Consider the following 57,671-nt stretch of genomic DNA (forward strand, 5'->3'; position numbering starts at 1 on the left):
GAATTGCATATAAAATTTATTTTCATATGCAATTAATTCTCTTTGAAAAGTATAAAGGATATGATTTTGTTGTGGTGAATAGTCTGATAATTAGTTGTATATGCTTTCTCGTTTGTGCCAATTAATATAATAAGGGCTGGAAATAGAGGCTAAAAAACGAAATGAAAACTGCCTAATGTCGAAATAGTACTATTCATTCATCGGAAAAATGAAAGCTTGTTGAGTATCTGAAATATATATTTGGAGTTATAAGTCGTTGTAATAGAGTGGATGCTGACCGAATGAAAAAAAAGCTCATTCTAATTAACTTTTTATCTGATATTTCTTTAATGTTAGATTCAATGTCTTTGAATTTAATTCCTTAAGATATAATTATAGTATCACCACCCCTATTTATAATAGTAAGGATATGGAAACCGGTGGTAAGCTTGTAACAATTAAAAATCTAATTCAATCAAAGAAAACACAATCTCCTGTTTATTTATTGAATATAAAACCAAAATATAGTAATAAACCATTAAAATCTAAAATATATGGCTGGGAAAAGATTTCAAGGTGAATGGCCTAAAATCGGTATTCGTCCTACTATCGATGGACGCATGGGAGGGGTTCGAGAATCTCTTGAGAACCAAACAATGAATATGGCAAAAAGTGTGGTAGACTTGCTAACCTCTACTTTACGTTATCCCGACGGGTCGCCTATTCAGTGTGTTATTGCAGATTCCACAATTGGTCGTGTGGCAGAGAGTGCAGCCTGTGCCGAGAAGTTTCGTAGAGAGGGAGTGGGGATAACGATTTCAGTTACTCCGTGCTGGTGTTACGGTAGCGAAACGATGGATATGGAGCCGCATACAATCAAAGCTGTTTGGGGATTTAATGGTACGGAACGTCCCGGGGCAGTCTATCTGGCTGCAGTCCTTGCCGGACATGCACAGAAAGGATTACCTGCCTTTGGTATCTATGGACATGATGTTCAGAATGGAGGTACTACCGAAATACCTGGCGATGTAAGAGAGAAGTTGTTGCGTTTTGCTAAAGCTGCATTGGCTGTAGCAACTATGCGAGGTAAATCTTATCTTTCCATCGGTTCGGTGTGTATGGGTATTGCCGGTTCGGTAGTTAATACCGATTTTTTTGAAGATTATTTAGGTATGCGTTGCGAGAGTGTAGACGAGGTAGAAATTATTCGCCGAATGACACAAGGGATATACGATAAAGAAGAATATGAAAAAGCCTTAGCTTGGGCGAAGACCCACTGTAAAGAAGGCAAAGACACGATAAACCGGGACGATTTGAAAAAAGATCGTGCGGCAAATGATAAGGATTGGGAATTCATTGTAAAAATGACATTGATTGTTCGAGATCTGATGATAGGCAATCCTAAGCTGAAAGAAATGGGATTCGGAGAAGAGGCTTTAGGGCATAATGCTCTTGCCGCAGGCTTTCAGGGGCAACGCCAATGGACAGATTTTTATCCTAACGGCGATTTTACAGAGGCTATCCTCAATTCCTCTTTCGATTGGACAGGTATTCGCGCACCATATATATTAGCTACAGAAAATGATTCGCTGAATGGTACGGCAATGTTGTTTGGTTATCTTTTGACAAATACCGCTCAGATTTTTGCCGATGTGCGTACTTATTGGAGTCCTGAGGCTGTAGAACGAGTGACAGGGAAAAAGTTAGAAGGTTTAGCTTCAGGCGGCATGATTCATCTAATCAATTCCGGTGCTGCGTCTCTGGATGGGAGTGGTCGCCAAAGCGATGAGACAGGAAAACCTGTAATGAAACCTTTTTGGGATATTTCACAAGCCGAAGCCGAGTCATGTTTAGATGCTACTACATGGATGCCTGCCAACCGTGAGTATTTCCGTGGAGGAGGCTTTTCTTCTAAATTTCTTACTCGTGGTGGAATGCCATGTACCATGGTTCGACTGAACCTCATAAAAGGATTGGGTCCGGTATTGCAAATAGCCGAAGGGTGGACTGTAGATCTAGATCCGGATGTACACAAAATTTTGGATGAGCGTACAGATAAAGGATGGCCTACCACTTGGTTTGTTCCTCGCCTGACCGATGATCCTAATTTTAAAGATGTATATTCCGTGATGAACAACTGGGGAGCCAATCATGGTTCTATCAGCAGTGGACATATCGGAGCCGATTTGATAACGTTGGCTTCTATGCTTCGTATCCCTGTTTGTATGCATAATGTATCTTCGGATGATATTTATCGCCCCGCCGCATGGTCTGCTTTCGGGATGGATAAAGAAGGAGCTGATTATCGAGCTTGCCAGGTTTATGGTCCTCTTTATAAATAGTTTTTTGTACCTTCGACAATAAAAAACAGTATGATAAATAGTGAATATATAGAACGGTTTATAGAAGCTGCTCATCGTGTAGGACAAGAACGTCTACAGCTTTGTAGCAGTGGTAATTTGTCGTGGAGAGTGAATAAAGATTTAGCTCTGGTTTCGGGTACAGGTTCGTGGTTGCCACGTATTACCAAAGAAAATGTCGCTATCTGCAATATCTCCACAGGTATGCGTGTCGATGGTCCTAAGCCATCGATGGAAAGTGTTTTTCATCTCGGAGTTTTACGTCAGCGTAAGGATATGAATGTGGTACTACACTTTCAGTCAGAATTTGCGACAATTGTATCTTGTATGAAAAACAAGCCGAAAAGCTTTAATGTAGTTGCCGAAGTTCCTTGCTACTGCGGCAAAGAGATTGCGGTTATACCATATTATCGTCCCGGATCGAAGGAGCTGGCAGATGCTGTTACACATGCTCTGACAGATCATGATTGCGTGTTGATGAGTAAACATGGGCAGGCTGTGTGTGGAAAAGACTTTGATGATGCTTTTCAGAAAGCGGTTTTCCTCGAACTGGCATGTCGCATTATTGTGCGTGCAGGTGAAGGAAATTATGATATCTTGAGCGATGATGAAATTCGCGATTTGGAAGTTTATATTTTAGGAAAAACACAAAAATAATAACATGGCGTATTTGGCTCTGGATTTAGGGTCAGGAAGTGGACGGGCTATTGTAGGAACAATAGTGGACGGACGTATTTGCCTAGATGAGATCTACCGCTTTGGAAATGTTCCTGTAAAATTGGGAAATACATTGTGCTGGGATTTCTTGTCGTTATTCCAAAATGTAAAACAGAGCATTTATTTGGCCGTAAAGAAGGGGTATGATTTACAGGGTCTTGCTGTTGATACATGGGGCGTTGATTTTGGGTTGATAGACAGAGCGGGAAGATTATTGTCCAATCCCGTATGTTATAGGGATAGCCGTACGCAAGGTGTTTCTCAAAAAGCGGAGGCTATCATTTCTAAAAGAGACATGTATGCTATCACAGGTATTCAGCAAATGGAGATCAATACCGTTTTCCAGTTGCTGAGTATGAAAGAGCAGAACGCTCAGGCTCTTGCTATTGGCGATGGTTTATTATTTATTCCTGATCTGATAAATTTTTATCTTACAGGTAATATGTATAATGAATATACAATAGCCTCCACTTCGCAGCTGGTAAATGCTAAAACAAGAACGTGGGAAAAGTCACTATTCGATAAGTTGAATCTTCCTTTATATCTTTTCAAAAATATTATTGAGCCTTGTTCTCTAGTCGGAAATCTTACCGATGATATTGCACAAGAAACGAATACCCAAAATACTAAAGTATTTGCCGTCGGGTCGCATGATACGGCGAGTGCGATTGCTGCTATTCCGTTCGATGGAGAAGAATGGGCTTTTCTTAGTTCGGGAACATGGTCTCTGCTAGGGATACAAACGGACAACCCGATTTTGACGCAGGAGGCTATGGATAACGAATTTACGAACGAAGGTGGGGTTGGAAAGATCCTGTTTATGCGTAATATTTCGGGATTGTGGATACTTCAACAATTAATAGCCGAATGGGAGAAGAATGATGAAGGATGTTCTTACCAATACCTATTGTCGGAATGTGAAAAGTGTAAACCTTTCGGAAGCCTTATCAATAGCGACGATCCTGATTTTGCCATTCCCTCATCTATGAAAGATGCCATACAATCGTATTGCAAGCGGACAGATCAATCTGTACCTCAGACTAAAGGAGAGTTGGTTCGCTGTGTTCTCGAATCACTGGCAGTGAAATATCATTTTGTGATGAAGAAATTGGAGCAGTGTTCCGGCAGAACGATTAAATATCTTTCGGTAGTAGGAGGGGGAAGCCGCAACGAACAGTTAAATCAATTTATTGCAGATGCTCTGAATGTAGAGGTTGTGACCGGGCTAACAGAGGCTACAGCAATCGGAAATATTATTCAGCAAGCAGTAACAGATAAAAAAATAAAAAATATAAGGGAGGGACATCAGATTGTAAAAAACAGCTTTAACTTTAAAACCTATTATCCTCAGAATTCGAGAGAATGGGAGTTGTTTGCTACTAGAATGGAGCATTTGATAACGTAAAACAACAAATTTAAGACCAATATGAAGACCAAATCAGAAAAGCTTTTATTTATCGGAAAAGATGGACAAAACTATTTGTTCCCTTTTATTCTGATAACCTCTTTGTTCTTTTTGTGGGGATTTGCCCATAGTCTGCTGGATGTGTTAAACAAGCATTTTCAAGACTCGCTGCATCTATCAAAGGCGCAGTCGGGAGCTGTTCAGGCTTCGGCTTATGGGGCATATTTTCTGATGGCTATTCCTGCGGGATTAATTGCTCGTAAATTTGGTTATAAAAGCGGAGTCGTTGTCGGATTAGCTCTTTTTGCATTGGGGGCTTTCTGGTTTGTTCCTGCCGTAGAGATAAATACTTTTTGGGCTTTTCTTTTAGGACTCTTAATCTTGTTTTGCGGACTTACTTGCCTTGAGACAGTAGCCAATCCATATACTATTGTTTTAGGTTCGCCCGAAACTTCAGCAAGCCGTATCAATCTGGCTCAAACTTTTAATGCTATCGGTTGGATTTTAGGACCGCTTGTAGGCTCTATTCTTATATTTAAAAATGAGTCGGATCGGTCGACGATCGAATTATTTGTTGATGCTATTAAAAAAGTTTTTCTTGGTGCTAATGACGCGGTTGCAACTGTTGTAGAAACGGTTGGAGATCATACGAGCAATTCCGTTTTGATGTTTCCATACGTAGGATTGGGTTGTGTGGTAGTTATGGTTTTGGTGTTTTTCTTGTTTGCAAAATTGCCTGAAATAAAATCGGATAATCATAAAGATACGTCAATCCTAAGTAATAATACCGTAACGCTGGATCTGCCATTGATAAAACAAAGACATTTTGTGTTGGCGGTCGTTGCTCAATTTTTGTATGTAGCAGCGCAGACAGGTATTGGTAGCTTTTTTATAAATTACGCAATAGAAGTAAAAGAGTTGCAACTAACCGAAATACAGGCTGGTTTGTTACTTGGCCTAGGTGGTATGTCTTTATTTGCAATTGGTAGGTTTTCGGGAAGTATGATTATGAAGAAAATGAAGCCGGGATCTTTGCTTGGCTTGTGTGCTGCTATAAATACATTGCTGATGTTTTTTGTTATCATGAATCACAACCGGTTTGGGATAATTGCCCTGATAAGCTGTTACTTATTTATGTCTATCATGTTTCCATCTATATTTGCACTGGGTTTAAGAGATCTTGGTGATAAGACAAAAACAGCATCATCCATTTTGGTACTAACAGTTGTGGGGGGAGCCATCGCTCCATCGTTGATGGGGATATTAGGTGCCGAAAGTATGAATGTCGGATTTATTATACCGCTGATATGCTTCTTATATATATCGTTTTTTGGATATGTAGGTAGCCGGATAAAAGCTTAAATAGAATAAAACACTCTTTTCGTTTTTATATATTACTTTAATTAAATAAGGGACTATCTTCTATGGAGTAGTCCCTTTCTCATTCGTTTAATATGTTTTTGGCGGAATTAATTTATTAATAGAAATCGACTGATAAATTTTATTTCATGTCTTTGTTGTTGAATGCTTTTATTTACCTTTGTCAAAATCACAACGGGTTGGAGATAAGTGTTGAAAAACGTAAATAAGGATCGACTGTTATTCATGTATTTGATGATAGTTCTTATAGCTTTATATAAGGTTCCTTTAGCATTACAACTGATATTTTATTTACCTTAAGTTTATAATAACCCGGAAAATTAGTTTTCAGGAAGGAATCAAATAATAGCGTTGAAAGATGAAAGTAAGAACTCCTTATGACAGAAACGACTTAAATATTAAGAAGTCTGATAAAGTGCTGGAGGTGGGACCGGGGCATAATCCCTCGTTTCGCTCCAATGTTATTGCCGAAAAGTTTGTAGATACAAATTATCATCGGTGCGGAGATGTGAAGATTTTTCCTCATCAATCTTTTGTAAATGCTGATGGCGAAAATCTGCCATTCAAAGATAAGGAGTTCGATTATGTTATTTGCAATCAGGTACTGGAACATGCCGAAAATCCCGAACTGTTTGTCAAAGAGCAATCCCGGGTAGCATCCCGTGGATATATTGAAACACCCAGTCTTTTAGGGGAGTTTTTGTTTCCTAAAAAATCTCATAAATGGATTATACTCGATATCGACGGTAAGCTGGTGATGTATGAGAAAAGTAAAATGGAAGGAAACTATCTTAATAATTATGGCGAGCTTTTTCTGAATTACTTGCCTTATCAATCGCTCCCGTATAAACTCCTATGGCTTACCGATGGTGATATTATGATAAATCGCTATGAATGGGAAGGTGAGATTGATATTATTGTTAATCCGCAAGATGATTATTATTTATCGTTTTTTACCCGTCCTTGGGATAGAGAGATGGCTGCTAAAATAATTCCTCCTCGCTCTACCTCGTCCGAAATATGGACAGTATTACGTGCTTTGAGTTATATGGGCTTGTCTAAGCTGAAAAGCAAGTTTCAGCCTCACCCTATATTACTGAGCGAATATGTAAAGCAAAAAGAATTATCGGAAAAGAGCCCGAAATGATTTAACAATAATAAGAATGCAGGCATATTGTCGGAGCATTTTAATACCTTTGCAGATACTTGTAAAACGAATGGAAACTGAATGGTTACAGTATTATTATCAGGTGGATTAGGGAATCAGATGTTTCAGTATGCGGCTGCCAAGTCGTTGGCTATTCGTTTAAATACGACACTGTCTGTTGATCTATATACATTTTCTAAAAAAACGCAAGCTACGGTACGTCCCTACGAACTGGGTCTATTCAAGATAGAAGATGTAGTAGAAACATCGTCACTGAAAGCAAAAGCTGTAATTAAAGCCAGACCCTTTATTCAAAAGCACAGATCTTTTTTTCAGAGATTTGGAGTGTTTACCGATACGTATGCAATCTTATACCAACCGACTTTTGAAGCTTTGACAGGTGACGTGATAATGTCCGGCTATTTTCAAAATGAATCATACTTCAATAATATACCTGAGCTTTTACGGAAGGATTTTTCCTTCAAATATCCATTAACCGGGAAAAATAAAGATATTGCAGGGCAGGTTTCAGGAAATCAGTCTATTGCCGTTCATATACGCAGAGGGGATTATCTGAATAAGAATTCACAATCGAATTTTGCTATCCTTGAAAAAGACTATTACGAAAAGGCCATCAATTATATATCTGCGCATGTAAAGAATCCTAAATTCTATGTTTTCTCAGAGGATTTTGATTGGATAAAGGATAATCTTAACTTTAAAGAATTTCCTGTTACTTTTATAGATTGGAATAAAGGAAAAGACAGTTATATAGACATGCAGTTGATGAGCTTGTGCAAACATAATATTATAGCCAATAGTAGCTTTAGTTGGTGGAGTGCGTGGCTTAACAACAATGAAGAGAAAAGGGTAATTGCTCCCGAGCGATGGTTTGTGGATGAGCAAAAAAATAAATTGTTAGATTGTTTTTATCCTCAAGGGTGGATCAAGATCTGATAATATATTTTAGTGCCAAGATTATCTTATTATATACAGTTGAGTCTTTCAGGAGGGAAAAAGGTAACAGTATAATAACATACAATAAAGTGTCACTTTTGTCACCTTTTAACATAATTGTAAGATTATGCTGTTTATAATGAGTGTTTTACAAAAAGTGACAGTTTTTATTAAAATAGCCGATTATGCCAAAAGTATCGATATTAATGCCAGTTTATAATGCCGAGCAATATTTGTCTCAGGCATTAGACAGTATTGTATCGCAGAGCTTCGAAGATTGGGAGCTGATACTTATAAATGACGGGTCTACCGATCGCAGTGAGTCTATTATTATGGACTATGATGACGAACGAATTTTTTATATAAAGAATCCTGTCAATCTGAAATTGATAAAAACGCTAAATAAGGGTCTTGATTATTGCGGAGGACAATATATAGCTCGCATGGATGCAGATGATATTTGTCACCCCGATAGGTTGAAGCGCCAAGTTGAGTATCTCGACTCACATCCCCAAGTACTGATGTGTGGCACTGCCGCTACGGTGATTGATAATAGTGGGAAGCAGACAGGAAATATTCATAATCTGACGAGTGATGATTATCTTCAAATCAACCTGATGTTTTCCCCTTCTTTTATTCATCCGAGTATGATGATTCGCACCGAAGTGCTGAAACAGAATAAGTACGATGAGGCGTATAAGCATTTGGAAGACTATGACTTGTGGTGCAGGATAGCCAAGCTCGGCAGGGTTGCAAATATTGATGATGAACTACTCCAGTACAGATGGCACGACAGCAATGTATCGGTGTTGAATAGTAAAGTGCAGAGCGAACTGAAAGATGAGCTTATAAAAAGAGAGTTGAGCCGACTCGACTTAATCCCTACAGAATTGGAGCTATACTGCCATAAAGTAACTTTCCAGTTGTATGCATTGGGGAATAAGTTGGATGTCCCTGTTGACCGATTTGACGATATAGCCAATTGGTTTACGAAGCTGATTCGACAAAATGAAATAAAGCATATTTATTTACAGTCGGCACTGATTGCTTTTCTTTGGTCTCGCTGGGCAGTGTTGTGCATTTCGCAAAAGAAGTATGGGAAAGTATTATTCCCTCCTTTTGCTAAATATAATCCCGCTATATTGAGCCGACTAATAAAATTGATCTTTTTCTTAAGAAAAAAATAATGACAGATACAGAAGAACTTAGAGAAATATATAATCCTGATGGTTCTGAATTAAGGACGCTACAGCTGAAGATGTTGGATATATTATCTATTGTAGCCAATATCTGTGACAAGCATAATATCCCATATTGGATAAGCGGCGGTACTTTGCTTGGCGCTATCCGGCATGGAGGATTTATTCCCTGGGATGATGATATTGATATCGAATTGCTTTTTCCCGACTATCAGAAGTTATTGAAAATACTACCTAATGAGTTGCCGGACAGTCTGTACCTGCAAACGCCTAAAGAAAAAAGTTATAGGTTGTTGTTCTCTAAGGTGAGAGACAGACATTCTATTGTTTATTCCGAAGAGGAGGATATGGCGAGCTATAAGGAGAAAGGTATATTCATCGATATCTTTCCTGAAGAAAGAAGCTATCGGTGGATGAAGAATATTGTTGACTTCTTTTACGGAAGAGCATTTAGGCGTCTGAAGAGAGGGAGGCCATTCTTCTCACTGACATACTTTTATGAATACGCAACATCTTTGTTGTTATACCCTATAGGAGTGCTGTTGAAATATACAGCCAGAGGGATTTGTTCCATTACAAAACCTGATAACATACTACATAGCTATGGAATAGGAAACTCTACGAATCACAATGCAGGGTATATGTTTCCGGTAGGAAAAGTTATCTTCGAAGGGAAAGAATTTTCAGCACCGAAAGAACCTGAAACATATCTGAAAAAGCAATATGGCGATTACATTATCATTCCTCCCAAAGAGAAGCGGGCAACTCACTTTCTTAAAGTTGAATATTTATAGTCCCATCGTCTTGAAGAGCTCTCTTTCTTTCGCTTTTGCCTTGTTTAGAGATGCTTGATCCTGAAGATTTATTCCATACTTTGATGGAGAAGGGATGGTTAGTTTAGTTCCTAATGGTATGCTGTTGATATTCTTTATTTTATCTTTGTTCTCCTCATAGATATATACACAGAACGATTTGTGTCCATAATACTTTAGTGAAATATTACGTAAGGTATTACCTGGTTCTATCGTTATGATTGCCAGAGGTGTATTTCCTTTTGTGGCTGTTGGTTGCTCAGTCTTTTGAGTTTGAGGCTTTATCGAGTTTTCGCTCGGCAAGGTTTTCTCAGTTACAATGGCAATTGAATCTTGTTCTTTCGCTTTAGCTATAGAGTCGGAGGATACGGCAAGAGTATCAGTTTTTTTGTCATCAATATTTTGGTTGTCAGCAACTATGGCTGTGCTATTATTCTGAATAGGACCTTCGGTCAGGAATCTGGCAATTTCTTGGAAATACAATCCCCCGATCAGGAATGCTGCAATAATAAGGAATATAAAGAATCCTAAGGAAACGAATTTCTTTCTTCTCTTAGCAGCCTGTCTTGTCTCTTGCACTAGCTTTTCGTATTCTAGGTCTTTTTCTTTAGCAGCTAATTTAGCCTCTTCAATCCTCTGCTTATACTCTAGTATTCTTTCTTCAGAGACCTCATCGGTTAGTGGTTCAGATATATTTTCAGTTTCACTCGGAGTTATAGTATCATTATCAGATTGGGTCTCTTCTTCTTTAGGGATCTTTGTATCCTCTACCTCTTCTTCCTCTAATGGTGCTTCCTCTGTATGAGGGGCAGTGTTTTCTGTCTCTATTATAGTGGTGTCTCCACTTCCTAATTCAGGCGTAAAGTCTTCATTCTCTACTTCTTGTGGATCTGCTGTTCGGGTAGGAGAGACTTCATTTGTATCTTCATCTACAGAAACATCTTCTTCCTCATCAGCCTCTTCTATATTTACTGTTTCGTCTTTTTCTATATTATCAAAAGAAACACCTTCTTCTAAAACGACACTCTCGAAGTGGGCGAAAGGACGGTTTATAGCTTCCTTTAGTAACTTGTCAGGAGTGAAGCTCAGTTTATAATGAGCCGCTATTTCGATAGCTTCACCGGTATTTACATCTACACTTTTACGTGCATTTACTTTTACCAGTTTAAAAGTCCCAAAGTCTTTTATCTTTACAGACTCGTTGCTTTCTATCGTTTCTGATATAACAGCTATTAACTCACGCAGAAATACTTCGGCTTCTTTTTTTGTAATCTCCTGTTTCTTAGCCAGAAGATCAATCAAATCCTGTAGACTAAGACGGTCATTCATTTATTTCAAGTTTTTTGAGGTTCTCTTTTATGGTTTGTCCGGGGCGGAAAGATAAAGTGATTTTAGGAGGAACTAGAAAACGCTGTTTCGAAACAGGATTGACAGAAATACGCTCAGCCTTCTTCTTTGTTTCAAACAATCCAAATCCCTGAATATTAACAGAGTTGTTTTCTTCTAGGTTTGAATTGATGATAGAAACTGTGGCTTCCAACACTTCTGATGTCTGACGCTGTGTCCAGCTCAAACGTTTTGCCAGTGCGGCTATTAATTCCTGGTTCGTCATAGATATTCCTATTAAGGTTAAATAACTTCTCCGTACAGATCAAACGATTGGGTGTCAGTTATCTTAACATTATAAAATTCCCCAATATTAAGCATTTTATTTTTCTTTATCAAGACCTCGGGATCAACTTCCGGCGAATCGTACTCGGTACGACCTATGTAATAGTCGCTCTCCTCTTTATCTACAACCACTTTCAGAGTTTTGCCTATTTTCTCCTCATTCGTCTCGAAAGCTATTTTTTCTTGAGCCGACATCAACAAATCCATTCGTTCTTGCTTTGTAGCGTCTGATATGCTGTCCTTGTAATTATCGTATGCGTATGTGCCATCTTCATGCGAATAAGGGAAAGCGCCCATTCGTTCGAAGCGCATATCGTTTACAAACTGCAATAGTTCTTCAAAGTCTTTCTTTGTTTCGCCCGGATGACCTACCATTAATGTTGTACGCAGATGTATATCCGGTACTTCTTCTCGGATGCGCTTCATCAGGTCGTATGTGGCTTGCTTGGATATGTTGCGTCGCATTTTAGTTAGCATATTATCGCTAATATGTTGTAGAGCTATATCCAGATATTTGCACACATTATCGTTTTCTCGCATCACCCTTAGCAGATCGTAAGGGAAGTTTGCCGGATATGCATAGTGGAGGCGTATCCATTCCACCCCTTCTATTTTTGAAATACGTTCGATCAGTTCGGGGAGTTTGGCTTGCTTGTAATTATCGTATCCATAGAATGACAGATCTTGCGCTATCACCTGAAACTCTTTTACACCCGTAGCTACCAGATTCCTAACTTCTTCTTCTATCTCTTCTATCGGACGTGATTGGTGCTTGCCCGTCATGATAGGAATTGAGCAGTAAGAACAAGTTCTGTTACATCCTTCCGATATTTTTAAATAAGCATAATGTTTTGGAGTAGTTATGCTTCGCTCCAAGGCTATATCTTGCTTGAATGATTTTCCCAAATCAGAGATTAGCATTTTCCAGTTGAACTTACCATAGAAATTATCTACCTCCGGAATCTCGGCTTTCAGCTCGTCCATGTATCTTTCGGTGAGGCATCCCATCACAAAAAGCTTACTAAGTTTTCTTGCTTTTTTTGCTTCTGCAAATTCAAGAATCATATTTATGGATTCTTCTTTTGCATCCCCTATAAATCCGCAAGTATTGATTACAGCAATCTCTCCTTCCGGTTTATCGGGGTCGTGCTTTACTGTATATCCATTTGCTAAAAGCTGTTTCATCAACAGCTCTGAATCCACCAGATTTTTAGAACAACCCAGTGTTATAACATCGATTCTGTTTTTTTTCATTCTTTATGCTCCAAAAAGACTGTCGACAAACTCCTTGCGTGTAAAAACTTGCAAGTCGTCGATTCCTTCTCCTAATCCAATATATTTTACCGGAATTTTAAATTGATCGGAAATACCGATGACTACACCTCCTTTTGCCGTACCATCTAGTTTTGTGATAGCTAAAGCCGTAACATCGGTAGCGGCTGTAAACTGAGTGGCTTGTTCAAAAGCATTTTGTCCTGTTGAGCCGTCAAGCACAAGCAGAACTTCATGGGGAGCCTCGGGAACAATCTTTTCCATTACCTTTTTTATTTTGGTAAGTTCGTTCATCAGGCCAACCTTGTTGTGTAAGCGTCCGGCAGTATCTATGATTACCACATCCGCATTGTTTGCTTTAGCAGAGCTCAGCGTGTCGAAAGCAACTGATGCAGGATCGGAGCCCATTGCCTGTTTTATTACAGGTACGCCAACTCTTTCTCCCCAAATAACCAATTGTTCTACAGCAGCAGCACGGAATGTATCCGCAGCTCCTAAATAAACTGATTTGCCTGCTTTCTTAAACTGATTTGCTAATTTCCCGATTGTCGTTGTTTTCCCAACACCATTTACTCCGACAACCATTATCACATAAGGCTTGTAATTTTCGGGTGTAGAGAAGCCTTCTGTATCTGTGGTATTGTTTTCTGTTAGCAGATGAGCAATTTCCTCCCGAAGAATTGAATTTAGTTCATCTGTGTTGATATATTTATCCTTTGCAACTCTTTTCTCTATTCTTTCTATGATTTTTAATGTAGTGTTTACTCCTACATCCGAAGTGATAAGCACTTCTTCCAAATCATCTAATACGTCATCGTCTACCTTCGATTTGCCGGCTACAACACGTGATAGTTTAGAAAACATAGATTCTTTGGTTTTCTCCAAACCTTTATCTAGAGTTTCTTTTTTTTGCTTCGAAAAGAAATCGAATAGTCCCATAGTTTACTCTTTATTATCAAGTAATTATCGCATACTTGTTTAATGTTAAAACAGGCTTATTTCCTGCTATACAAAGCTACGAAATGGATAATAAAAAACCTCCCCACATGAAAATGAAGGAGGTTTTTTAGATATTTTTAACAAGATTATTTCGTGAAATAGTCTTTTACTGATTCATTCGGAACCATTTCTTCTTTAAATGTGTAAGCTCCTGTTTTAGGAGATTTTACCATTTTGATTACTTTTGCATAGTTACGACCGTCTTTCGATGAAGCGTCGCGGTAACCTGCTACTGCTTTCTTTGCCATGGTTTATATTGTTTTTACTTTATTTCTTTATGTACAGTAACTTTCTTAAGAACAGGATTGTATTTCTTCAATTCTAATCTTTCGGTAGTATTTTTTCTATTCTTTGTAGTGATGTAACGTGATGTGCCTGGCATACCACTTGCTTTGTGCTCTGTGCACTCAAGTATCACTTGGATTCTATTTCCTTTTGCTTTTTTAGCCATTTCTTGATCCTCCTAATTTATGCGTTCAAAAAACCATCTTCAGCCGCTCTTTTAAGCGCAGCATCCAATCCAATTTTATTGATTGTACGAAGACCGGCAGCAGAAACATTCAGGCTGATCCAACAATCTTCTTCTACCCAGTAGAATTTTTTTCTGAAAAGATTGACATTAAATTTTCTCTTAGTCTTTCTGTTTGAGTGAGAAACATTATTGCCAACCATAGCTTTCTTTCCTGTAATTTGACAAATCTTGGACATTGCTATTGTATTTATTATATGTTTATTTTTTAGTTTTATCGTGCAAAATCGGGTTGCAAATTTAGTTATATTTTTCAAACCTACAAATATTTAAAAGGTTAAAGTTACACTAAACGCAATAAATAAATTAATTGATTTTGAAAATGTAAGGAATACGCAGATTGTTGTAAATTTGTTCTCGATATGAGTACCAAACGTATTTTGATTACAGGAGCCAGTGGCTTTATAGGGAGTTTTCTTGTCGAGAAGGCTTTGGAGGAAGGGTATGAAACTTGGGCAGGCGTGCGTAAAAGCAGCAGTCGTGAGTATCTGAAGGATGATCGTATTCAGTTTTTAGACCTGAACTTTGGGGATAAAAATAAATTGAAAGAGCAGTTATCTGACTTTAAAGAGAAATATGGCAAGTTTGATTATGTCGTACACAATGCCGGAGTCACTAAATGTTTAGATGCCGAAGATTTTGATAAAATAAATTTTCGATATACAGCCAACCTTATCGATGCATTGCGAAAAGTAGAAGCTGTTCCCGATAAATTTGTATTGATGAGCAGTCTCAGTGCTTTTGGTGTAGGAGATGAAGAGGATTATACTCCTATTAAGATAACCGATACGCCGAATCCTAATACGGCATACGGGAAGAGTAAGCTGAAAGCAGAATGTTATCTGCGCTCGATGGACGATTTTCCTTATATAATATTGCGTCCTACAGGTGTATATGGGCCTCGAGAAAAGGATTACTTTCTGATGATAAAGACTGTCAAATCCGGTCTTGATGTGGGTGCGGGTTTTAAGTCACAACACCTGACTTTTATATATGTGAAAGATTTGGTGGATGCCGTATTTCTTGCGCTGAAGACGGAACTCAAGAATAAAGCTTATTTTGTAGCCGACGGAGATGTATATACAGACAAGGAATATACGCAGTTGGTAAAGCAAGTTATAGAAAAGAAGCACGTGTTGAGTCTTAAAGTTCCTTTGTGTATATTGAAGGCTGTTTCTGTAGTGGCAGAAAGTATTTCTAGGATAACGAAGAAGCCTTCTACCTTAAATAGAGATAAATATATAATAATGAAACAACGCAATTGGGAGTGTGATATAACCCCTCTTGTAAACGATCTAGGTTTTACTGCTAAATACAACTTGAAGGATGGGCTTGAAGAATCTGTGAGTTGGTATAAAGAAAATGGATGGTTGTAGAATTAGCTTTTATCTCTAAAAATGTGTAACTTTACATAGAGGTTTATGTTGAAAAAGATAAGTAGACCTGAAAATATTTAATGTGTAAAGTGGGGTTGCCTACTTTTTATCTGGCACATCTTAGTTTATCTATATCTGTAAAATATGTGTCACTAATCTTTTTGATTCTTCTATCGTGGGTCTTATAACTTCGAAAAAATATCTCAAATTGTTTCTAACAAAAACATCTTAAATAAAGTAAATGCGTATAAATAAATATATCAGCGATAGCGGTTATTGTTCGCGACGAGAGGCTGATAAACTGATAGAACAGGGGAGTGTTACAATTAATGGAAAAAGAGCTTCTATCGGAAGTCAGGTGCTGGCCGGGCAAGAAGTGAAAGTTTATGGAGAGACAGTTACCTGTAATACTGAGCCTGTCTTTATTGCTTACAATAAGCCGATCGGAATTGTAAGTACGACAGATTTGGATGAGCCCAATAATATTATTGATGCCGTGGGACATGACGAACGGATATTTCCGATAGGGAGGCTTGATAAGGATTCGCAAGGTCTTATAATCCTGACCAATGAAGGAGATATGGTGAATAAGATGCTGCGTGTCGACAATAATCATGAAAAAGAATACCATGTAATTGTGGATAAGCTTATAAATGAGGATTTCGTTAAAAAGATGCAAGGCGGAGTGCCAATACTAGGAGTTGTTACTCGTAAATGTGAAGTGGTTAAAACCGGGACTCATTCGTTTAATATTATATTGCGACAGGGACTGAACCGCCAAATACGGCGTATGTGCGAATATCTCGGATATAATGTAGTGAGGCTCGAGCGCATACGAATAATGCATATAAAGTTGGGTAATATAAAAGTTGGTCAATGGCGTAATATTACAAAAGAAGAATTGGAAATACTGCGTAAGAAAACAGCATCTTCTGTAAAAACTGAGAGTCCGCCGAAAAAGAAAACAAAACCACAAGAAACAAAGACTCCTCAAACTAAAGGCAAGTCTGCTAATTCATACAAAGAGAAAAAGATGCCGGTAGGATACAGAGAAGGCGGTAGTGGTATGAGAAATGGGAAATCAAGTGTAAGGAAGAAAACCCGAAAATAAAAAGAGGGTGGCAGAGGGCCTTTTTTTTAGTCAAAAGAAATGTGTAAAAAAGATAACTCCACTTTACAAAAAGGCTAAAAAGGTGATTGTCACCATAACAAACAGCTTTATAGCCCTTAAAAATAATAAACAAAATTATTTGATAAGGAAAAAAATATTAACTTTGTACAGCTTTTCAGAAAGCATGTTTTATAACATAATTTCACATCTTCTCAAAAGCTTTTAAGTTGGATATACTCGATTTTTTAACTATAAAAATTAAAACAAAATGATTAAAGTAGGTATTAACGGTTTTGGACGTATTGGACGTCTTGTTTTCCGTGCTGCACAAAAAAGAAATGACATTCAGATTGTAGGTATCAACGACCTTATCGACGTAGAATATATGTCTTATATGTTGCGTTACGATACTATGCACGGTAGATTTGACGGAACAGTTGAAGTTAAAGACGGTAAATTGGTTGTTAACGGAAACGCTATCCGTGTAACTGCTGAAAAGAATCCTGCAGACTTGAAATGGAACGAAGTAGGTGCTGAATATGTTGTTGAATCTACTGGTCTTTTCCTTGAAAAGTCAAAAGCTCAAGGTCACATCGACGCTGGTGCAAAATATGTAGTAATGTCAGCTCCTTCAAAAGACGATACCCCTATGTTCGTTTGTGGAGTTAACACAGATAAATATGTAAAAGGAACTCAATTCGTTTCTAATGCTTCTTGTACTACAAACTGTCTTGCTCCTATCGCTAAAGTATTGCACGACAAATTTGGTATCGTTGAAGCTTTGATGACTACAGTACACGCTACTACTGCAACTCAAAAAACAGTAGACGGACCTTCAGCTAAAGACTGGAGAGGTGGACGTGCTGCTGCAGGTAACATCATTCCTTCTTCTACCGGTGCTGCTAAAGCTGTAGGTAAAGTTATTCCTGAACTAAACGGAAAACTTACAGGTATGGCATTCCGTGTTCCTACATTGGATGTTTCTGTAGTTGACCTTACTGCTCGTCTTTCTAAAGAAGTATCTTACGATGATATCTGCAAAGCTATGAAAGATGCATCAGAAGGCGAATTGAAAGGTGTTCTTGGATATACAGACGAAGAAGTAGTTTCTTCAGACTTCCTTGGCGATGCTCGTACTTCAATCTTCGATGCAAAAGCTGGTATCCAATTGAGCCCAACTTTCGTTAAAGTAGTTAGCTGGTATGACAATGAGTGGGGATATTCTAACAAATGTCTTGATCTTATCGCAGCTATGGCTAAAGTAAACGGATAATACAAGTTATCAAATATAGAGAAAGCCTCTTACTTTAATTAGTGAGAGGCTTTTTGTTTGCTTTCAATTCTTTAATGCAACTTTTTTGTTTGTTTTTGCATCTAATAGTATATAAACTAAATATATCATTAATATGAAAAACATAACCTTATTCCTGTTTTTTGCTACAATAATACTTTTTTTGCCTGTAGCTGGATGTAGTGATGATAACGATGGTGAAATGGTCTTGGTTGAATATACTAATCCAAGCGAGAATAATCCAGTTAATACTCTTGGTTGGCTAAAAGAAAAGAAAGAAACTGTTAAAAAAGAGGTTGATGTGCGCTATGCCAGCAATGGAGGGTCAGCTAAAAATCTTGGAGGCTTTATTGAACAGCTTGCTTACAAAGGAGAAGATTACTATGAAATCAGATATGGAGAGTTTATTACAGGAAGTTCTTCCAAGTTAAAAGATTCTATGTTTGATTTTAATAGCAATGTCTATGATTCCCTGGGAAATCTGTGTGTCTCTATTATTGGAGGGGATGCGATAGCTACCCAGCCGGGTTATGAAAGTTTTTCTGATTTTTGGCAAGTAGCTACATTTAAAACTTTATTGTGGGAATATACAATAAAAGAACAATGATGTGTAAATGATTTTGAAAGATTCTTTATAGATAAACAAAGCCCACTCCATTTGGAGTGGGCTTTGTTTTCATATTATTATATTAGATCCAACGAACAAAAGCAAAATCCTGACGATGTGCCATATCCGCATGCTTCGGATATACACGGTAAGCAAAGTTGCATAGTCCCGGAATCTTGGCTATTGAATCCAATTCAAAATATAATTTCGAACCCTCTGCCTTAATAAGCTTAAAGTCTTGAGAAGAGATAAACTTGTCTGTTTTCTTATCCGCATCATATTCGGTAAGCACACAGTCTATGCCCAAATCGCCTTTCATATCTCTCTTGTCAATAACAACTTCCACTTTAATCTTTTCACCTTCAGTAAAATTGTTTGATGCAAGCGGAGTTCCGTCTTTTATATTCTGACCATTGAAAGTAATCTTCTCTACTACAAGCTTGTCCCAATTAGTGGCAGTATCTTCTTTCCATGCTGCCAATTCTTTCGCCTTAGCATAGTTATTTGCTGTAACCAGTTTGATGCGTTCTCTTTCAGGCTTATAGAAGTTCTTGATGTAATCATCAATCATTCGCTTAGTTGTATATTCAGGCGCAATATTAGCGATCGAGTTCTTTATAAACTGTATCCACTCAGGCGAATATCCTTTAGAGTTACGTGCATAGTAAAGAGGTAATATCTCATTCTCGAAAGTAGAATAGATCTCAGCTGCATCTAATTCATCTTGATAAGCCTGATTAGAATAAGTACGTTTATCAGTAAGGCACCAGCCGGCTTCTTTTTTGTAACCTTCGTACCACCATCCGTCAAGTACAGAGAAGTTAAGAACTCCGTTCATTTCAGCCTTTTCGCCTGATGTACCTGAAGCCTCAAGCGGACGAGTCGGTGTATTCAACCAAATATCTACTCCCGAAATTAAACGTTTCGCTAAACGCATGTCATAGTTCTCAAGGAAGATTATCTTACCAAGGAATTCAGGACGGCGTGATATTTCTACAATCTGTTTGATCAAGCCTTGCCCTGCTCCATCTGCAGGATGAGCCTTACCTGTGTATAAGAACTGGATTGGATATTTTTCATTATTTACCAGCTTTGCCAAACGGTCAAGGTCTGTAAACAGCAAATGTGCACGTTTGTAAGTAGCAAAACGACGGCCAAATCCAACGAGTAATGCGTCGGGGTTGATTTTATCTACAATATTGAAAATCGCTGAAGGAGCCTTCTGGCTCTTTATCCAGCCTTCTTTCATCTGTTCCTGCACATAGCTGATAAGACGTTTTTTCAAGATAGAACGAACATTCCATAGCTCTTCATCTTTTACACTATATATATTATCCCAGATTTCGTGATTGGACTGATCATCATAGAAACTCTTGTCAAATGTTTTTTCATACAACAACTTCATTTCTTTTGCTGTCCAAGTAGGCATATGAACACCGTTTGTTACATGCCCTACGTGTAACTCTTCGGGGAAATAAGCCGGCCAAACTGGCTGGAACATCTGACGAGAAACAATACCATGCAGATAACTAACTCCATTAGCCTCAAGACAAGTGTTCAGCGCAAATACACTCATGCTGAATTTTTCACCACTTCCCGGATGCTCACGTCCCATGTCTACAAAGTCTTGCCAAGAGATATCTAACCGTGCAGGATAGTTTCCTAAATATTTACCAAGAAGACCTTCGTCAAAATAGTCGTGTCCTGCAGGAACAGGAGTATGCACAGTATACAAACCTGAAGCACGTACAACCTCTAACGCTTGATTAAATGTAAGACCTTCTCCTTCGATCAGGTCGAGCAAACGCTGTACATTAATAAGTGCTGCATGGCCTTCGTTGCAATGATAGATTTCCTTTTTGATGCCTAATTTGTTAAGCAACAAGATACCTCCGATGCCAAGTAAATATTCTTGTTTCAGACGATTTTCCCAATCTCCACCATATAATTGGTGAGTAATAGGTTTGTCATACTCGCTATTCAAGTCGATATCCGTATCGAGTAAGTATAGGCTTATACGCCCTACATTCACTTTCCATATATTTGCGTATATATCTCTATCCGGATACGGAACAGCCAAAATCATCTGATTGCCATCCTCATTCAGCACGGGCTCGAGAGGAAGGTCTCCGAAGTTTTGAGGCTCATAGTTTGCTACCTGCTGACCGTCAGGAGAAATAGACTGGGAGAAATATCCGTAACGATAGAGGAAGCCCACTCCTGTAAGATCTACATGACTGTCACTTGCTTCTTTTAGATAGTCTCCGGCCAAAACGCCTAAGCCTCCCGAATATATCTTTAATACATGAGTAAAACCATATTCCATACTAAAATATGCAACAGACGGTTTTGATGTATCAAATTTTTGAGACATATATTTATCGAACTTCTTAATAACGTTATCTACTTTATTCATTAAGGTAGCGTCTTTAAGAATCTCTTCTATTCTTTCATTAGATAATTTATGAAGCAATAGAACCGGATTATTGTCTGAATCTTTCCAAAGTTCCGGATCAAATTCGGCGAAAAGATCAGTAGCTTCATTGTTCCATACCCACCATAAATTACGTGAAATTTTTTCAAGCGGTAATAATTCTTTTGGTAAGTTCACTTGTGTATGCGCACTTCTCCATGTAGGATTATTCGAATAACTTGCTTTAATTCTCATAGATGTTATATATTTAAACTTGTGATTATCTGATGTTGTTATGTATAATTGTAAAAATACAAATATAACATATTTAGCAACCTTTATCGTTATATTACCTAATTATAACTTTTATAAAAGCTGCAAACGTTTGCAAAGTTTAATTTACTTTCTTTCAGAAGCTTTAGCTAATGCTATATCATAGGCTTCTTCATAATATTTGAAAAAATGCCCCCAATCTGCCAATGCTGCCCTATCGAGTGCAGCCTTACGCAAGATACGTTCTTGCTCTGCACTTTTGGTCGTCATTTCAAACACTCTGTTACAAATATCTTCTGATACTTCTATAAAATTATAATCGTCTCTGGTTACCACTTCTGCTCCGTCATCCATTCCTTTTTCATCTCCCTCTTTACGCATCCACAAGCCAAATCCGGCTAAAGATGTAGTAATAGTAGGAACTGAAAAAGCAATACTTTCGTGAGGCGTATATCCCCAAGGCTCATAATATGAAGGGAAAACAGATACATCCATTCCTATCAACAAGTCATAGTAAGGAATATTAAAAATCCCATCATTCCCATTCAGATATGAAGGAACAAAGATAATTTTCACTCTATCTTCCTTTCTGTTCTGTAGGCGCAAATACGAAATTTGATTCAGGATAGAGTCATTATTCATATTTTTCAGCCAGTGAGTAATATGAGGAAAGGTCAATGATGTATCAGGGGTTCCCTTTTTGCTCAATCTTTCTTGCAGGTCTGTACGGGGAGTATCTATCCACGCCGGAACCATAATGAATGCAATCACATCTTTTTCGAGTTGCTTAATGTGCTCCAACCTATTCATAGCATCGATAAATACATCAAGCCCCTTGTTTCTGTATTCATAACGTCCGCTTGTTACCACCAGAAGGGCATCTTCTTGTATATCATATCCTAATAACTTTTCGGTAACATTGATTAGTTTTTTTCTTGCTGCAAGACGCTTGGCTTCGTGTTCTTCGCCAACAGGTATAAAGTCTTTCTCAAAACCATTTGGTGTTACCAAAGGTTCACGGTGAAGTAATTGCTTGCATTCTTTAGCGGTTATATCGCTCACTGTAGTAAAACAATCTACTTCCTGAGCAGCCGTTTTCTCCACAGAATGCTTTGCTTGCATATTTAATTCACGAGCCATCTGATCGCTATCGTATGCAAACAAATAGTTGTATAATGGTTTGCCATTCCCTGCTATAGAGCGGCCGATGGATGTAGCATGGGTAGTAAACAGTGTGCCAACTTTTGGCAAACGATCTTTTACATAGAGTGCGCCTATCCCGAGCATCCACTCGTTGAAGTGTGCTATGACTTTCTTTTTGTCAAGATTATAATATCTATAGAAACTTTCGATAATAGCACCTGTAGCATAGGCAAACATACACGCTTCGTCGTAATCGCCGTACGCATGCAGAGAGTCTACCCCAAATTTGTGCCACATGTAGCTATATATCTCATCTTTATGAGCAAAGAGGCTTTCAAAGTCAACAAGTATCACAATAGGTTCACCCGGAACGAGCCATCTCCCGACTCTTACCTTCAACCTATCGTATATCGAAATTGTCTTTACCCATTCGGCAAACAACTTGTTGTCTTCTTGAAACCAAGGGCTTGTAGTCTCTTTCCAAATATCAGGACCGATGAAGATTGTTCTGTCTTTATACTTTTCCTGCATTGTTTTTGCTTTGGTCGACAGCACGGTGTAAATGCCTCCAACCTTGTTACATACCTCCCAGCTTGTTTCAAAAATATAATCAGGATTATTGAGTCGCTTTGCCATAAATGATGCTAATTCGTGTCTTACGTTTATGAATAAATAGAATTAAATAAAAGCAAATAAGGGCTATCGTTCTCTTTTTTTAGTAACTTTGCCCTCGCTTTTAGAAACCGCAAAGGTAACAAAGATAATAAACATATAAATATATTTTGACTGTGAGTAGTAGAAGAAAGCTTAAAAAAAGTATAAACGAATCAATAGATTTATTATATACTGACTGTGTATTTTACAAAGTATTTGTAATAGATGCTGACCAGGCAGCTGCAGATAAAGTAATAACCCGAATAGTAGAAACTCAGGAAGAATTTCTGAAGAGAGTGAATGTAAACGAGGGAAAAGAAGTTAAAGGCAGAGTAAAAACTTATTACAAAAAGGTTAAAGCTGATTTCAAAGAGCAGATCAACTCTATTGCCAAAGAAATAGAATCTTTAGGTTAATGAAAAGTATATGTAATTTTATCCTCCGCCTTATAGGTTGGAAGATTACAGGTCTGAATAATTTACCAGACAAATGTGTTATATGTGTTGCCCCACATACCAGTAACTGGGATCTACCATTGGGATTGATTGTTTATAAAGCGATGGGACGAAAAGCATCCTTCCTGATTAAAAAAGAATGGTTTTTCTTTCCCATGAATCTATTATTCAAATTGTTGGGAGGGATTCCTGTCGACCGTTCCAGAAAGTCATCACTAACAGAGCAGATGGCAGAAATATATTCTAAAAGAGAAAATTTTCAACTAGCCATAACACCTGAAGCCACTAGAAAAGCCAACTCTGAGTGGAAAAAAGGCTTTTATTTTATAGCTATGGAAGCCGATGTGCCTATTGTAATTGCAGCTCTTGACTATGGCAAGAAGGAGGCAAACTTCAAGCAGATAATAATGCCTACTGGTGATGTAGAAGGAGATATTGCCAAAATAAAAGCCCTTTACAAAGATGTAGTAGCTCGTCGTCCCGAACACTTCTCGATATAAGAAAAAGGATAACAAAACAAAAATATTTATTATTTTTAAAACTCTGGCTTAAACATTTAAGTCAGAGTTTTTTGTTTGTTCTTGTTTCTTAATCTCATTTTTAATTTAGGCTTGAGTGAAATATAATCAAAAATCACCCCCCAATAAACGTTTGAACATAACACCTTAAATACTGTTTATTTATATACATGACCTTAAATTTATATTGTAAAAACAAAGTCTTGGTGATTTATAAAACAGGTGTGCATGCAACGAACCGACTCTATTTCCGTCTAAAAGATAATTTACAATATAAATGAATATGCGTATATACATTGCTTTATTTATATGTATAATTCCGGAGGATAATTCAATATAGAATATTAATCATAAAGAAAAAACTACATAAATATTGACAAAATTAAAAGATAAACATTATGAAACACTTTTTAAAATCAGCAACCTTTTTTGTTACACTTCTTACTTTAGCTTTCGTTATTCAAAGTTGTAATTCTGTAAAACCTATCGAAAAAGCTCAACTAGAAGGTGGTCCTTGGGTTTTAAAAACGCTCAAAGGAGAAGCTGCACAAACAGCATTTTCGGGAGAACTTCCGAATATAAATTTTGATTTTTCGAAAAACCTGCTATCTGGTAGTGGAGGTTGTAATCGTTATACAGGAGGTTTTACATTGAGTGAAAAAAATATATTTTCTGCGCCTCAATTAGCATCTACTATGATGGCATGTATGCATGCGAATAAGGAATCTGAGTTTTTAGCAGCTTTATCAACTCCTAACCTTGTGGTTTCTCTATCAAAAGAAGGGCAACTGACATTTTCGGAAGGAAAAAATGTATTATTAGAGTTCGAAAAGTCTCAAAAAACAGCCACTTCGGAAGTAACAAACATTGTTAATGTTGATAATATATCAGGAAAATGGACTTTGAGTTCTATCGAAGGGGAAGACATGGCAGCATTATTCCCCGACAAACTAGCCTCGATGGAAATAACAACAGACGGTAAAGTTTTTGGTAATGCGGGATGTAATACCTATCGCAGCACTTTCACTTTAGAAGAAAACACGATCAGATTTGGCCCTGCCATGTCGACCAAAATGGCATGTCCGAGCTTAAAAGGCGAATCTCTATTTCTTTCTAAATTGTCTACACCTCTACAAGCAGCTTTAACAGGAGATAAACTCACCTTTTTGAGCGAAGGCAAAGTTGTATTGGAATTTACAAAAGACACAGGCGATAAATAAATAACGATAAAAACAAGATAATATGGAGCTGTATTTAAGTAGAATACAGCTCTTTTTTTTATTCAATACTTTTTTTACATTTTCACTGTAACAAATTTTTGGGTTGTTTCGTCTTAGTAATAGAAAGTGGATGAAAGCGCACATCTAACAAATTTATAACGACTCAAATATAAAAACATTTATGAAAAAGTATTTAATTTGTCTAGTATTAACTATTGCGTTGGGCCAGATAGCATACGGCCAAAGTTTAAACAAGTTGATGGATAACTTATCTAAAGTAGAAAACATTGAAACCGTTAAAATCGGACCTTTTATGATGACTTTAGGAAAAGCATTCGGAGGAGTGGGTGATATGCCGGTTGCCAGAGGAATACATTCGATGGAAGTATATGACCTATCAAGCTGCAACTCTTCTGTAAAGCAAAATCTAACCGACCAAATGGCGAAATTAAAAGATGGGGACGGTTACGAAACGCTGCTCATGGCTAAAGACAAAGATGATAATGTACGCATTATGATGAAAAAGAAAAACAATACAATAAGCGACATGGTTATACTTTGTATGAGTGCAAACGACCCGACTATAGTGAAGTTTTCGGGTAAAATAAAAGAAGAGGATCTGACCCAATTAGTTCAGAAATACGACAAATAGCATCTATTAAAATTACGTAAACACAATTATAAATAAAAAAACAGAACATTATGAAAAAGTATATTTTTTCTTTAGTATTGACCTTCGTTGCAGTACAATTCACTTATGCTCAAGACTTGAATGGTTTTATGTCTGAGTTTTCGAAACAAGAAGGTGTACAACGACAATTAGTAGATCGCTCTATGCTCGATATGTCGATGAAGGCAGCCATGACTGCTGATTCAACCGGGCAAATGGTTTCCAAAATGCCGGCATTCATGCAAAAGATAGACTCTATAGAAGTTCTTGCTATTGAAAAATATAGTCCTGAGGTAAAAACTAAATTTCTGGAAGGTATTCAAAGTTTCAAAGATGGAAATGGATATGCAACCCTACTATCTGTGAATGAAGCCGACGACAATGTGAAAATTATCTCGCACAAAGAAGGTGACTTATTTACCGGTGTATACATTCTGGTATTAGATAATGAAGATGCTGTGATTGTAAAGATGTCCGGCAACCTTACCGAATCGGATCTGACGGAAATACTTAAAGAACAAAATAAAAACAAATGAGATGGATGCAGAAACTTTTAAAAAAGTGTTTCTACCATATCATCAGAAGTTATACCGAATAGCATACCGAATAGTACAGGATACAGCCAATGCAGAAGACATAGTGCAAGAAACGTTCATCAAGCTCTGGAACAAGAAAGACGAATTGGAGCAGATCGAAAATACAGAAGGCTTTGCCATTATCATCGTTCGCAACACTTGTCTCGATTACCTGAGAAAAGCAAAGAATGACTATCATACGTCATACGACACCGAAATACCCGAGAGCTCATCTCTGTCTAAGCAATTGGAAATACAGGATGACGCTGCATATGTAAAAGATCTGATAAATAAGCTACCCGATCAGCAACGGCAGGTGATAATGATGAAGCACTGGGATGGATATACCGATGAAGAAATAGAAAACATTACCGGAATAAGCCCCGGAAACATACGGGTTATACTATCCAGAGCAAGGAAAACGATAAGAGAGCAATACTCTAAAATAGAACAAAGATGAAGACAAGCGAAATAAAAAAATTAGTCGAAGCTTTTTACAATGGAGAGACTACAATAGAAGAAGAAAAGCTATTGCTAAGTTATTTTCAGAGTGAAGATATTGCGGAAGAATTGCTAAAAGAAAGGGATTTATTTCTCGACTTATACAAATCCGAGCCTATTGACGTTCCTCTTCATTTAGAAGCGAAGCTAGGCACTCTGATAGATGAACTAGCAGCAAAAGAAACAGTGAAGGTAGAACTAAAACCTGCATCAAAGAAGAAATATATACTGAGGTGGGCAGGAAGCATCGCCGCGGGTATAGCTATATTAATCACAGCAGGCATATATTTCAATAAACAGGAAAAGGCAACAACGGCACCTATAGCTCAGACCATTGATAAGACTATCGACAAGGCTGACGAACAAAAGATAAAGGAAGCGCAAGAAGCACTAGTCTTGTTATCGTCGAAGTTCAATAAAGGTATGGATCAACTGGCTTTAGTATCAACAAATCTGGATAAAACAAACGAAATATTAAATAAAACTTTCAACAGAAAAAAAGATAAAGAATCATGAAATTAAAAGGATTACTAACAGCATTTGTGTTTATGCTCAGCATTGTAGCTGTTCAGGCACAAGATAAAATGTTTGAAAGATTCTCTAACAACAAGGATATCACAACTGTATACATTTCTAAAGCTCTTCTGTCTATGGTTCCGAATATGGATACCGGAGGTATGAATGTAAAAGGTTTGGCAAATAAGTTGGAACAACTCGAAATATACACCAGCGAAAACAAAAACTCTGTCAAACAGATGATGCTTGAAGCTGAGTCTTTGAAGAAGAATAAGGCATTCGAATCTTTGATGTCTGTAAGAGAGAGCGATCAGATAATCAATTTTTATGCACAGAAAGACGGTAACAACAAATTCAAAGACTTGGTAATGGTTATAAGTCAAAATACCGAATGTACTATTATTCGTATCGTAGGTAGTTTTACGATGGAAGATATCAAAAAAGTAATGGATAAAGATAAATAGAAAGATATACTATCAAAAAAGACGCATTTTACAAAATGCGTCTTTTTTATTTATATCAGATAGTTAAATCCTTTTATGGAGATTATTCCATCTCTTTAGCCTGATTCCATAAAGCATCCATCTCGGCTAAGGTCATATCTTTTAAATTCTTATTCTGCTTTTTTGCTTCTTGTTCTATGTAATTGAAGCGGTGTATAAACTTCTGATTGGTACGTTCCAGAGCATTATCCGGATTGACTTTATACAAACGAGCTGCATTAATGAGGCTAAAAAACATATCTCCGAATTCAGCTTCTGTTTTATCTTCATCCATTTTTGATATTTCGTTTTTCAACTCTTGAAGCTCCTCAGAAACTTTATACCAAACGTCTTCTCGGTTTTCCCAGTCGAATCCTGCGTTGCGAGCTTTATCTTGTATACGGTGAGCCTTTGCAATAGATGGTAATGATGCCGGAACACCTTCAAGAATGGTTTTGTTTCCTCCCTTTTCTTTTAGTTTTAGTTGTTCCCACGATTTTTCAACCTCTCCCGCTGTTTTCGCAGCATCATCTCCGAATACATGAGGATGACGATATATTAATTTGTCACACAAAGAATGACATACATCAGCTACATCGAATGTTCCTTTCTCTTCGCCGATTTTTGCATAAAATATAACATGTAACAAAACATCTCCGAGCTCTTTTTTGATAGCCTCATCACTATTCTGAATAATGGCTTCGCAAAGTTCATAAACCTCTTCTATCGTATTGGTACGCAAGCTCTCATTTGTCTGTTTTGCATCCCACGGACACTTTACCCGCAACTCATCCATGATATCGAGCAAACGTCCAAAGGCTTCCATTTTTTGTTCTCTTGTATGCATCATCGTATATAAATTTAGAGAAAGCAGGCTGCTGCCTGCTTTCATTTTATTTTACTTCTTCTTTTTTCTTTTTGAAATTATCCAATCCTTTTTTCAGGAATTCGATGTATTTATTTACATCTTCATCGTATGCGTATGATGGTCCTATTGGTTTTCCGGCATGGTCTAAAAGAACATAATAAGGCTGAGAGTTTGTCGCAAATTTATGTCGTTGCAGATAACTCCATTTGTCACCAATAGTTCTCAATTTTGTAGTCTTACCGTTTTCCTGAACTTCCATCACTTCACTCAATTTGGTTTTGTCGTCTACCATCAGGGTGATGAGTACATACTCTTCGTCAAGCAATTGTTTTACACGCGGGTCTGTCCAAACAGAAGCCTCCATTTTGCGGCAGTTTACACAGCCATAGCCCGAAAAGTCTATAATAACAGGTTTGTTTTTCTCCTGAGCATATTTCATGCCTGCCTCATAATCTTCAAATTTGGCATGAACAACTCCATTATAAAGGCTAAAGTCCTGAGTATATAATGGTGGTGCAAATGCACTGATTGCTTTAAGAGGAGCACCCCATAACCCTGGAACCATATACACCGCAAAAGCAAATGAAACAATAGCCATAAGTAAGCGTGGAATAGATACATATTTCAGATCACTGTCGTGCGGTAGTTTCAATTTACCTAATAAGTAAACTCCAAGTAGAACGAATATCACAATCCATAATACGAGAAATACTTCACGGTCTAATATACCCCATTTGTATGCAAGGTCGGCTACTGATAAGAATTTCAGTGCCAGCGCCAGTTCTAAGAATCCTAATACAACTTTTACTGAGTTTAACCATCCGCCCGACTTCGGCATACTTTCGAGCCAAGAAGGGAATATTGCAAATAGAGAGAATGGAATCGCCAAAGCTACAGCAAAGCCCAACATCCCGATTGCGGGAGCTATTATGCTACCCGACCCGGCAGCCTGTACCAACAATGTGCCTATGATAGGCCCGGTACAAGAGAATGAAACGAGTGCTAGTGTAAAAGCCATGAAGAAAATACTGATAACACCTGTTGTAGAATCGGCTTTCTGATCCATTTTGTTCGTCCATGAAGACGGTAAAACCATCTCGAATGCACCGAAGAATGATATGGCAAATACAACCAACAAAGCAAAGAATAACAGATTGAATATGGCACTCGTAGCTAAATCATTCAGAGCACTGGCTCCAAATATTCCGGTTATTAATAATCCGAGGGTAACATATATAATGATAATTCCCACTCCGTAGGTAATCGCATCTTTTATTGCTTTTCCTTTGTTTTTCTTATTTCGTTTAAGGAAAAAACTGACGGTCATAGGTAGCATCGGCCATACACAAGGTGTAAGTAGGGCAATAAGCCCACCGCCAAAACCTCCCAAGAAAATCCAAAGGAGAGACATGTCTGAGGTATCACCCGCAGCACCATAAGCTTTCAGTTCGCTTATTACAGGTGTCCAAAGTTCTTCGCTACTTACGTTTGCTGTAGTACTTGATACCGATGAAGATAAGCTGTCGGCTTGAACTTGTTCGGCTGATAATCCTTCAGAGGCACTATCGGATTCGCCTGCTTTAGCTGCAATAACTGTAGCCGGTAAATCTTTTGATTTGAAATCCAGATCAATTTTTATTGGAATACACTGCCCGTCAATCTCGCTACATACCTGTCCACGAAAATCACCTTCGAGAGCAAAAGCAGCTTTGTCGGTTATTTTAAGTTTTTGAACAAAAGTAGCCTGATTCTCATAATAGCCATACTCCATCTGAAATATGTCGTCATATTTTTTCTTCAACTTGGAGTTGACTGCTTGCAGATTACCGATTTTAGTTGCACCCTTCAGCTTATCGATTGATATCGTTGTGGGCATCGGTCCATTTTCGGGAATAGTTATGTCAAAAATATGCCATGTAGGATCTATTCGAAAAGTTGTTGTTAATTCAACTTCTCCGTTTCCTTTATCAACAAGCTTGGTTGTCCACGACGCAGGTTGTTGCGCATAAAGCGATACTGACAGAACGATTGATAGGAAAAATAAAAATGATATTTTTTTCATAGAAAGTATCTATACGAATTATTTTAAAATAAGAAGTCCAAAGTTAGTAAAAAGACTCTATATAGATAGATAGCCCAATTGCTTTTATGATTAATTTACTTATTTATATTTATAGATATTTACTTATCGTAATAGTCTTTATTTTTTATTAATTAATACTTAAACTTGATATATTCGGGTTCTTCTTTTATTTCTGAATATGGAGAATAGCTTTGGTCGCTATGGCGCACATAGCGTCCGTCCTCAATAGATTTGTCTACGTACTTCTGTGGTATAATATATCCCATCATCTCAGCCAGTACATATATTGTGCTCGAATTGTTGATCAGCTTGGTTACAGGATCAATGTATTTATCCATTACGGAATTAATCCTACTTTCGTTCTTCTGTATGGTTATAAGTGGAATATCATATTGGGCAATACCATTTTTCCAAGGGCCGTGTCCTTTACCTAGTATCTCTCCATGATCCGAAAAGTGGAAAAAGACAGCCGTGGAGTCTTGTTGCATCACCTTGTATATTTCACGCATTACCCTGTCGGTATGATGTATAGAACGGTCGTAGTCTGTTTGCAGGGATGAACCCGAGCTTGGTATTGCTTCGGCATCTATATTATCATACCTATCCGAATAGTTATTATGGCTTCCTACCAGATGTATAATAAAGAACTGTTTTTTACCGGGTTTATGCTCTTCTTTTAGTATCGGGATAAGATCGAAATCGTCATTAGCTAGATACCCTCCTTTAGTAAATACCGCTTTGTTTGTTCCGGCAGCTAAATAACCTAAATAAGAATCTTGAATCCCCGACGCTCCTTGATTAGACAACCAATAAGTTTCATATCCCGCATCATTTGCTAGGTTTATAAGTGTTTTCTCTTGATAAAACGGGGTCATATCTGTTGGCGATGCAAAAGACAAGGCTATTCGTAAAGCATTTCGTGTAAAAGCTGCTGCCGCAATACCATCATAGTAATTTATAGAGGAGGGTGTAGTCTGTGCCAAGCTATCCAAAAACGGAGTTGTTTTTATCGGATAACCGTACAGAGAAAGATGTTTGCGATAGGCACTCTCTCCGATAACAATATATATTTTTTCGGGTTTTTGTACTGTATCGCTGAGTAGTAATCCTTCGGGAAGCTTTTTACTACTCTGATCAGAGAACTTTCGTAGTTGCGCCATCTCTTCTTGGTAAGCTATAATTGTTGCTATATTGCCATAGAGAATCGGTGCATACATATTTACTTTATCTTGCCCTACCCGAATAGGGAATTCTGTAAACAGGTCTTCTTGATATTCGTAAGCGATGCGTTTATAGCAGACAAATGGTAGAAATAAAAAGATATAAATCAATAATCCGATTAAAGACCATTTTATAGAGAGCCTAGCTTCCTTAAGTTCTTTTTCGGATAACCACAGAAGAAGAGTTGTCGTAGTTAATGCTATCAGACCACCGATCACTACTCCACCTTTCAGCATACTCGCAGCTTCTGTCGTATGCGTTTCGAATATCGAAGCCATCATATCCAGCGAAATATCGCTCCCTAAGACAAATGCGAAATAGGCATTGAACGTAAGTATAAATGCGAGTATAAATGTAATTATAAATGTGTATTTGGTCTTGGCTAATATATTTAGGACGAATAGGAATGAAGCTGCATGTATGGCCATCGGAACACTGGGCGCTAAATCGATAGGCAGAAAGGCTATCAGACCAATATATATTAGAGCCAGTATAGTAAATTTATATCTGTATATAAGTTTTCCTATCCACTTTGTATATTCTTTAATCTTAGTCATTAACGGGGTAAAAAGTCGTGCTTAAGTTGATGAGCAAAGATATTATTTTTTGCTATGAAATTTATATTAAAAGATGTTCTTTTTTATTTAATTTTTTAATACATTCGCTTCCTATTTTAACATTTTACACTATGAAAAACTGAATTTATGAAAAAGAAATTATTTTTATGCCCATTTATTTCTTTAGTATTGTTAGCCTCTCTTAATGCCCAAAATAATTATAAAAAAGGCTATGTTATAACCAATGATAACGATACAATATCTGGCTTGATCGATTTTAGGACGGATGCCATAAATGCAACACGATGTACATTCAAATCTGAGCAGGCTGAAAAAACATATTATCCTGGTGATATTGCTGGTTATAGATTCTCAGATGAAGGAAAATATTATGTAACACGTGACGTGACAATAGATAGTATTCCCCAGAAATTCTTTCTAGAATATCTTGTAGAAGGTGTGATGAACCTTTATTACTATGATACGACTGCTAAAAAATACTTTTTCTTCGAGAAAGATGGTAAGATGATAGAAATCTCGAAAGTGCCAGATGTTGAAAGGGATCGACGTATTATTCTGGATAATAAATATAAGAATTTTATTAGCTATTATTTTAATGATTATCCATCTATTGTGAATAATTTGAATAAGATGGATTTTAGTCAAAAGACTTTTATTGAAATAGCAAAAACATATCATGATAAAGTATGTACTACGGGAGAAGAATGCGTTATCTTTGAAAATAAGCATCCGGATGAAAATTCTATCAAAACGGCATTCTCTGTTTATGCAGGAGTACAGCTACAAACTTATTCTTTGAATAGTTATTCGGGATATAGCTACTCTACCCTTAACAGAATGCAACCTGTTATAGGAGGAAAGATGAAATTGTTTAATCCTCGCTGGTCTAGATCATTTGCCTTGCAATTGGATATGTCTTTTTCGCGTTTTTCTTTTTCTCAAGCTCTTCCATATTTTCTTGATGGAGAATCAGAATTCAAATTGAAAGCTATAATTATTACAGGAAAGTTAGGTGCAGAGTACAAATTTTCATTAAACAAAATACAGCCAATGATAGGTGCCGGAATAGCTTATACAAACTTGCTGGGGGACGACAGTAAATTTATGGTTAGCGAATGGTCTGATAATTGGCAAAAATACGAACTTCGAAGCCCATTTGTAGGTTGTTATCTTAATATAGGAGCATCTTATATGCTGAAAAACAAACATTCTGTCTTTGTTCAGGCTTCAATGGAACGATATCTGAAAGAAGATACATCAAAAGAAAACTATAATGATCGATTCAAATCCTATAACATAGTTTTAGGATATACCTTCTAATGGGATAATACGAAATAAAAAATCCTTTACTTATACATAGTCCTATAAGTAAAGGATTTTTTATTTGTTCAACGCTTCTTTTAGAGCTTTTACTGCCTCTTTTATATTGGCACTTTCTTTTAGTAATGTGATAAATTTACTTCCGATAATTGCTCCACTAGCATTCCCTTGTGCTGCTTCTAACGTAGCTTTGTTAGATATACCGAATCCAATCAAACGGGGATTGCGAAGATTCATTTCGTTTATTTTTCGGAAATAAGCTTGCTTTTTATCATCAAAATTACTCTGTGCACCAGTAGTAGACGCAGACGAAACCATGTAGATAAAGCCATCGGTATGTTCATCTATCAGGCGAATACGCTCATCTGATGTTTCAGGGGTGATGAGCATAACTATTTTTATATCGTATCTGTCTGCTATTGGTTTATATTGAGATATATAGTCATTGAATGGCAGATCGGGAATGATAGCTCCGTCTATACCTGTTTCTTTGCATTGTTTGCAAAAGTTCTCAAAACCATATTGCATAATCGGATTGAGATAACCCATCAGGATGAGAGGTATCGTTACCTCGCTACGGATGTCTTTCATTTGTTCGAACAAGACCTTTAATGTCATGCCATTGCGAAGAGCAATTGTTCCACTTTCCTGAATAGTCGGGCCATCAGCCATCGGGTCTGAAAATGGAATGCCTATTTCTATCAGGTCCATACCGTTTGATTCTAATTCGCGAATAACATTGCAGGTATCATCTAATTGCGGAAACCCTGCAGTAAAATAGATGGATAATATATTCTTTTGTTTCTTTTCAAACAGTTGCTTTATTCTATTCATTTCTCAGTTGTTTTATAAATTGATCAAGTAGTTGTATGTCTTTTAACCCCGGTTCTATTTCAAATTTGCTATTAAGGTCTACTCCATATAGCCGAGGGTGCTTTATTGCTTTCATTTGCTGAATGTCTTCAGCTGATATCCCTCCACTAAGGAAAAATGGAGTATCTCCATTATAAGTATCTAGTATTGCCCAATCGAATTTTTTCCCTGAACCGCCATATTGTGGGGTTTTGGTATCGAATAAGAAATATCCCCGAAGCCCCTCGTATGCTTTAGTCTGTTCAAAGTCATAAGACTCGGAAATACAGAAAGCTTTAATTATAGGCATAAACTTGTTTAACTCGCTACAAAAGTTTGGAGATTCGTTTCCGTGCAATTGGATTAAGTCTAACTTATATTTGTCAATCATTTCAACGATGAAATCTATTCCTGAATTCACAAATACGCCTACTCTTTTGATATTACTAGAGTCTATATTCCCTACGTCTTGCCATAGTTGATAATCGATATAGCGGGGTGATTTCTGATAGAATATCATACCCATATAATCAATAGGTAATTTGTTTAACTCCTGTATATTCTCAGGATATTTCATCCCGCAGACTTTTATCTTCATGCCAATTGGTTTATAAAGTCTTCCAATGCTTTCCCCGGATTACTTGTTTTCATAAAATTTTCTCCCATCAGGAATCCTTTATATCCTGTCTGTTGCAGATCGATGACTGTTTGAGGTTCAGATATACCACTTTCGGATATCTTAATAAAGTCGCTCGGTATCTTATCTGCCAAGTCAAAAGAGATTTGTATATCTGTAACAAAGGTTCCCAGATTGCGGTTGTTGACCCCTACAACGTCTACTTTATCATTGATATGATGAAGTTCCTGCTCATTATGAATTTCCAACAAAACATCAAGGTGTAGTTCCTTTGCTTTCTGTGCCAGTTGTTTCGTTTCATCTATCGTCAGAGCTGAGGCAATCAGTAATATGGCACTGGCTCCCGATATTTTAGCCTGATACAATTGGTATTCATCCACTACGAAATCTTTACGTAATAATGGCGTTTTTGTAAGACTTCCGGCTAATTCTAGATCAGCTAATTCCCCTCCAAAGAAATCCATGTCGGTAAGTACAGATATTGCACTAGCACCGTTTTGGGAGTATAGAGGAATTACATCTTCTATTTTTGCATCTTTAAAAATCCAGTTACGAGAAGGTGAACGACGCTTAAATTCCGCAATAATTCCTGTTCTTGAATTCTTGATAGCTTCTTTAAAAGAGGCAGGAGTAGTGATTGTCGATAATCTTTTTTCTAACTCGTTGATAGAAGTTTCTTTTTTATTTCTTTCTACTTCCAACCGTTTGTTTGCAATTATCTTATCTAAAATACTAGTCATATCTTATTTCTTTTCTATTGTTTTTCTTTCTTCAGAACGTTAATAACAGAGGCCAATGCTACAATGCAAATGCCAAACATACCTATCAGTGCATAAGAATATCGCAAGTTGGTTGCACTTGCAATATAGCCAATTAGAGGAGGTCCCATCAAAAAGCCGAGGAAACTCACACTGGATACTAATGTCAGTGCTATACTTGTTGATATTTTTGTTTTCTGTCCGGCAATACTATACACTGTGGGCACAATACCCGCCGTACCCAATCCGATAATCATAAAGGCTATGATAGTAGTTATGAAATGCGGAAAAGCTACAGCAGCGAACAGTCCTGTTGCTATAAGGATACCTCCTACTTGAACAACACGTTGCGAGCCCCATTTCTGAGTGGCTTTGTCGATAACAAATCGTCCTGATGCCATGGTTATCATATATGCTGCGAGCCCGATAGGAGCCATATGTGCGGGAGTCCCTACTACATCTATCAGATAAAGCCCGCTCCAGTCGGCCATAGCACCCTCGGCAGCCATACCACAAAATGCAACAATACCCAGTAAGAACAGAAACTTCTCCGGCTTATTCTTTTTCCTAGCTGCAATATCCGACGGGTCTTTTTGCTTTTTAAGATCAGCCTGAAGATAGCGCATATTGAGATAGACAGCTATAAGAACAAGTGTTCCGATGATGCAAAAATGATAGATAGGTTTGAACTTTAGCGATGCCATTAACAGCCCTACGGATGCACCGGCCAATCCTGCCAAGCTCCACCCTCCATGAAAGGAGGCCATGATCGGTTTATTATAAGTAGCTTCAAGCGTTACAGCCTGAGTATTGACTGATATATTGCAGAAATTGCCGCAAAAGCCGAAAAATATAAGACTCATAATCAAGGCATATTCAGAACCAGAAAGCCCTATAAGTAGTAATGCTAAGACATAGCCTGTAAGAGCTAAGGGTAGAATACGTTTACTTCCTACTCTGGATATGAGTAAGCCTGATATAGTCATCCCGCATATTTGTCCGATAGGGATCATTAACAGGATAGTACCCCATGCGGCATCACCCAGTCCCAACGAATTCTTTATGTCGGGAATTCGGCTAGCCCAGCTGGAAAAGCACATACCCGAACAAAAATACAGACAGAAAATAGCTAGTCGTATACGTTCTTTCGATGTTGTATTGGTCGTTATATCCATTATTTACGAGCTAATAGCTCTATTTTGTTTAACCATTTTTCCCGTTGTTCGGGAGTCGATCCTTTTATTGTTGCCAGATAAGTTGTTCTGATATTTTTGATACCGCAAAATGCGCCGATATTTTTTCTTATCATTTTTCCTCCGATATCTTTCACTATCCATTTGTAATAAAAAACAGGAGCATCCATTGTACTGATGATTTCAGATGTTTTTCCCATCAATAGCTTTTTGGGAAACGGAGACTTTTCCTGATATTCAAAAGTGAATCCTGGAAGGAATAACCTTTCTATAAATCCTTTCAATAGAGCAGGAGGGGATGCCCACCATGTAGGGTAAATCCAAACAATATGTTCTGCCCATTGCAACTTGTCCCAAGCTTCCAACAGATCGGGTTCAAGTTCCGTTCTTTTGCGATAGCCATACATCAGTATGGGGTTGAAGGTCATTTCAGCGAGGATGATCTCTTTTACTTCATTTCCTTTTGCCAGAGTACCTTTCTTGTATTGCTGATGCAGCCCAAAGCAAAAGCTTTCTTTGTCGGGATGTCCGTTAATTATTAAAACTTTTTTCATATCAGAGTATCGTTGATATATTAAGTGTTTAACTCCAAGAATCTCAAAAATGTATCTTTTAGCCTTCCGCTTTCTATTGTTTCCCGCGCTTGTGCAATGCTATCTTCAAAAGACATATTCGGATCAATTGTCTGAATTGCTATAGCAGCATTTGCAATCACCGCATTTTTTTGTGCTTTAGTCGCAGTATTGCAGATGATATTATCAAAAATCTTAGCGGCATCTTCCGGCGTTGCGCCACCGTCCAGGTCGGCTTCTTTGCAACGTTCAAAACCAATTAGTTCGGGGCTGTATATTTTTTCTTCAAATTTATTGATTATTTTGAAATCTCCCGTTAATGATATTTCATCATATCCGTCTAAACTATGTACAATCGAATAATCTACATCCGTTTGTTGATACATATAGAAATATAGACGTGCCATTTTCAGATTGAAAACACCTAATACCGTGCGCTTTGGTTTTATTGGGTTAACCACAGGTCCCAGCATATTGAAGAAAGTACGAACACCAAGTGCCTTACGTACGGGGGCAACCACCTTAAGCGCATTGTTGAACAGTGGGGCATGTAAGTAAGCGATATTGGTTTTGTCCAAAGATGCTTCCAGCTTGCTTACATCGGATGTGAATTTCACACCGTGCTGTTCCATTACATTGGATGCTCCACTGACTGAGGTTGCACCGTAATTACCATGTTTGGCAACCTTATATCCTGATGCGGCAACAACGAAGCAAGACAGCGTTGAAATGTTGAATGTATTCTTATTATCTCCGCCTGTACCTACTATGTCGATAGGGTTGTAAGCCGCCAGTGCATCTACATTGGCTCGCAGATCTAAAAGTGCATCTGCAAATCCGAGAAACTCATCAACGCTGATGCTGCGCATAAGAAAGACGCTGATGAATGCTGCAATTTGCGAATCATTATAGTCTCCGGCAGCCATCTTTGTCAATATTTCCTTTGCTTCACATCTGTTGAGATATTGATGCTCAAAGAGTCTGTTTAATATTTGTTTCATGTCTTTAGCTGTTAACTTATAGCTTTTAGCCGTTATTATATTTGCTAACGGCTATCAGCTAAGAGTTTATTTTACGGAACCAGATGTTCTAGTGTATTTGTTGTTTTCGCAATCTCTTCGTCGCCTAGCTCATGGTTCGATAGTTCTCCATCGAAATAACGATCATACGCAGCCATATCGATAAGCCCGTGGCCCGAAAGATTAAATAGAATTGTTTTTTGCCTTCCTTCCTCTTTTGCTTTCAATGCTTCCTGAATAGCTGTGTGTATAGCGTGTGATGATTCAGGAGCCGGAATTATACCTTCCGCTTTAGCAAACAATATAGCCGCTTCGAATGTATCGAGTTGCTTTACATCTACAGCTTCTATATATCCGTCTTTTTTCAACTGGCTGACAATGGTTCCTGCACCATGGTACCGAAGGCCACCCGCATGGATATTTGCCGGCGCAAAATTGTGCCCAAGTGTGTACATCGGTAGTAGTGGTGTATATCCGGCTTCGTCACCAAAGTCATATTCGAATTTACCTCGGGTCAGTTTAGGACATGATGCTGGCTCTGCCGCAATCAGGCGTACTTCTTTTCCTTCGGTCAGTTTATGGCGCAGAAAAGGGAATGTGATACCGGAAAAATTCGATCCGCCGCCAAAACAGCCTATTACTATATCGGGATATTCTCCGGCTATTTCCATTTGTTTTTCCGCCTCCAACCCAATGATCGTTTGATGCAGAGATACATGATTCAGAACACTGCCTAATGTATATCTACAATTCGGTGTGTTTAATGCCAGCTCTATGGCCTCCGAGATAGCTGTGCCGAGGCTTCCCTGATAAGTCGGGTTTTCTGTAATTATTTTACGTCCGGCTTTCGTACTCATACTCGGCGAAGCTATAACTTCGGCTCCATATGCTTGCATAATAGATCGGCGGTAAGGTTTTTGGTGGTAACTGATCTTAACCATATATACAGCCAGATTCAGATCGAAATGACTTGCTGCATACGATAAGGCTGCACCCCATTGTCCGGCTCCGGTTTCGGTTGTGATATTTGTTATCCCCTGCTCTTTACAGTAGTATGCCTGCGCTATTGCCGAGTTTAGTTTGTGAGAACCTACAGGGCTGACACTTTCATTTTTGAAATAAATATGAGCCGGTGTGTCCAACGCTTTTTCGAGACCGTAGGCTCGTACTAGCGGTGTAGGACGGTAATTCTTATATAGTTCCCGTATCGGTTCGGGGATTTCTATCCAACGGTCGGTATCATTTAGTTCCTGTTTAGCTAGCTCTGTGGCAAATATTGGTTCCAGATCACTTACCTCTAATGGCTTTTTTGTTGCCGGATGAAGCGGTGGTAGAGGTTTGTTTTTCATGTCCGCCACAATGTTATACCAGCTTCTAGGAATGTCGTTCTCGCTTAATAAGATTTTCTTTTTCATTATATTAGTATTAATTATTGGTTCAGAAAGTTTTTTACTATTGTTTCTCCGGCAGGAGTTAAAACAGACTCGGGATGGAATTGTACTCCATGCACATCAAACTCCTTATGCTTTAGCGCCATTATCTGTCCGTTATTGTCCGTTGCTGTTATTTCAATACAGTCAGGAAGTCCGTTATTGTCTACTATCCATGAATGATAGCGCCCAACTTCTAATTCGCTCCCTAGCGTATCAAATATATAATCGGGTTGTGTGATGTTAATCCGGGTTGCTACTCCGTGATACACATCTTCTAGGTTTTTCAACTGAGCACCAAAAGCTTCGCCTATTGCCTGATGTCCAAGGCAAACACCTAATATTGGTTTTTTGCCTGCATATTGTTTTATCAGGGGTAATAATAATCCGGCTTCGGAAGGGACACCGGGACCCGGAGAAAGAATAATTTTATCATATTTAGCAACATCTTCAAGTGCTATTTTATCATTCCTGAAAACATCCACATCTGTATAGCCCAGCTCCTTTACCAAATGAACAAGATTGTATGTAAATGAATCGTAGTTGTCGAATATCAGAATTTTCATATCGAAAGTTACTTTTAATTTTTTAATTCTTCGGCAAACCGAATAGCTTTGGCTAAAGCTCCCAGTTTGTTTTTTACCTCCATTACCTCTGTCTCAGGATTTGACTTGGAGACAATTCCTCCTCCCGCCTGATAGTATAGTGTGTTATTACGACTTAAGAATGTACGTATCGTAATAGCCTGATTAAGGTCTCCGTTAAAACCGATATAGCCAATGCAGCCGCCATATACACCACGCATTTGTTTTTCGATATCTCGTATCAGTTGCATCGCGCGCACTTTGGGTGCACCCGAGAGTGTTCCGGCCGGAAATGTATCGGCAAAAACAGATATACTGTTATTGTCTCTATCTACAGTTCCACTGACACGAGAAACGAGGTGAATCACATGCGAATAGAATTGAACATTTTTGTAAAACTCTACTTGCACGTCGTGACAGTTGCGACTGAGATCATTCCTTGCCAAATCGACAAGCATGACATGCTCTGCATTTTCTTTTTCATCATTCAGTAAGTTCTCTGAAAGGATGCGGTCTTTCTCATCGTCTCCGGTGCGGAAATACGTTCCGGCAATGGGGTCTATATAAGCTTTGTCTTTTGTTACCTTGCAATGAGTTTCGGGTGATGAACCGAAAATGCGGTACGAACCAAAGTCGAAATAGAAGAGGTATGGCGAAGGGTTGATAGAGCGTAAAGAACGATATACTTTGAAGTCGTCTCCCGCAAATTTTTGAGTGAAGCAGCGAGAAAGAACAATCTGAAATACATCGCCACGCTTGCAATGTGCGATTCCTTTCTTTATCATTTCCTGATGCTCTTCATCGGTGATCATCGATTGCTCGTCTCCGATCGCTTCGAAATTGTAGGATGGGATATTGTTATTCGTTAGGATAGCTTCAAGTTCAGGTGTCTTTTCTTGGGTGCCTTCCACTATGTTTTCTACGATGGTAAGTTCATTTTTCAGGTGATTAATAACTAATATGAAACGGTACAATATGTAGTAAAATTCAGGTACATCCGCATTTCTTAGTTTTGTATTCACCGGATCAACAGCCTCAAAATAGCGAATGGCATCGTAAGAAGTATATCCAAAGAACCCGTTTATATTTGTCTTGTTTTCTCCTTGTACATCAAATTGCTTGATAAAAGCATTGAACTTATCTGTAAGCTTTTCGTGTCCTAGCAAGGTTTCCTGATGCGTTGTATTGTTCGGATAAGTCGTGGTTATTTCATCATTGTCTACTCTGAATCTAGCAATAGGACTTATTCCTATAAAAGAATAGCTGTTTTCTCCACCGTGATAATCGGAACTTTCCAGTAAGGCAGACTCCGGATACACATCTCTTACTTTTAGATAAATTCCGACAGGAGTCTGTAAATCTGCCAGAAGGTTTTTTGTCTTTACCTGTATATTGTATTTCATACTATTTAGCTGATATTGTTAATCTATTCTCTGTTTAGCGATTGCGATAGTTTATATAGGTTTCCATGTCTTTGTCGCCACGCCCGGATAGGCAAAGCACAACTACATCGTCGGCATTGAATTGCTTTTTGTTCAGAGCACCCAAGGCATGAGCCGATTCTATGGCAGGTATTATTCCTTCCAGTTTGGTGAGTTCAAAAGCAGCATCCATGGCTTCATCGTCTGTCACGGCAAGTACTTCAGAGCGACCGATCTGAGCAAGGTGTGCGTGCATCGGTCCAATCCCCGGATAATCCAGTCCGGCTGATATGGAGTAAGGCTCTTCTATCTGTCCGTCCTCCGATTGCATGAGCAGTGTTTTACAGCCATGTATAATACCTAATCTGCCTAAGTGGATTGTTGCAGCCGATTCACCTGAGTCTATTCCTTTTCCGGCCGCTTCGGCAAGTACGATCTTTGTTTGGGGCTCATCTATAAAGTGATAAATTGTCCCCGCTGCATTGCTTCCTCCCCCTACACAAGCGATCAGATAATCGGGCGTTTCACGACCTTCTTTTTCTAAAAGTTGCTTACGGATCTCTTTGCTTATTACAGATTGCAGACGTGCCACCATATCGGGATAAGGATGAGGCCCTATGGTAGAACCAATCACATAGTAAGTATCGGATGGATGACTGCACCAGTCACGGATAGCTTCATTTGTGGCATCTTTCAATGTCATGTTTCCACTGGTTACAGGAACTACCGTTGCTCCCAACATTTCCATCTTCTGTACATTGAGCTTTTGCCGTGCAACATCTGTTGCTCCCATATATACAATACACTCCATATTCATCAGAGCACATACTGTAGCAGTGGCTACACCATGTTGTCCTGCTCCTGTTTCGGCAAGTATGCGTGTCTTACCCATACGGCGGGCTATAAGGATTTGTCCCAAAGCATTGTTTATCTTGTGCGAACCTGTATGGTTAAGATCTTCACGTTTGAGATATATCTTGCATCCGTATTTTTGGGAAAGCCTATTTGCTAAATAGAGAGGCGATGGGCGTCCTGCATAATCTCTTAACAGGTCGTTATATTCTTTCTGAAAGCTGGGGTCGTTTATGATATCCAGATATGAGTTCTTTAATGTTTCCACATTGTCATATAAAATCTCAGGAATATATGCTCCTCCAAATTCTCCATAAAAGCCATTTGTATCAACTGCGAATTTTTCCATCTTATATAGTGTTTATTTTATTGTCATAAAAAAAGCCTATCGTGAGTTACGATAGGCTTTGTATTTTAAAAATTTTCTATTTGTAAATACACACCGATTTGGCTCACGACTTTTTGAGTTGAGAGTGCCACCACCAATATGTATTTGTTAATAGAAGATTCATTATACTTTCTTTTTGTTCTTGCAAAGATATAAAAAAAATGAAACGAACAAATGCTTGACATATATTTTTTGATTTGATTAAGAATTGTTTAAATTTTAATCCTCCCTCTGCTTATCACTATGAAAGCCTATATCTTTGTTAAGACAGTATCAACCACCGAATCCTATTCGTACATAATAAATATTTAAACATGAAAAATATGCGTAATTTCATTCTCACTCTCCTTATCTTATTTTCTATCTCAGTGAATGCCCAACACAAGTCGCTAAGCTTTAATAACAATGGAAAATTTAAGATTATCCAGTTTACCGATATCCACTATAAGAAGAATGTTCCCGAATCGGCAGTTGCCTTAAAGCTAATCAGTGAAGTGCTTGATGCCGAAAAGCCGGACTTAGTTGTATTCACAGGTGATGTCATTTATGCGAAGCCGGTAAAAGAAGGACTCGATGATATCTTCAACCTTGTGATAAAAAGGAAGATACCTTGGGCCTATGTATTCGGAAACCATGATGACGAACACGAAACGTCTCGTCAGGAACTCATGGATTTCGTAACCCTCAAACCATACTGTCTTGCTCAGGCAGGAGACAAGTCTCTGAAAGGAGTAGGGAACTATATCCTCGAGGTGAAGGGAGCTTCGGAAGATAAGGTAAAGTCGGTTCTTTACTTTTTCGATTCAGGAGCTTATGCACCTATCAAAGAGGTTGGTCCTTATGACTGGCTTGCATTCAATCAGGTAGAGTGGTATAGAGCTCAAAGTGCTGCATACACCAAACAAAATGCCGGAGTGCCTTACCCTGCTCTTGCCTTTTTCCATATCCCGTTGGTTGAATACTCGATGATGAAAGCTGAGAAATACGACCAGCTGATAGGAAGCCGTGATGAGAAAGAATGCCACGGAAAGATGAACACAGGAATGTTTGCAGCCATGCGCGAAGCCGGAGATGTGATGGGTACTTTTGTAGGGCACGACCACGACAACGATTATATAGGAGAATACTATAACATATATCTCGCTTATGGACGTTATTCGGGAGGCAATACCGAGTACAACAACCTGGGTAAGAACGGATGCCGTGTCATAGAGCTCGAAGAAGGCAAACGAACTTTCTCTACTTATATCCGACTACTGGGTGGTGACAAGTTATACCCTGTAACTTACCCTGATACATTTGCCAAAAAAGCAGAAGTAAAACAATAAAATAAATGTAGAGAGGCTGTCAAAAAAACAGTCTCTTTACAATTCTACTCCTTCATATTTGGAAATCACTGAACGCCATACGTTGGGTATGCGCATCGATGATTGTGTATCTGCATCATAAGTAACGAAAACGGATTCGCAACGGCATTTTACTTCATCGTTTTTCACACTTCGTATTTGCTGAAGAAATACGCCGCTTTTGTCGCCCAGCTTTGTAATCTTGGTATCAACAACAATCTTTTCTTTGTAATAAATCGGGGAAAAGAAATCCACGTCGATATGCGCCAGTACAATCATTCCCTCAATCCAACTGACCGAAGCAGGCTTGATTACTTCAAAATAATTGGTTTTTCCTAAATCAAAAAAACTGAAGTATACATTGTTGTTTATATGTCCTAGTGCGTCTATATCGTTGAACCGGATTTGAACAGGGAGTGTAGCTTTAAATGTTTCTGGTTTTATTTCCATTTGTCTTATCTGAATACTATATCGTTTACAACAGGCATGCCTGCATGTTCATTCAATTTTGCTATTAATTTATCTTTAGCCATCATGAGCTCGGAACGTAATACCGATGAGCTGAGTGATACATATAGCACCCCATTCCGCAGGTAAATATTTGTTGTATAAGATGAAATCATAGACCCCAGAAGCTTCGACCAGCCTGTAACAGCCCTGCTCTCGGCAAACTTTCTTTTGAAGAATTGATTCTCTTCAAAAAACTGTCTGAGTACTTCACCTATACTTTCTGTATTTCGTTTTCTCATAAGGCTTTATTCTTCTTTTGTACGACTTCGCCACCGCTTACTTCGTAGAGGTGATAACTGCTGTTTGTATGTGACAGTATTTCGTCGAGATGTTCACGGTTTGTATCGGTAACGAATATCTGCCCAAAGTCTTTATCCAATACAAGTTTTACTATTTGCTCTACACGTGTCGAATCCAGTTTGTCGAATATATCGTCGAGCAACAGCACAGGTGTTGTTTCGGTTGCCTTGCGTAGAAAATCGAATTGGGCAAGCTTCAACGCAACAACGTATGTCTTGTTCTGACCTTGCGACCCTACTCGTTTTATCGAATAGCCATCCATCTGCATATCCAAGTCATCTTTGTGCACACCGATACTCGTGTATCCTAATATGCGATCTCGCTCCCGCTTTTGTTTCAGCGAACGTGCAAAGTCTGCATCGTCGAAATGCGATTCGTACCGTAGCTCTACTTTCTCATTTGATAAACAGATAAAATCATAGAAACGTTGAAAGATAGGAATGAATTTCTCGATAAAATCTTTACGTTTCGAATAGATAACCTTTCCTTCTTCTACCAGTTGTTCGTCCCAAAGGTCGAACAAAGTTTCGTCGATATACGAATCTGTTTTCAGGAGTGCGTTACGCTGTTGCAATGCTTTATTGTAGCGGATGAGAGAATGCAGATATTCCTTGTCGAACTGCGAAAGGAACATATCCATAAATTTTCTTCGCTCGTCACTTCCTCCATTTATAAGTTCGGTGTCGGAAGGAGAAACCATGATAAGAGGCAGAAAGCCGATATGATCGGATAGGCGTTCATATTCTTTTTTGTTCCGCTTGAATTGTTTCTTCTGTTTCCGTCTGAGGCTGCAAAAGAACTCTTCTTGCTTGTCGTCCAAGATATACCATCCCTGTATAACGGCAAAATCGGCATCGTGCCTTATATTTTGGCTGTCGATGGGGTTGTTGTGGCTTTTGCAGAACGAGAGATAATAGATGGCGTCCAACAGGTTTGTTTTTCCCATACCGTTACTACCCAAGAAGCAATTGATCTTGGGAGACAGATTGAGTTCTGCCTGCTCTATATTTTTATAGTTGAGTATGGATAACCGCTCTAATATCATGCTCTGTAGAATTAATAGAATACAAAAATACGATTTTTTGTGAGGGTTACTAAAGTTTTTAATCCAATAGTTACATCTAAACATCAAAGGTAATAAAACGGCATCAGTGTAACGTGTTTGTTCTTATTTGTTTACTATGAAAAAGGTGACAAAAGTGACACTTTCTAGTCAGGTCGTATTATGTCACCTTCTTTCACTTCGCTCCTTTTCACTTTTCGGTACAAATGGGGTGGAGGGAGGCAGTAATCCCTGATAAAGACATATTCCGATTCTTCTTTCTTTTGGGTTATTGTTTCCGCCTCATCTTCAATCTGTACATCCTGCAAATTATCTGAATCAGAAACCTGTTCGGTTGGTTCAAAAATAAGCTCTCCCTTTTCTATTTTCTTTTCGAACGGTGCATTATTCATCAGTTTCTCTCGCAGCTCATTCAAACTATCCTTCGTTTTAGGGTCTTGTACGATTATCGTTAGGGGTTGACTCTGCTCTTTGTTTTCTTCTTCCTTTGTTTCGTTGTGCGACAATACCAGCCTGATAGCGTGTGTGTCGGGGGCATATTCTTTTTGTCTGACCACACGGGTTTTCAGTACTAGTTTGTCGGGATTCTCTTTGTCAGGTACATAGGTCGTTCGCACCTCTGTGAGGGTGTAGCCTTCGAGCTTTTTCTTTAACGATCGGCGGGCAGTGATTGCCAGCGTCTCATCCCTGCTTTCAATTGCCGCTTCTATTGCTTTTCTAAATTCGGGCTTCTTGTCTCGCCATTCATAGAATGATTTGCGGGTTATTTTCAGGTGTTTGCAAATCTCTGTGATAGAGTATGTGTCTTCTTCTATCAGCGAGACAATCTTTTCTGCCAGTCTTTCTGTATACTTTGCCATATCTGTTATAATAATGTTGTTTATAATAGATAATTATTTAGAAAAGTGATGAATATGAATGAAAGGGCTTATTACGATAAAGAGTTGGAATGCTTCGTTACCTCAGTATGACGAGGGGAATAATGTCGTTGTTCTTTAGGGTAAATTATAGAGGAGATGATATTAATGATAATTATATCATATTTTTATCAAGCTATTATGGCTTTTATTTATATATTGCATTAGTTTCATTTAAAAATACTATTAATATGAAAAATCAAATAATATTAATGATATTTCTGTTTGGCTTTTTTGTTTCCTGCTCTGATGATAATTCGTTAGAGATAAAATCAGATCCTTTTATTCAAGTGAAAGCATTTTACAATATAGGCAATGCCAATGATAAACATCTAGATGTAAATTCGAAAGTTTTTGTATATTATGGAAAGTGTCTATGGGGAATTACTGATTATGAATTGAAAGATGATGGGAGATTTGTTAGCAGAGATGGAACTGATGTAATTAGCCCTGAACAACAAGGTGTAATTAGAGACATCGATGGTGTTAATTTTAAACTTTTATATCTGGACAAGGAAATTACTGTTTTCGTGAAAAGTAGTTATGGCAATATGCTTTCAGGTACATGTTATCCATCGGTTAGCGATTCCGCACAGTTAGTGTGTAATTTTAGTTATTGAATATAAGCTATACTATATCTGTATAGAATCCTTATTTGCATTTGCTGCGCTTCGGTCGGCATTATTTGTCATTCTGAGCGATAACGAAGAATCTTCTTTTTTTCATTAGAAAAAACTTCTTTATCAAATTGGCAAGATATATAAACAGAATAAATAAAAAACGGTCGGATTTTTTCCGACCGTTTATGATGATGAACCCGCTTTTTAGAGTTTTGTTTATAACAAGAAGTTATTTTATGTTCGAAACACTTCTCTGAGCTGTAATTGCTGAGCTCTTAGGTGTTGCCTTACGTGTTGTGAAATCAAACTCGGTAGACTTGTTGCCGCTGAATGATTTCCATTTCAATTTTAACTTCACTGTTTTACCTTCTGTGTCAGGTAAGTTGTTGATATTAAATGCTACTAGCCCATCAGCTTCACGTCCATAGGTATCTCCACTTGCATTATGTCTGAATTCCAGTTCATAAGGGTTTGATGGATTGGTATTTACTAACAGATTTACGTAATGAGTTTTACTTGCATCACCGAACAAAGTTCTGAATCTGAGAGTAAGATAGCCATCTTCGGCAATAGTTACCCAGTCGTTCACTATTTCGATAGGATCTGTTCCGTATTTTGCATCGTTTTCAGCACCTAAGTTGGGAACGGTTTGTTTTGTAAGGATGCTGTCTATCCAGTTTATATGTATAGCCTTCGTGTATCCTTGGCTAGGTTTGTCTACTTCGTCATAGTTGACAAGTGCCCTGACTTCTCTGTTGCCGTAAGGCGAAGTTGTCATATTGGTAGGCAGTAATGTTGTCTTTTCGTCCAGCTGTAGGAAAAAAGAATTTCCGCTAGTCGGCTTTACAGTTACAAGTGCATTTGGATACCTCCAACTTGAGTCATCATCATCATCCAAACACGACTGAAAAAAGATAGTCATGCCGATGATCCCAATAGTCATTAAAAAAAGTTTCAACGCTTTCATAGTTCTAACATCATTAATTATTTGATTCTATATATATGATGAGTTAGATGTCAGAAAAGTTGCAGCATGCTATAATTAAAAAATATTAATAAAACCCTCATCTATTAACAATACGGGAGATTATAGCCTGTTGTTGATTGGTTGACCCTATCTGATAGCCGGGAATATACTATGAACAATAGAATGTTTTTTTTACAGAAGTTTAAACGTGTACCCTTGTTCTTTTAGCCACTCTATACTTTGGGGTAAAGCATATTTCATGTTCTTCTCGGCTTTTAGCGAGTCGTGAAAAACGATCACAGAACCATCTCGGGTATATCTTTTTACGTTTTCGAATACCTTTTCAGGAGTCATTAGTTTACTGTAATCTCGGGTAACTACATCCCACATCACAATTTTATAATAGCGTCTCAGGGTAAAGAACTGAGATACTCGCATGTGACCATGTGGCGGACGGAATAGTTCCGAATCGATATATTCCGAAGCCAGTCGGGTATTTTCAAGGTATCTTTTTGAGAATTTGCGTATACCTTGCACATGGTTGAAAGTATGATTGCCTACACGATGTCCTCTTTCCAATACCATTTTATAGATATCGGGATGTTTGCGAACATTGTCTCCTACACAGAAAAATGTCGCTTTAATTTCATATTTGTCCAAAAGATCTAATACCCACGGGGTAATGTCGGGTATGGGCCCATCATCGAATGTGAGATAGACTGTTTTTTGTCCTTCTACAGGTTTGCGCCACAATGCTCCCGGAAACAGCATCCGGTATATCTTAGGGGGTTGTTCTATTAGCATAATCGATATAATAAACAAACAGATAATCGTAAGTATTCACGATTATCTGTTTGTTTATTTATTCTAGTTAGATCTGTATTTTTGCAAAAGACGAGGATTATATTTCTGCATCAGACCGGCGATGTGTTCGGCCATTGCATGTTCTTCTTTTTCCGCTATAGTATCTTCACCCGACAGGTAGAAGCCTCTCATTGTTACCCGCATAAGAAAATCGAGAGGGTGTCTGCTTTCACTGAAGCTTACCCCATTGCTAAGGTATAGTTCAGATAGGCTCATCAATTTGTTGAGGAGCACTTTATATTTAGCTCTGTCGTAGCGTTGATAGATATCCAATATCTGAATTTCGGTATTTATATAATCCCGTATATCAGAACTACATGTGATCATGTCTGTTTGTTTCATGCTGGCGTACCATTCCAAAGAGCCGTTTGATCTGTACATGATTTCGTCTATTATTTTTTGAGCCTTGTCAGCATGTCCGAGTTGGTAATATGCTTCAGCAAACATAACAGACTCTCCACCGCGCGGAACAGTGTTGCCCGGTATTTTTGTTATACATGCATCAAGGGCTTGGAGTGCTTTCTCATTGTCGCCTTTTTCTAACAAAGCAGAGATGAGTTCGCCAAACAATACACGGAACGTGCGGCACATTCTCAGGTTGTTTTCATCCAGATATACTTTCGGATTTTCGATACCTCCCCATTTGTACTTGTTGACCATATTGTCGAACATCACATCAGTATTTACTCCTGTACTGTCTGCTACACCCGGAATGATACGGCATATAATACCTTCTTTGATCGATTGTTTCTCCAATTTCAAAGGTGGTTCGCCGATAGTCATCGCATAATAGATGCCACGTTTCCAGTCGTCGTTGTTGATATTGTTCAACATTTCCAATATCATCATTTCCTGTCTGTAGATACCGCCCTTGTTGTCTCCAAGGTTGAATATAAACTGAGATTGCGGACTTGCACCCATTTTCTTCCAGTCTACTTTCGATTCATTCACAGACATTTTCAATACACTACTTGGTATTACAACACCTTTGTCGATGCCGAATGGATTGCGAGGGGCATAGTTGTCTTTGGTTTTCAGTATATCCAATACCTCGCTCACTTGCATGGTATCTTTATATGCTGATGTATCATAATAGTCGTTGAAGTTGATTCTTCCCAGCCATGCTCCGTCCTGAGAGTTTTTAAGCTCACGGGTAATAATACTTTCAATATCTTTTCGAGACAGAACGTAAGCCGATTGTCCTTTAGACCCTTGATAGCGGTCTGATTCCCAATTGATAGGCAGTGGCGACGAATCGTATGCCTGACGACGCATTTGGTCTACATACCAGTCTGTTTGCAGGTAGCTGAGGTTACATACACGCACATCGGTGCGGAAACCTTCTACTTCCTGAGCATACCATAATGGGAATGTATCGTTGTCTCCCATCGAGAATAAAATACTATTCGGCTCGCATCCTCTGAGGTAGTTCATCCCAAAGTCACGCATTGTATATCTGTCGGAGCGGTCGTGATCGTCCCAGTTTTGCCCTGCCATTTGTATCGGTATAAACAGCGATAAAGCTGTGGAGATTCCGGCTGCAACTGTGCTTGGTACCCATTTGCTTAATGTTTTCCATATAAAGGCAACACCAAACCCTATCCATATACAGAAGGCATAGAACGATCCGGCATAAGCATAGTCACGCTCACGTGGTTCGAATGGTTGCTGATTCAGGTATATGATAATAGCGATACCTGTCATAAAGAATAACATAAACGTTACAAGGAACTGTTGCTCACCTTTACGTCCTTTGGTCAACTGGAAAACAATACCGAGAATACCCAGTATGAGTGGCAACATGTAATATTTATTATGCCCTTTGTTCTCTGTAATATCCGGAGGAAGATTCCCTTGTGGTCCACGTCCGAGCAATTCGTCAATAAAGCTGATACCTGTAATCCAGTTACCGTTGCTTATATTTCCTACCGACTGGATATCATTCTGGCGGCCTGAGAAATTCCACATGAAGTAGCGGAAGTACATAAAGTCTAGCTGGTAGCTAAAGAAGAATTTCATGTTCTCAAACATTGTCGGAGGCACAGATGGGTCTTTGATGTTTGCCCAGATCTGATAACCCAGAACATGTCTGTCTTCGGTAGAATACATACGAGGCAACAGCATATTGTTCGTTGTAGCGTATGTAGGGATAGTACCTGTTACTACGTATTCGTCTTTTTGGTCAGGTGACTTCTTTACTATCTTATCGTATGTTTTCTTTTCGCTTTCAGGTGCTGCCATTCTGCCTGTAGAAGGGTCTTTCTTCTCGGTTGAAGCATACGTCCTGCCATAGAATAGCGGTCTGTCGCCATATTGTTCACGGTTGAGGTAACTTGCCAGCGTAAATACGTTTTCGGGCGAGTTCTGATCCATCGGAGTATTCGCTATCGAACGGATAGGTATTAAAGCAAAAGATGAATAACCTACCAGTATAACAAGTAGACACAGAACGGTTGTATTCAGAAAACGTGCGTTGATTCCTTTATAAAAGAATAAGAAGCCAGCGAGTGCAGCAATCAAAACGATCCACAGTACTACACTAGAGCCTATAAATACAACGCCGCTTAGAGCTAAAGCAATAAATGTAGCGATCTTGGCTCTTTTGATGCTTCCCTTCGATGAAAGAGTTTCATATATTGCCCAAACAATAGAAATTACTGTCAGTAGAATATATGATAACGCACCTGTATTATATGAGAATCCGAGGCTATTGACAAACAGCATCTCGAACCATGCTCCTACTTTTGTAAATCCCGGGATAATACCATACATAAGAATTACAATCAGCAACAGTGAGCCTGCCAAGGCAAGCAATATGCCTTTTACATCAGCGTGTTTTGCTTTTTTGAAGTAATATACCAAAACAATGGCAGGGATACAAAGCAAGTTAAGCAAATGGACACCGATAGATAATCCCATTGCATAGGCTATAATCACAAGCCACTTGTCTGCTCCCGGCTGATCGGCACGGTTTTCCCATTTCAGGATTAACCAGAATACAAGGGCTGTAAACATAGACGAATATGCATACACTTCACCCTCGACAGCCGAAAACCAGAATGTGTCGGTAAACGTATATGTAAGGGCTCCAACCAATCCGCTTCCGATGATGGCTATAAGTTGCCCCATAGTCATTTCTTTATCGGTATCAGTATATATGAGCTTTTTAGCAAGATGTGTAATAGTCCAAAACAAAAATAGGATGGTGAGTGCACTTAATAGCGCAGACATACTATTTATCATTGCAGCAACTTGGCTGGGATCGGAAGCAAATAACGAAAAGAACTTCCCTGTGAGCATAAAGAATGGCGCACCGGGTGGGTGTCCAACTTCCAATTTATAGGCTGAAGTAATAAACTCGCCACAATCCCAAAAACTGGCTGTAGGTTCAATTGTCATCAGGTAAACAATAGCGGCTACGGCAAAACTAAACCAACCAAAAATATTGTTTATCAGGTTATATTTCTTCATAATGAACAGTTATTGAATGATATGCTGCTTGATTAAACAGTTGTTTTTTATACATTTGGGTGCAAAGATAGTTAAATCACTGAAAGTATTATTTTTTATTGCTTGGTTTTTAGTTGCTAAATTCAAAAACTTCTTAAAATAGAGGGTTTTCCTTTCTCTTTGAAACAAGGGGTTAGATGATGAGTCACATTTCTTTAAATAATATGCGGGTATGTGTTCTTATTTTTTTCTACATTTGCTAAACAAACTAAGACTCAAAAATGAAACAATAAATAAAACTATGATGAGAAAATATTATTTCCTGTTCTTGGCTTTGGCCGTAAGTTTCTTTATGGTATCGTGTTCCGGTAAATACGATGGAGCCATATCAAGCTATATCGAGTCTACTGAAGGACAAACTTCTAAAATAGAAGTTAAGGTGAATGAAGTGAAGGAGTTAAAGAAAGTAACGGTAGGCGACAGTATCAACTTCCTTAATATGAAGGCTGAAAAAGAACTGAAAGCCCGGATCGAACAGGCTGAGAAAGAATTGGCAAGCTATCAGCAAGATCTTGTGAGAATAGGCACATCGTCGAAAGTTGTAACTGACGCATATACCGTTCAATTGACAAAGACCCAGCAAACAATTGATTCACTGAAAGCTGTAAAACCCGAACCTACTCGGTTGTATGAGGGACAAAAGACCGATCAGGTTTTGGCTGTTGTTGTGGAATGTAAGTATACAGTAACCAATGAGGCTAAAGAAAAAACAGATGTAGTGAAAAATTTTGTACTGTCGGTAGATGGCAAGACTTGCTATGGTGCAACGGATAATCCGGATATGAGTGCAGAAAAATAAATTAATAATATACGCGTTTGTAAAAGCTTCACTTTTTATATGGTGAGGCTTTTTTGTTAAATAGATAAATAAAAAAGTTTATTTTTATACTCGATGCAACTTTTTGAATTTAACTCGCATCTTATTTAATAGAGAGAAAAACGAATGGACGAACTGCAATTAATCACCGGATGTAAACGTGGTGAGTCATGGGCTCGTAAAGAACTTTATGAGTTACATGCTCCTGCCATGATGTCTGTTTGCATGCGGTATGTTAATGATAGGGAGACAGCCAAAGATTTAATGCAGGATGGGTTTGTAAAGGTATTTACCAAGATACATACCTATTCCGGAACGGGTTCTTTTAACGGTTGGATGCGTCGGGTTTTTGTAACAACTGCTCTTGAGCATTTGCGCCGCAACGATATACTTCGTGTGACTTCAGATATAAATGAGTATGACGAAGCGATGGAAAGCGGTGATGTTTCGGCATTGGAACAACTCTCTGTGAATGAGATATTGGCTTGTGTGGCTAAATTGCCTAACGGGTATCGCACTGTTTTCAACCTGTTTGTGATCGAAGGATATTCGCATAGCGAGATAGCAGATATGCTTGGTATAAACGAAAGTACATCCCGGTCTCAATTTATAAGAGCCAGGAAAATTTTACAAAAAAATGTGGAATCTTTAATTATGCATGAAAATGCAGCAGAACGAAAAAAAATATAAAGACCAACTTGACGATTTCAGTAAATTGATAAAGCAGCGGCTCGAAGATCACCGTATGCCTGTCGATGAAGATAGCTGGAATGCAATAGAGCAGCGCATCAAACCTGTGAGCAACAGGCGTACGATGTGGTGGACTATTGCCGGGGCTGCTGCTGCCGTCATTTTGCTAGTCTTGTTGATGTTGCCTCTAAAAGAACAGGACTATATTACCCAAATAGGCAGTGGTGCAACGCCTGCTAAAATAACAACCTTTGTAGAAAAAGATAATAATGCCGTAAATGGCAAGGATAATGTCGTAAAAGAAGAAAATAAAATAAAAATAACTAAGAAATCTTCAGGAAGCGTCCGGTTGATTTCGCAACAAGTAAGTGAAGCAGTATCGATAGATGACAGTTCGTCCGGCACAACGAAATCTGTTGAAAATTCTCTGTTAATGATAGATACTGTGCAGCTTGCTCAAATTGGCAATTCTCTCGGAGTTGCGGAGCCTGATAGCGAGTCCGATTTACCTGAAGTAAAGAAAGATTCTGTTCCTTCTCGTGTTTATAAAGATGTAAAGAAAAGTAATGAACCAACTAGAATCCTTATTGAAAAATCGAAGAGACAAGACAAATGGTTATTAGCCGCTTCTTTCTCTTCGGGAGGAAGCGCTTCATTTGGAGGAGGGGGACCGGATAAGAATGGTTATTATTCTATGATGAATTCCCTTCCTTCGAGTGAGAGCGGTGCACTTTCTGATGGAGGACATAATTCATACGGAAAGGAGTTTTTGGATTACAACGACTTTACAAATGTAAGTCACTCTGTTCCGTTATCATTTGGTGTTACTGTTCGTAAAGATCTGACTGATAGGATAGGTTTCGAGACCGGGTTGGTATATACTTACTTGTCTTCTAAATTTAGGAGGAGTGGAACATCTTATCACACCGCCAAGCAAGAATTGCATTATTTAGGTATTCCTCTCAATGCTGTTGTGTATCTCTGGAATAACCCGAATTGGAATATATACGTATCTGCCGGAGGAATGGTAGAAAAAGGTTTGCGAATGAATTATTCGCAGAGCGTTATACAGCGAGAAGAGTCTAATTCTTTAAATTATTCTACCCATCAGAGTGTTCGGGGTCTTCAATGGTCTTTGAATGCTTCTGTGGGCGTAACATATAAATTTTATAGTGATTGGGGAATATACTTCGAACCTCGCTATTCTTATTTTTTTGACAATAATCAGCCGTTTAGCATACGTTCAGAAAACTCTCATGTCTTTGGACTGAGTGGAGGTTTGAGATATTCGTTTTAGAGTTTACATATTAACCTTAAATAAAAGTACAATGCAAAAGTTATTTTACATGTTCTTTTTTCTTTTGATATCACTACTAATTGGTTGTAGTGATAAGGATGAGTCTGGAGATGGATATGAGGTGGTTACATATAAGATCAACGAACCCATATTTATGAAAGCTGCTGATTTTCGTAACTCTGTAAAAGTAAAAACTACTCCTGTGGAAATCAAAAAGCAGGGTAAAATTTCTTTCTATAAAGGCTATTTGTATATTTCTGAGCCTGAAAAAGGAATTCATATTATAGATAACAGAAATCCGTCTAATCCAAAGAATATAGGATATATAGAGTTGTTGGGAAATGTGGATTTGGCTATTCGAAATGATATTCTTTATGCCGATGCTTATGTGGATCTGGTGTGGTTTGATCTCACAAATCCGGCAAAGCCTGAATTGAAGGGACGCATAGAACAGGCCTTTACATATGCATTGCCTGAAACGCAAAATAATTTTGGTTATGATCATGATATGTGCTATACCCAAAATACGAATAAAAATATCGTAGTTGGGTGGAAAGTTGTAGAAAGAAAAATGTTAGGTTTAAAATTTCCATGGTCATCTCCTATTAATGATTCGGTGCTATCAAACAACAAAATAGAATCAGTAGTAAGTCCTTCTGCTTCGAAGATTACTTTTTATAAAGATTACTTGTATGTTGTTTTAAATGGCAGTGTGAAAGTTTTCTCATTAGGTGATAACAAAACAGTTAACCTAATTCATGA

General features: G+C 38.2%; 56 protein-coding genes (1 of these 56 running past the window's edge). 27 read left to right on the forward strand and 29 right to left on the reverse strand.

The window, feature by feature from the left end; genetic code table 11:
* Nucleotides 1–533: 533 nt before the first annotated feature.
* The 8 genes from LDB17_RS01655 to LDB17_RS01690 all read left to right on the forward strand — a co-directional run bounded on the left by LDB17_RS01655 (nt 534) and on the right by LDB17_RS01690 (nt 9,938).
* A complete protein-coding gene (locus tag LDB17_RS01655; protein ID WP_252638249.1) occupies nt 534–2,321 on the forward strand; it encodes an L-fucose isomerase in 1,788 nt (595 codons plus the stop codon).
* Between the two features lie 30 nt (nt 2,322–2,351).
* A complete protein-coding gene (locus LDB17_RS01660) occupies nt 2,352–2,996 on the forward strand; it encodes a class II aldolase/adducin family protein (RefSeq protein WP_252638248.1) in 645 nt (214 codons plus the stop codon).
* Between the two features lie 4 nt (nt 2,997–3,000).
* Nucleotides 3,001–4,461, forward strand: coding sequence for a rhamnulokinase family protein (locus tag LDB17_RS01665; RefSeq protein WP_252638247.1), 1,461 nt, complete (start codon nt 3,001–3,003; stop codon nt 4,459–4,461).
* A gap of 21 nt (nt 4,462–4,482) precedes the next feature.
* Nucleotides 4,483–5,823, forward strand: a complete 1,341-nt coding sequence (gene fucP, locus LDB17_RS01670; protein ID WP_252638246.1) for an L-fucose:H+ symporter permease — start codon at nt 4,483–4,485, stop codon at nt 5,821–5,823.
* Between the two features lie 376 nt (nt 5,824–6,199).
* The gene (locus LDB17_RS01675; RefSeq protein WP_252638245.1) at nt 6,200–6,988 is read left to right on the forward strand and encodes a class I SAM-dependent methyltransferase; all 789 of its coding nucleotides are present in this window, start codon (nt 6,200–6,202) and stop codon (nt 6,986–6,988) included.
* 81 nt (nt 6,989–7,069) lie between these two features.
* Nucleotides 7,070–7,945, forward strand: a complete 876-nt coding sequence (locus LDB17_RS01680; protein WP_252638244.1) for an alpha-1,2-fucosyltransferase — start codon at nt 7,070–7,072, stop codon at nt 7,943–7,945.
* 185 nt (nt 7,946–8,130) lie between these two features.
* The gene (locus tag LDB17_RS01685; RefSeq protein ID WP_252638243.1) at nt 8,131–9,132 is read left to right on the forward strand and encodes a glycosyltransferase; all 1,002 of its coding nucleotides are present in this window, start codon (nt 8,131–8,133) and stop codon (nt 9,130–9,132) included.
* Complete coding sequence (locus LDB17_RS01690; protein ID WP_252638242.1) at nt 9,132–9,938, forward strand: phosphorylcholine transferase LicD; 807 nt, start codon at nt 9,132–9,134, stop codon at nt 9,936–9,938. Before LDB17_RS01685 ends, LDB17_RS01690 begins: the two co-directional genes overlap by 1 nt.
* Here LDB17_RS01690 and LDB17_RS01695 read toward each other — a convergent pair.
* The 7 genes from LDB17_RS01695 to rpmB form a co-directional block, all read right to left on the reverse strand.
* Nucleotides 9,933–11,285 carry an HU family DNA-binding protein gene (locus tag LDB17_RS01695; protein WP_252638241.1) on the reverse strand — a complete coding sequence of 451 codons (1,353 nt, stop codon included), beginning with the start codon at nt 11,283–11,285 and terminating at the stop codon, nt 9,933–9,935. The genes LDB17_RS01690 and LDB17_RS01695 overlap by 6 nt on opposite strands.
* On the reverse strand, nt 11,278–11,568 hold the full coding sequence (locus LDB17_RS01700) for an HU family DNA-binding protein (RefSeq protein WP_006842170.1): 291 nt from the start codon (nt 11,566–11,568) through the stop codon (nt 11,278–11,280). The genes LDB17_RS01695 and LDB17_RS01700 overlap by 8 nt, the downstream gene beginning before the upstream one ends.
* A 17-nt stretch (nt 11,569–11,585) precedes the next feature.
* Complete coding sequence (rimO, locus tag LDB17_RS01705) at nt 11,586–12,881, reverse strand: 30S ribosomal protein S12 methylthiotransferase RimO (protein ID WP_252638240.1); 1,296 nt, start codon at nt 12,879–12,881, stop codon at nt 11,586–11,588.
* A 3-nt stretch (nt 12,882–12,884) separates the two neighbouring features.
* Nucleotides 12,885–13,838, reverse strand: a complete 954-nt coding sequence (gene ftsY / locus LDB17_RS01710) for a signal recognition particle-docking protein FtsY (protein ID WP_252638239.1) — start codon at nt 13,836–13,838, stop codon at nt 12,885–12,887.
* A gap of 146 nt (nt 13,839–13,984) precedes the next feature.
* The gene (locus LDB17_RS01715; RefSeq protein WP_006842173.1) at nt 13,985–14,146 is read right to left on the reverse strand and encodes a DUF4295 domain-containing protein; all 162 of its coding nucleotides are present in this window, start codon (nt 14,144–14,146) and stop codon (nt 13,985–13,987) included.
* A gap of 14 nt (nt 14,147–14,160) precedes the next feature.
* Nucleotides 14,161–14,349: a 50S ribosomal protein L33 gene (gene rpmG / locus LDB17_RS01720; protein ID WP_006842174.1), complete on the reverse strand. Its 189-nt coding sequence runs from the start codon at nt 14,347–14,349 to the stop codon at nt 14,161–14,163.
* Between the two features lie 17 nt (nt 14,350–14,366).
* Nucleotides 14,367–14,606, reverse strand: coding sequence for a 50S ribosomal protein L28 (rpmB, locus tag LDB17_RS01725; protein ID WP_006842175.1), 240 nt, complete (start codon nt 14,604–14,606; stop codon nt 14,367–14,369).
* 183 nt (nt 14,607–14,789) lie between these two features.
* Between rpmB and LDB17_RS01730 the strand changes: the two genes are divergently transcribed.
* The 4 genes from LDB17_RS01730 (at nt 14,790) to LDB17_RS01745 (ending at nt 18,812) form a co-directional block, all read left to right on the forward strand.
* Nucleotides 14,790–15,803 (forward strand): NAD(P)-dependent oxidoreductase, encoded by a 1,014-nt coding sequence (locus LDB17_RS01730; protein ID WP_252638238.1) that lies wholly within the window; start codon nt 14,790–14,792, stop codon nt 15,801–15,803.
* A gap of 241 nt (nt 15,804–16,044) precedes the next feature.
* Nucleotides 16,045–16,914 carry a 23S rRNA pseudouridine(2604) synthase RluF gene (gene rluF, locus LDB17_RS01735; protein WP_252638237.1) on the forward strand — a complete coding sequence of 290 codons (870 nt, stop codon included), beginning with the start codon at nt 16,045–16,047 and terminating at the stop codon, nt 16,912–16,914.
* A 268-nt stretch (nt 16,915–17,182) separates the two neighbouring features.
* Nucleotides 17,183–18,187 (forward strand): type I glyceraldehyde-3-phosphate dehydrogenase, encoded by a 1,005-nt coding sequence (gap, locus tag LDB17_RS01740; RefSeq protein ID WP_006842178.1) that lies wholly within the window; start codon nt 17,183–17,185, stop codon nt 18,185–18,187.
* Between the two features lie 133 nt (nt 18,188–18,320).
* Nucleotides 18,321–18,812: a hypothetical protein gene (locus LDB17_RS01745; RefSeq protein ID WP_252638236.1), complete on the forward strand. Its 492-nt coding sequence runs from the start codon at nt 18,321–18,323 to the stop codon at nt 18,810–18,812.
* Nucleotides 18,813–18,894: 82 nt separating this feature from the next.
* Here the strand turns inward: LDB17_RS01745 and glgP are convergent, their stop codons facing one another.
* Nucleotides 18,895–21,480, reverse strand: coding sequence for an alpha-glucan family phosphorylase (gene glgP, locus LDB17_RS01750; RefSeq protein ID WP_252638235.1), 2,586 nt, complete (start codon nt 21,478–21,480; stop codon nt 18,895–18,897).
* 144 nt (nt 21,481–21,624) lie between these two features.
* Nucleotides 21,625–23,277, reverse strand: a complete 1,653-nt coding sequence (locus LDB17_RS01755) for a glycogen/starch synthase (protein ID WP_252638234.1) — start codon at nt 23,275–23,277, stop codon at nt 21,625–21,627.
* Between the two features lie 152 nt (nt 23,278–23,429).
* On the opposite strand from LDB17_RS01755, the gene LDB17_RS01760 reads away from it, so the two are divergent.
* The 8 genes from LDB17_RS01760 to LDB17_RS01795 all read left to right on the forward strand — a co-directional run bounded on the left by LDB17_RS01760 (nt 23,430) and on the right by LDB17_RS01795 (nt 28,214).
* Nucleotides 23,430–23,711 carry a hypothetical protein gene (locus tag LDB17_RS01760; protein WP_252638233.1) on the forward strand — a complete coding sequence of 94 codons (282 nt, stop codon included), beginning with the start codon at nt 23,430–23,432 and terminating at the stop codon, nt 23,709–23,711.
* A complete protein-coding gene (locus tag LDB17_RS01765) occupies nt 23,711–24,250 on the forward strand; it encodes a 1-acyl-sn-glycerol-3-phosphate acyltransferase (protein WP_006842186.1) in 540 nt (179 codons plus the stop codon). Before LDB17_RS01760 ends, LDB17_RS01765 begins: the two co-directional genes overlap by 1 nt.
* Before the next feature lie 416 nt (nt 24,251–24,666).
* A complete protein-coding gene (locus tag LDB17_RS01770; RefSeq protein WP_252638232.1) occupies nt 24,667–25,488 on the forward strand; it encodes an META domain-containing protein in 822 nt (273 codons plus the stop codon).
* A 181-nt stretch (nt 25,489–25,669) separates the two neighbouring features.
* Nucleotides 25,670–26,140 carry a DUF4252 domain-containing protein gene (locus tag LDB17_RS01775; protein WP_252638231.1) on the forward strand — a complete coding sequence of 157 codons (471 nt, stop codon included), beginning with the start codon at nt 25,670–25,672 and terminating at the stop codon, nt 26,138–26,140.
* Nucleotides 26,141–26,190: 50 nt separating this feature from the next.
* Nucleotides 26,191–26,694, forward strand: a complete 504-nt coding sequence (locus LDB17_RS01780) for a DUF4252 domain-containing protein (RefSeq protein WP_252638230.1) — start codon at nt 26,191–26,193, stop codon at nt 26,692–26,694.
* Nucleotide 26,695: 1 nt separating this feature from the next.
* Nucleotides 26,696–27,193 carry an RNA polymerase sigma factor gene (locus LDB17_RS01785; RefSeq protein ID WP_252638229.1) on the forward strand — a complete coding sequence of 166 codons (498 nt, stop codon included), beginning with the start codon at nt 26,696–26,698 and terminating at the stop codon, nt 27,191–27,193.
* The gene (locus LDB17_RS01790) at nt 27,190–27,750 is read left to right on the forward strand and encodes a hypothetical protein (RefSeq protein ID WP_252638228.1); all 561 of its coding nucleotides are present in this window, start codon (nt 27,190–27,192) and stop codon (nt 27,748–27,750) included. Before LDB17_RS01785 ends, LDB17_RS01790 begins: the two co-directional genes overlap by 4 nt.
* The gene (locus LDB17_RS01795; RefSeq protein ID WP_252638227.1) at nt 27,747–28,214 is read left to right on the forward strand and encodes a DUF4252 domain-containing protein; all 468 of its coding nucleotides are present in this window, start codon (nt 27,747–27,749) and stop codon (nt 28,212–28,214) included. The genes LDB17_RS01790 and LDB17_RS01795 overlap by 4 nt, the downstream gene beginning before the upstream one ends.
* An 82-nt stretch (nt 28,215–28,296) precedes the next feature.
* Here LDB17_RS01795 and mazG read toward each other — a convergent pair whose 3' ends face one another.
* The 3 genes from mazG to LDB17_RS01810 form a co-directional block, all read right to left on the reverse strand.
* On the reverse strand, nt 28,297–29,079 hold the full coding sequence (gene mazG, locus LDB17_RS01800) for a nucleoside triphosphate pyrophosphohydrolase (protein ID WP_252638323.1): 783 nt from the start codon (nt 29,077–29,079) through the stop codon (nt 28,297–28,299).
* A 46-nt stretch (nt 29,080–29,125) separates the two neighbouring features.
* Nucleotides 29,126–31,162, reverse strand: a complete 2,037-nt coding sequence (locus tag LDB17_RS01805) for a cytochrome c biogenesis protein CcdA (protein ID WP_252638226.1) — start codon at nt 31,160–31,162, stop codon at nt 29,126–29,128.
* Nucleotides 31,163–31,314: 152 nt separating this feature from the next.
* Nucleotides 31,315–32,961 carry a phosphoethanolamine transferase gene (locus tag LDB17_RS01810; RefSeq protein WP_252638225.1) on the reverse strand — a complete coding sequence of 549 codons (1,647 nt, stop codon included), beginning with the start codon at nt 32,959–32,961 and terminating at the stop codon, nt 31,315–31,317.
* Nucleotides 32,962–33,108: 147 nt separating this feature from the next.
* Here LDB17_RS01810 and LDB17_RS01815 point away from each other — a divergent pair, with 147 nt between their 5' ends.
* Nucleotides 33,109–34,302, forward strand: a complete 1,194-nt coding sequence (locus LDB17_RS01815; protein WP_252638224.1) for an outer membrane beta-barrel protein — start codon at nt 33,109–33,111, stop codon at nt 34,300–34,302.
* A 60-nt stretch (nt 34,303–34,362) separates the two neighbouring features.
* Here LDB17_RS01815 and trpA read toward each other — a convergent pair whose 3' ends face one another.
* The 10 genes from trpA to trpB form a co-directional block, all read right to left on the reverse strand.
* On the reverse strand, nt 34,363–35,136 hold the full coding sequence (trpA, locus tag LDB17_RS01820) for a tryptophan synthase subunit alpha (protein WP_252638223.1): 774 nt from the start codon (nt 35,134–35,136) through the stop codon (nt 34,363–34,365).
* Nucleotides 35,129–35,752 carry a phosphoribosylanthranilate isomerase gene (locus LDB17_RS01825; RefSeq protein ID WP_252638222.1) on the reverse strand — a complete coding sequence of 208 codons (624 nt, stop codon included), beginning with the start codon at nt 35,750–35,752 and terminating at the stop codon, nt 35,129–35,131. The genes trpA and LDB17_RS01825 overlap by 8 nt, the downstream gene beginning before the upstream one ends.
* Nucleotides 35,749–36,531 carry an indole-3-glycerol phosphate synthase TrpC gene (gene trpC / locus LDB17_RS01830; protein ID WP_252638221.1) on the reverse strand — a complete coding sequence of 261 codons (783 nt, stop codon included), beginning with the start codon at nt 36,529–36,531 and terminating at the stop codon, nt 35,749–35,751. The genes LDB17_RS01825 and trpC overlap by 4 nt, the downstream gene beginning before the upstream one ends.
* A 14-nt stretch (nt 36,532–36,545) precedes the next feature.
* Nucleotides 36,546–37,724, reverse strand: a complete 1,179-nt coding sequence (locus LDB17_RS01835; RefSeq protein WP_252638220.1) for an MFS transporter — start codon at nt 37,722–37,724, stop codon at nt 36,546–36,548.
* Nucleotides 37,724–38,296: an NAD(P)H-dependent oxidoreductase gene (locus LDB17_RS01840; protein WP_252638219.1), complete on the reverse strand. Its 573-nt coding sequence runs from the start codon at nt 38,294–38,296 to the stop codon at nt 37,724–37,726. The genes LDB17_RS01835 and LDB17_RS01840 overlap by 1 nt, the downstream gene beginning before the upstream one ends.
* A gap of 20 nt (nt 38,297–38,316) precedes the next feature.
* Nucleotides 38,317–39,315 carry an anthranilate phosphoribosyltransferase gene (gene trpD / locus LDB17_RS01845; RefSeq protein WP_252638218.1) on the reverse strand — a complete coding sequence of 333 codons (999 nt, stop codon included), beginning with the start codon at nt 39,313–39,315 and terminating at the stop codon, nt 38,317–38,319.
* A 71-nt stretch (nt 39,316–39,386) separates the two neighbouring features.
* A complete protein-coding gene (locus tag LDB17_RS01850) occupies nt 39,387–40,751 on the reverse strand; it encodes a TrpB-like pyridoxal phosphate-dependent enzyme (RefSeq protein ID WP_185091199.1) in 1,365 nt (454 codons plus the stop codon).
* 11 nt (nt 40,752–40,762) lie between these two features.
* Nucleotides 40,763–41,329: an aminodeoxychorismate/anthranilate synthase component II gene (locus LDB17_RS01855; protein ID WP_252638217.1), complete on the reverse strand. Its 567-nt coding sequence runs from the start codon at nt 41,327–41,329 to the stop codon at nt 40,763–40,765.
* Between the two features lie 14 nt (nt 41,330–41,343).
* Nucleotides 41,344–42,750: an anthranilate synthase component I family protein gene (locus LDB17_RS01860; RefSeq protein ID WP_252638216.1), complete on the reverse strand. Its 1,407-nt coding sequence runs from the start codon at nt 42,748–42,750 to the stop codon at nt 41,344–41,346.
* Nucleotides 42,751–42,784: 34 nt separating this feature from the next.
* On the reverse strand, nt 42,785–43,969 hold the full coding sequence (gene trpB / locus LDB17_RS01865) for a tryptophan synthase subunit beta (protein WP_252638214.1): 1,185 nt from the start codon (nt 43,967–43,969) through the stop codon (nt 42,785–42,787).
* Between the two features lie 362 nt (nt 43,970–44,331).
* Here trpB and LDB17_RS01870 point away from each other — a divergent pair, with 362 nt between their 5' ends.
* The gene (locus LDB17_RS01870; RefSeq protein ID WP_252638212.1) at nt 44,332–45,336 is read left to right on the forward strand and encodes a metallophosphoesterase family protein; all 1,005 of its coding nucleotides are present in this window, start codon (nt 44,332–44,334) and stop codon (nt 45,334–45,336) included.
* 36 nt (nt 45,337–45,372) lie between these two features.
* Here the strand turns inward: LDB17_RS01870 and LDB17_RS01875 are convergent, their stop codons facing one another.
* The 4 genes from LDB17_RS01875 to LDB17_RS01890 form a co-directional block, all read right to left on the reverse strand.
* Nucleotides 45,373–45,804, reverse strand: a complete 432-nt coding sequence (locus tag LDB17_RS01875; RefSeq protein WP_252638210.1) for a thioesterase family protein — start codon at nt 45,802–45,804, stop codon at nt 45,373–45,375.
* 5 nt (nt 45,805–45,809) lie between these two features.
* A complete protein-coding gene (locus LDB17_RS01880; protein ID WP_006842206.1) occupies nt 45,810–46,103 on the reverse strand; it encodes a DUF721 domain-containing protein in 294 nt (97 codons plus the stop codon).
* The gene (recF, locus tag LDB17_RS01885; RefSeq protein ID WP_252638209.1) at nt 46,100–47,209 is read right to left on the reverse strand and encodes a DNA replication/repair protein RecF; all 1,110 of its coding nucleotides are present in this window, start codon (nt 47,207–47,209) and stop codon (nt 46,100–46,102) included. The genes LDB17_RS01880 and recF overlap by 4 nt, the downstream gene beginning before the upstream one ends.
* Before the next feature lie 164 nt (nt 47,210–47,373).
* Entirely contained in the window at nt 47,374–48,087 is a 714-nt protein-coding gene (locus tag LDB17_RS01890) for a hypothetical protein (RefSeq protein ID WP_291105582.1), read from the reverse strand.
* A 248-nt stretch (nt 48,088–48,335) separates the two neighbouring features.
* On the opposite strand from LDB17_RS01890, the gene LDB17_RS01895 reads away from it, so the two are divergent.
* On the forward strand, nt 48,336–48,764 hold the full coding sequence (locus LDB17_RS01895; RefSeq protein ID WP_252638203.1) for a hypothetical protein: 429 nt from the start codon (nt 48,336–48,338) through the stop codon (nt 48,762–48,764).
* A gap of 229 nt (nt 48,765–48,993) precedes the next feature.
* Here LDB17_RS01895 and LDB17_RS01900 read toward each other — a convergent pair whose 3' ends face one another.
* The 3 genes from LDB17_RS01900 to LDB17_RS01910 form a co-directional block, all read right to left on the reverse strand.
* The gene (locus tag LDB17_RS01900) at nt 48,994–49,731 is read right to left on the reverse strand and encodes a NigD-like protein (protein ID WP_252638202.1); all 738 of its coding nucleotides are present in this window, start codon (nt 49,729–49,731) and stop codon (nt 48,994–48,996) included.
* A 192-nt stretch (nt 49,732–49,923) separates the two neighbouring features.
* Entirely contained in the window at nt 49,924–50,535 is a 612-nt protein-coding gene (locus tag LDB17_RS01905; protein WP_252638201.1) for a polysaccharide deacetylase family protein, read from the reverse strand.
* 63 nt (nt 50,536–50,598) lie between these two features.
* Nucleotides 50,599–54,066 (reverse strand): protein O-mannosyl-transferase family, encoded by a 3,468-nt coding sequence (locus LDB17_RS01910; RefSeq protein ID WP_252638200.1) that lies wholly within the window; start codon nt 54,064–54,066, stop codon nt 50,599–50,601.
* Between the two features lie 280 nt (nt 54,067–54,346).
* On the opposite strand from LDB17_RS01910, the gene LDB17_RS01915 reads away from it, so the two are divergent.
* The 4 genes from LDB17_RS01915 to LDB17_RS01930 all read left to right on the forward strand — a co-directional run.
* On the forward strand, nt 54,347–54,904 hold the full coding sequence (locus LDB17_RS01915) for a hypothetical protein (RefSeq protein WP_252638198.1): 558 nt from the start codon (nt 54,347–54,349) through the stop codon (nt 54,902–54,904).
* Nucleotides 54,905–55,048: 144 nt separating this feature from the next.
* The gene (locus LDB17_RS01920) at nt 55,049–55,612 is read left to right on the forward strand and encodes an RNA polymerase sigma factor (protein ID WP_006842213.1); all 564 of its coding nucleotides are present in this window, start codon (nt 55,049–55,051) and stop codon (nt 55,610–55,612) included.
* Nucleotides 55,587–56,909, forward strand: coding sequence for a porin family protein (locus tag LDB17_RS01925; protein ID WP_252638197.1), 1,323 nt, complete (start codon nt 55,587–55,589; stop codon nt 56,907–56,909). Before LDB17_RS01920 ends, LDB17_RS01925 begins: the two co-directional genes overlap by 26 nt.
* 31 nt (nt 56,910–56,940) lie before the next feature.
* Nucleotides 56,941–57,671, forward strand: the 5' portion of a protein-coding gene (locus LDB17_RS01930) for an LVIVD repeat-containing protein (protein ID WP_252638196.1). It continues 538 nt past the right edge of the window; only the first 731 of its 1,269 coding nucleotides appear in the window; it begins with the start codon at nt 56,941–56,943; its stop codon lies beyond the right edge, outside the window.

Source organism: Dysgonomonas sp. Shenzhen-Wh21, from assembly GCF_043392705.1.
In the GTDB taxonomy this organism is placed as follows: domain Bacteria; phylum Bacteroidota; class Bacteroidia; order Bacteroidales; family Dysgonomonadaceae; genus Dysgonomonas.

Excerpts from the sequence above, each read along its gene's own strand:
- LDB17_RS01655 (WP_252638249.1), top strand. The coding sequence starts at position 534 with ATGGCTGGGAAAAGATTTCAAGGTGAATGGCCTAAAATCGGTATTCGT.
- LDB17_RS01660 (WP_252638248.1), top strand. The coding sequence starts at position 2,352 with ATGATAAATAGTGAATATATAGAACGGTTTATAGAAGCTGCTCATCGT.
- LDB17_RS01665 (WP_252638247.1), top strand. The coding sequence starts at position 3,001 with ATGGCGTATTTGGCTCTGGATTTAGGGTCAGGAAGTGGACGGGCTATT.
- fucP (WP_252638246.1), top strand. The coding sequence starts at position 4,483 with ATGAAGACCAAATCAGAAAAGCTTTTATTTATCGGAAAAGATGGACAA.
- LDB17_RS01675 (WP_252638245.1), top strand. The coding sequence starts at position 6,200 with ATGAAAGTAAGAACTCCTTATGACAGAAACGACTTAAATATTAAGAAG.
- LDB17_RS01680 (WP_252638244.1), top strand. The coding sequence starts at position 7,070 with ATGGTTACAGTATTATTATCAGGTGGATTAGGGAATCAGATGTTTCAG.
- LDB17_RS01685 (WP_252638243.1), top strand. The coding sequence starts at position 8,131 with ATGCCAAAAGTATCGATATTAATGCCAGTTTATAATGCCGAGCAATAT.
- LDB17_RS01690 (WP_252638242.1), top strand. The coding sequence starts at position 9,132 with ATGACAGATACAGAAGAACTTAGAGAAATATATAATCCTGATGGTTCT.
- LDB17_RS01695 (WP_252638241.1), bottom strand. The coding sequence starts at position 11,285 with ATGAATGACCGTCTTAGTCTACAGGATTTGATTGATCTTCTGGCTAAG.
- LDB17_RS01700 (WP_006842170.1), bottom strand. The coding sequence starts at position 11,568 with ATGACGAACCAGGAATTAATAGCCGCACTGGCAAAACGTTTGAGCTGG.
- rimO (WP_252638240.1), bottom strand. The coding sequence starts at position 12,881 with ATGAAAAAAAACAGAATCGATGTTATAACACTGGGTTGTTCTAAAAAT.
- ftsY (WP_252638239.1), bottom strand. The coding sequence starts at position 13,838 with ATGGGACTATTCGATTTCTTTTCGAAGCAAAAAAAAGAAACTCTAGAT.
- LDB17_RS01715 (WP_006842173.1), bottom strand. The coding sequence starts at position 14,146 with ATGGCAAAGAAAGCAGTAGCAGGTTACCGCGACGCTTCATCGAAAGAC.
- rpmG (WP_006842174.1), bottom strand. The coding sequence starts at position 14,349 with ATGGCTAAAAAAGCAAAAGGAAATAGAATCCAAGTGATACTTGAGTGC.
- rpmB (WP_006842175.1), bottom strand. The coding sequence starts at position 14,606 with ATGTCCAAGATTTGTCAAATTACAGGAAAGAAAGCTATGGTTGGCAAT.
- LDB17_RS01730 (WP_252638238.1), top strand. The coding sequence starts at position 14,790 with ATGAGTACCAAACGTATTTTGATTACAGGAGCCAGTGGCTTTATAGGG.
- rluF (WP_252638237.1), top strand. The coding sequence starts at position 16,045 with ATGCGTATAAATAAATATATCAGCGATAGCGGTTATTGTTCGCGACGA.
- gap (WP_006842178.1), top strand. The coding sequence starts at position 17,183 with ATGATTAAAGTAGGTATTAACGGTTTTGGACGTATTGGACGTCTTGTT.
- LDB17_RS01745 (WP_252638236.1), top strand. The coding sequence starts at position 18,321 with ATGAAAAACATAACCTTATTCCTGTTTTTTGCTACAATAATACTTTTT.
- glgP (WP_252638235.1), bottom strand. The coding sequence starts at position 21,480 with ATGAGAATTAAAGCAAGTTATTCGAATAATCCTACATGGAGAAGTGCG.
- LDB17_RS01755 (WP_252638234.1), bottom strand. The coding sequence starts at position 23,277 with ATGGCAAAGCGACTCAATAATCCTGATTATATTTTTGAAACAAGCTGG.
- LDB17_RS01765 (WP_006842186.1), top strand. The coding sequence starts at position 23,711 with ATGAAAAGTATATGTAATTTTATCCTCCGCCTTATAGGTTGGAAGATT.
- LDB17_RS01770 (WP_252638232.1), top strand. The coding sequence starts at position 24,667 with ATGAAACACTTTTTAAAATCAGCAACCTTTTTTGTTACACTTCTTACT.
- LDB17_RS01775 (WP_252638231.1), top strand. The coding sequence starts at position 25,670 with ATGAAAAAGTATTTAATTTGTCTAGTATTAACTATTGCGTTGGGCCAG.
- LDB17_RS01780 (WP_252638230.1), top strand. The coding sequence starts at position 26,191 with ATGAAAAAGTATATTTTTTCTTTAGTATTGACCTTCGTTGCAGTACAA.
- LDB17_RS01785 (WP_252638229.1), top strand. The coding sequence starts at position 26,696 with ATGGATGCAGAAACTTTTAAAAAAGTGTTTCTACCATATCATCAGAAG.
- LDB17_RS01790 (WP_252638228.1), top strand. The coding sequence starts at position 27,190 with ATGAAGACAAGCGAAATAAAAAAATTAGTCGAAGCTTTTTACAATGGA.
- LDB17_RS01795 (WP_252638227.1), top strand. The coding sequence starts at position 27,747 with ATGAAATTAAAAGGATTACTAACAGCATTTGTGTTTATGCTCAGCATT.
- mazG (WP_252638323.1), bottom strand. The coding sequence starts at position 29,079 with ATGCATACAAGAGAACAAAAAATGGAAGCCTTTGGACGTTTGCTCGAT.
- LDB17_RS01805 (WP_252638226.1), bottom strand. The coding sequence starts at position 31,162 with ATGAAAAAAATATCATTTTTATTTTTCCTATCAATCGTTCTGTCAGTA.
- LDB17_RS01810 (WP_252638225.1), bottom strand. The coding sequence starts at position 32,961 with ATGACTAAGATTAAAGAATATACAAAGTGGATAGGAAAACTTATATAC.
- LDB17_RS01815 (WP_252638224.1), top strand. The coding sequence starts at position 33,109 with ATGAAAAAGAAATTATTTTTATGCCCATTTATTTCTTTAGTATTGTTA.
- trpA (WP_252638223.1), bottom strand. The coding sequence starts at position 35,136 with ATGAATAGAATAAAGCAACTGTTTGAAAAGAAACAAAAGAATATATTA.
- LDB17_RS01825 (WP_252638222.1), bottom strand. The coding sequence starts at position 35,752 with ATGAAGATAAAAGTCTGCGGGATGAAATATCCTGAGAATATACAGGAG.
- trpC (WP_252638221.1), bottom strand. The coding sequence starts at position 36,531 with ATGACTAGTATTTTAGATAAGATAATTGCAAACAAACGGTTGGAAGTA.
- LDB17_RS01835 (WP_252638220.1), bottom strand. The coding sequence starts at position 37,724 with ATGGATATAACGACCAATACAACATCGAAAGAACGTATACGACTAGCT.
- LDB17_RS01840 (WP_252638219.1), bottom strand. The coding sequence starts at position 38,296 with ATGAAAAAAGTTTTAATAATTAACGGACATCCCGACAAAGAAAGCTTT.
- trpD (WP_252638218.1), bottom strand. The coding sequence starts at position 39,315 with ATGAAACAAATATTAAACAGACTCTTTGAGCATCAATATCTCAACAGA.
- LDB17_RS01855 (WP_252638217.1), bottom strand. The coding sequence starts at position 41,329 with ATGAAAATTCTGATATTCGACAACTACGATTCATTTACATACAATCTT.
- LDB17_RS01860 (WP_252638216.1), bottom strand. The coding sequence starts at position 42,750 with ATGAAATACAATATACAGGTAAAGACAAAAAACCTTCTGGCAGATTTA.
- trpB (WP_252638214.1), bottom strand. The coding sequence starts at position 43,969 with ATGGAAAAATTCGCAGTTGATACAAATGGCTTTTATGGAGAATTTGGA.
- LDB17_RS01870 (WP_252638212.1), top strand. The coding sequence starts at position 44,332 with ATGCGTAATTTCATTCTCACTCTCCTTATCTTATTTTCTATCTCAGTG.
- LDB17_RS01875 (WP_252638210.1), bottom strand. The coding sequence starts at position 45,804 with ATGGAAATAAAACCAGAAACATTTAAAGCTACACTCCCTGTTCAAATC.
- LDB17_RS01880 (WP_006842206.1), bottom strand. The coding sequence starts at position 46,103 with ATGAGAAAACGAAATACAGAAAGTATAGGTGAAGTACTCAGACAGTTT.
- recF (WP_252638209.1), bottom strand. The coding sequence starts at position 47,209 with ATGATATTAGAGCGGTTATCCATACTCAACTATAAAAATATAGAGCAG.
- LDB17_RS01890 (WP_291105582.1), bottom strand. The coding sequence starts at position 48,087 with ATGGCAAAGTATACAGAAAGACTGGCAGAAAAGATTGTCTCGCTGATA.
- LDB17_RS01895 (WP_252638203.1), top strand. The coding sequence starts at position 48,336 with ATGAAAAATCAAATAATATTAATGATATTTCTGTTTGGCTTTTTTGTT.
- LDB17_RS01900 (WP_252638202.1), bottom strand. The coding sequence starts at position 49,731 with ATGAAAGCGTTGAAACTTTTTTTAATGACTATTGGGATCATCGGCATG.
- LDB17_RS01905 (WP_252638201.1), bottom strand. The coding sequence starts at position 50,535 with ATGCTAATAGAACAACCCCCTAAGATATACCGGATGCTGTTTCCGGGA.
- LDB17_RS01910 (WP_252638200.1), bottom strand. The coding sequence starts at position 54,066 with ATGAAGAAATATAACCTGATAAACAATATTTTTGGTTGGTTTAGTTTT.
- LDB17_RS01915 (WP_252638198.1), top strand. The coding sequence starts at position 54,347 with ATGATGAGAAAATATTATTTCCTGTTCTTGGCTTTGGCCGTAAGTTTC.
- LDB17_RS01920 (WP_006842213.1), top strand. The coding sequence starts at position 55,049 with ATGGACGAACTGCAATTAATCACCGGATGTAAACGTGGTGAGTCATGG.
- LDB17_RS01925 (WP_252638197.1), top strand. The coding sequence starts at position 55,587 with ATGCAGCAGAACGAAAAAAAATATAAAGACCAACTTGACGATTTCAGT.